This is a genomic window from Desulforhopalus sp. (assembly GCA_030247675.1).
GTDB lineage: Bacteria > Desulfobacterota > Desulfobulbia > Desulfobulbales > Desulfocapsaceae > Desulforhopalus_A.
Map to the genome: position 1 here is coordinate 288,357 of JAOTRX010000006.1, position 51,813 is coordinate 340,169.

42 protein-coding genes and 1 tRNA gene (1 of these 43 cut by a window edge) are annotated in these 51,813 nt (G+C 56.5%); 17 read left to right on the top strand and 26 right to left on the bottom strand.

Annotated elements, in window-relative coordinates:
- Both OEL83_14565 and OEL83_14570 read right to left on the bottom strand, forming a co-directional pair.
- Nucleotides 1-2,854, bottom strand: partial view of a hypothetical protein gene (locus OEL83_14565; protein MDK9708264.1) — the 5' portion only. Its footprint begins 3,083 nt before the window's first position; 2,854 of the gene's 5,937 nt are visible here — the first part of the coding sequence; its start codon is at nt 2,852-2,854; the stop codon falls past the left edge of the window.
- A 133-nt stretch (nt 2,855-2,987) separates the two neighbouring features.
- The gene (locus tag OEL83_14570) at nt 2,988-3,203 is read right to left on the bottom strand and encodes a hypothetical protein (protein ID MDK9708265.1); all 216 of its coding nucleotides are present in this window, start codon (nt 3,201-3,203) and stop codon (nt 2,988-2,990) included.
- 11 nt (nt 3,204-3,214) lie between these two features.
- On the opposite strand from OEL83_14570, the gene OEL83_14575 reads away from it, so the two are divergent.
- The 4 genes from OEL83_14575 to pyk all read left to right on the top strand — a co-directional run bounded on the left by OEL83_14575 (nt 3,215) and on the right by pyk (nt 6,769).
- Nucleotides 3,215-3,451 (top strand): flagellar FlbD family protein, encoded by a 237-nt coding sequence (locus OEL83_14575; GenBank protein ID MDK9708266.1) that lies wholly within the window; start codon nt 3,215-3,217, stop codon nt 3,449-3,451.
- A gap of 255 nt (nt 3,452-3,706) precedes the next feature.
- Nucleotides 3,707-4,480 (top strand): flagellar motor protein, encoded by a 774-nt coding sequence (locus OEL83_14580; GenBank protein ID MDK9708267.1) that lies wholly within the window; start codon nt 3,707-3,709, stop codon nt 4,478-4,480.
- A gap of 14 nt (nt 4,481-4,494) precedes the next feature.
- Nucleotides 4,495-5,310, top strand: a complete 816-nt coding sequence (locus tag OEL83_14585; GenBank protein MDK9708268.1) for a flagellar motor protein MotB — start codon at nt 4,495-4,497, stop codon at nt 5,308-5,310.
- Nucleotides 5,311-5,356: 46 nt separating this feature from the next.
- Nucleotides 5,357-6,769 (top strand): pyruvate kinase, encoded by a 1,413-nt coding sequence (gene pyk, locus OEL83_14590; GenBank protein MDK9708269.1) that lies wholly within the window; start codon nt 5,357-5,359, stop codon nt 6,767-6,769.
- A gap of 11 nt (nt 6,770-6,780) precedes the next feature.
- Here pyk and OEL83_14595 read toward each other — a convergent pair whose 3' ends face one another.
- The 4 genes from OEL83_14595 to OEL83_14610 all read right to left on the bottom strand — a co-directional run bounded on the left by OEL83_14595 (nt 6,781) and on the right by OEL83_14610 (nt 11,901).
- A complete protein-coding gene (locus OEL83_14595) occupies nt 6,781-8,640 on the bottom strand; it encodes a hypothetical protein (protein ID MDK9708270.1) in 1,860 nt (619 codons plus the stop codon).
- Between the two features lie 5 nt (nt 8,641-8,645).
- Complete coding sequence (locus tag OEL83_14600) at nt 8,646-10,100, bottom strand: MBOAT family protein (GenBank protein MDK9708271.1); 1,455 nt, start codon at nt 10,098-10,100, stop codon at nt 8,646-8,648.
- Between the two features lie 270 nt (nt 10,101-10,370).
- Nucleotides 10,371-11,657, bottom strand: coding sequence for a citrate synthase (locus tag OEL83_14605; protein ID MDK9708272.1), 1,287 nt, complete (start codon nt 11,655-11,657; stop codon nt 10,371-10,373).
- A 169-nt stretch (nt 11,658-11,826) separates the two neighbouring features.
- A tRNA-Gly gene (locus tag OEL83_14610) sits at nt 11,827-11,901 on the bottom strand.
- Nucleotides 11,902-11,942: 41 nt separating this feature from the next.
- On the opposite strand from OEL83_14610, the gene OEL83_14615 reads away from it, so the two are divergent.
- A complete protein-coding gene (locus OEL83_14615) occupies nt 11,943-12,065 on the top strand; it encodes a hypothetical protein (protein ID MDK9708273.1) in 123 nt (40 codons plus the stop codon).
- Here the strand turns inward: OEL83_14615 and OEL83_14620 are convergent.
- Nucleotides 12,038-13,339: a CBS domain-containing protein gene (locus tag OEL83_14620; protein ID MDK9708274.1), complete on the bottom strand. Its 1,302-nt coding sequence runs from the start codon at nt 13,337-13,339 to the stop codon at nt 12,038-12,040. The two genes, OEL83_14615 and OEL83_14620, sit on opposite strands and share 28 nt — an antisense overlap.
- Nucleotides 13,340-13,644: 305 nt before the next feature.
- Here OEL83_14620 and OEL83_14625 point away from each other — a divergent pair, with 305 nt between their 5' ends.
- Nucleotides 13,645-14,763, top strand: a complete 1,119-nt coding sequence (locus tag OEL83_14625; protein MDK9708275.1) for a DUF2786 domain-containing protein — start codon at nt 13,645-13,647, stop codon at nt 14,761-14,763.
- A gap of 24 nt (nt 14,764-14,787) precedes the next feature.
- Nucleotides 14,788-15,693 carry an MTH938/NDUFAF3 family protein gene (locus tag OEL83_14630; GenBank protein MDK9708276.1) on the top strand — a complete coding sequence of 302 codons (906 nt, stop codon included), beginning with the start codon at nt 14,788-14,790 and terminating at the stop codon, nt 15,691-15,693.
- A gap of 100 nt (nt 15,694-15,793) precedes the next feature.
- On the opposite strand, the gene OEL83_14635 is transcribed toward OEL83_14630, so the two are convergent.
- Both OEL83_14635 and OEL83_14640 read right to left on the bottom strand, forming a co-directional pair.
- The gene (locus tag OEL83_14635) at nt 15,794-16,180 is read right to left on the bottom strand and encodes an Hsp20/alpha crystallin family protein (GenBank protein MDK9708277.1); all 387 of its coding nucleotides are present in this window, start codon (nt 16,178-16,180) and stop codon (nt 15,794-15,796) included.
- 32 nt (nt 16,181-16,212) lie between these two features.
- Nucleotides 16,213-16,659, bottom strand: coding sequence for an Hsp20/alpha crystallin family protein (locus OEL83_14640; protein ID MDK9708278.1), 447 nt, complete (start codon nt 16,657-16,659; stop codon nt 16,213-16,215).
- A gap of 309 nt (nt 16,660-16,968) precedes the next feature.
- Between OEL83_14640 and OEL83_14645 the strand changes: the two genes are divergently transcribed.
- The 3 genes from OEL83_14645 (at nt 16,969) to OEL83_14655 (ending at nt 20,232) form a co-directional block, all read left to right on the top strand.
- A complete protein-coding gene (locus tag OEL83_14645; protein MDK9708279.1) occupies nt 16,969-17,982 on the top strand; it encodes a DnaJ domain-containing protein in 1,014 nt (337 codons plus the stop codon).
- A gap of 177 nt (nt 17,983-18,159) precedes the next feature.
- On the top strand, nt 18,160-19,284 hold the full coding sequence (locus tag OEL83_14650; protein ID MDK9708280.1) for a CsgG/HfaB family protein: 1,125 nt from the start codon (nt 18,160-18,162) through the stop codon (nt 19,282-19,284).
- Between the two features lie 498 nt (nt 19,285-19,782).
- A complete protein-coding gene (locus OEL83_14655; GenBank protein ID MDK9708281.1) occupies nt 19,783-20,232 on the top strand; it encodes a hypothetical protein in 450 nt (149 codons plus the stop codon).
- 214 nt (nt 20,233-20,446) lie between these two features.
- Here the strand turns inward: OEL83_14655 and nhaA are convergent, their stop codons facing one another.
- From nhaA to OEL83_14690, 7 genes are all read right to left on the bottom strand, one after another.
- Nucleotides 20,447-21,601, bottom strand: coding sequence for a Na+/H+ antiporter NhaA (gene nhaA, locus OEL83_14660; protein MDK9708282.1), 1,155 nt, complete (start codon nt 21,599-21,601; stop codon nt 20,447-20,449).
- A gap of 105 nt (nt 21,602-21,706) precedes the next feature.
- Complete coding sequence (locus OEL83_14665) at nt 21,707-22,039, bottom strand: hypothetical protein (GenBank protein MDK9708283.1); 333 nt, start codon at nt 22,037-22,039, stop codon at nt 21,707-21,709.
- 50 nt (nt 22,040-22,089) lie between these two features.
- Nucleotides 22,090-23,403, bottom strand: coding sequence for a PhoH family protein (locus tag OEL83_14670; protein MDK9708284.1), 1,314 nt, complete (start codon nt 23,401-23,403; stop codon nt 22,090-22,092).
- Entirely contained in the window at nt 23,400-24,500 is a 1,101-nt protein-coding gene (locus OEL83_14675) for a Xaa-Pro peptidase family protein (protein ID MDK9708285.1), read from the bottom strand. The genes OEL83_14670 and OEL83_14675 overlap by 4 nt, the downstream gene beginning before the upstream one ends.
- Before the next feature lie 27 nt (nt 24,501-24,527).
- The gene (locus OEL83_14680; GenBank protein MDK9708286.1) at nt 24,528-25,124 is read right to left on the bottom strand and encodes a hypothetical protein; all 597 of its coding nucleotides are present in this window, start codon (nt 25,122-25,124) and stop codon (nt 24,528-24,530) included.
- A gap of 151 nt (nt 25,125-25,275) precedes the next feature.
- Nucleotides 25,276-26,676 carry a 16S rRNA (cytosine(967)-C(5))-methyltransferase RsmB gene (rsmB, locus tag OEL83_14685; GenBank protein ID MDK9708287.1) on the bottom strand — a complete coding sequence of 467 codons (1,401 nt, stop codon included), beginning with the start codon at nt 26,674-26,676 and terminating at the stop codon, nt 25,276-25,278.
- A 57-nt stretch (nt 26,677-26,733) separates the two neighbouring features.
- On the bottom strand, nt 26,734-27,723 hold the full coding sequence (locus OEL83_14690; GenBank protein MDK9708288.1) for a hypothetical protein: 990 nt from the start codon (nt 27,721-27,723) through the stop codon (nt 26,734-26,736).
- Nucleotides 27,724-28,081: 358 nt separating this feature from the next.
- Between OEL83_14690 and OEL83_14695 the strand changes: the two genes are divergently transcribed.
- A complete protein-coding gene (locus tag OEL83_14695; protein MDK9708289.1) occupies nt 28,082-29,101 on the top strand; it encodes an amino acid ABC transporter substrate-binding protein in 1,020 nt (339 codons plus the stop codon).
- 70 nt (nt 29,102-29,171) lie between these two features.
- On the opposite strand, the gene OEL83_14700 is transcribed toward OEL83_14695, so the two are convergent.
- The 4 genes from OEL83_14700 to dtd form a co-directional block, all read right to left on the bottom strand.
- Nucleotides 29,172-30,179 carry a GGGtGRT protein gene (locus OEL83_14700; protein ID MDK9708290.1) on the bottom strand — a complete coding sequence of 336 codons (1,008 nt, stop codon included), beginning with the start codon at nt 30,177-30,179 and terminating at the stop codon, nt 29,172-29,174.
- Between the two features lie 11 nt (nt 30,180-30,190).
- Nucleotides 30,191-30,883, bottom strand: a complete 693-nt coding sequence (locus OEL83_14705) for a hypothetical protein (protein MDK9708291.1) — start codon at nt 30,881-30,883, stop codon at nt 30,191-30,193.
- Nucleotides 30,884-31,113: 230 nt separating this feature from the next.
- A complete protein-coding gene (locus OEL83_14710; protein MDK9708292.1) occupies nt 31,114-34,029 on the bottom strand; it encodes an insulinase family protein in 2,916 nt (971 codons plus the stop codon).
- Between the two features lie 72 nt (nt 34,030-34,101).
- Nucleotides 34,102-34,566: a D-aminoacyl-tRNA deacylase gene (dtd, locus tag OEL83_14715; protein ID MDK9708293.1), complete on the bottom strand. Its 465-nt coding sequence runs from the start codon at nt 34,564-34,566 to the stop codon at nt 34,102-34,104.
- A 209-nt stretch (nt 34,567-34,775) separates the two neighbouring features.
- On the opposite strand from dtd, the gene OEL83_14720 reads away from it, so the two are divergent.
- On the top strand, nt 34,776-35,171 hold the full coding sequence (locus OEL83_14720) for a hypothetical protein (GenBank protein MDK9708294.1): 396 nt from the start codon (nt 34,776-34,778) through the stop codon (nt 35,169-35,171).
- Nucleotides 35,172-35,226: 55 nt separating this feature from the next.
- Here OEL83_14720 and OEL83_14725 read toward each other — a convergent pair whose 3' ends face one another.
- Nucleotides 35,227-36,468, bottom strand: a complete 1,242-nt coding sequence (locus OEL83_14725; GenBank protein ID MDK9708295.1) for a response regulator — start codon at nt 36,466-36,468, stop codon at nt 35,227-35,229.
- Between the two features lie 142 nt (nt 36,469-36,610).
- On the opposite strand from OEL83_14725, the gene OEL83_14730 reads away from it, so the two are divergent.
- The gene (locus OEL83_14730) at nt 36,611-36,808 is read left to right on the top strand and encodes a hypothetical protein (protein MDK9708296.1); all 198 of its coding nucleotides are present in this window, start codon (nt 36,611-36,613) and stop codon (nt 36,806-36,808) included.
- Between the two features lie 25 nt (nt 36,809-36,833).
- Here the strand turns inward: OEL83_14730 and OEL83_14735 are convergent, their stop codons facing one another.
- The 3 genes from OEL83_14735 to OEL83_14745 form a co-directional block, all read right to left on the bottom strand.
- The gene (locus tag OEL83_14735) at nt 36,834-38,135 is read right to left on the bottom strand and encodes a sigma-54 dependent transcriptional regulator (protein MDK9708297.1); all 1,302 of its coding nucleotides are present in this window, start codon (nt 38,133-38,135) and stop codon (nt 36,834-36,836) included.
- Nucleotides 38,136-38,138: 3 nt separating this feature from the next.
- Entirely contained in the window at nt 38,139-39,827 is a 1,689-nt protein-coding gene (locus tag OEL83_14740; GenBank protein ID MDK9708298.1) for an ATP-binding protein, read from the bottom strand.
- Nucleotides 39,828-40,208: 381 nt separating this feature from the next.
- Nucleotides 40,209-42,140 (bottom strand): methyl-accepting chemotaxis protein, encoded by a 1,932-nt coding sequence (locus tag OEL83_14745; GenBank protein ID MDK9708299.1) that lies wholly within the window; start codon nt 42,138-42,140, stop codon nt 40,209-40,211.
- Nucleotides 42,141-42,541: 401 nt separating this feature from the next.
- On the opposite strand from OEL83_14745, the gene OEL83_14750 reads away from it, so the two are divergent.
- The 3 genes from OEL83_14750 (at nt 42,542) to OEL83_14760 (ending at nt 44,823) form a co-directional block, all read left to right on the top strand.
- A complete protein-coding gene (locus tag OEL83_14750) occupies nt 42,542-43,231 on the top strand; it encodes an arginine N-succinyltransferase (protein ID MDK9708300.1) in 690 nt (229 codons plus the stop codon).
- Between the two features lie 59 nt (nt 43,232-43,290).
- Complete coding sequence (locus OEL83_14755; protein MDK9708301.1) at nt 43,291-43,782, top strand: MCE family protein; 492 nt, start codon at nt 43,291-43,293, stop codon at nt 43,780-43,782.
- A gap of 105 nt (nt 43,783-43,887) precedes the next feature.
- Nucleotides 43,888-44,823 (top strand): metallophosphoesterase family protein, encoded by a 936-nt coding sequence (locus OEL83_14760; protein MDK9708302.1) that lies wholly within the window; start codon nt 43,888-43,890, stop codon nt 44,821-44,823.
- A 19-nt stretch (nt 44,824-44,842) separates the two neighbouring features.
- Here OEL83_14760 and OEL83_14765 read toward each other — a convergent pair whose 3' ends face one another.
- Nucleotides 44,843-46,615 carry a glucan ABC transporter ATP-binding protein/ permease gene (locus tag OEL83_14765; GenBank protein MDK9708303.1) on the bottom strand — a complete coding sequence of 591 codons (1,773 nt, stop codon included), beginning with the start codon at nt 46,613-46,615 and terminating at the stop codon, nt 44,843-44,845.
- Nucleotides 46,584-49,061: an acetate--CoA ligase family protein gene (locus OEL83_14770; protein ID MDK9708304.1), complete on the bottom strand. Its 2,478-nt coding sequence runs from the start codon at nt 49,059-49,061 to the stop codon at nt 46,584-46,586. Before OEL83_14770 ends, OEL83_14765 begins: the two co-directional genes overlap by 32 nt.
- A gap of 278 nt (nt 49,062-49,339) precedes the next feature.
- Here OEL83_14770 and OEL83_14775 point away from each other — a divergent pair.
- Nucleotides 49,340-51,813: FecR domain-containing protein (locus OEL83_14775; protein ID MDK9708305.1), on the top strand; the 2,474-nt coding region annotated here is incomplete at its 3' end.

A 51,813-nucleotide genomic window follows, 5' to 3' on the forward strand; every position in this document is an offset into this window, starting at 1 on the left:
CGCCCGCCCCTTTTACCCGTGCACCCCAGGTTTTTTTATGCTCGGTTTTGACAGAGATAGGCACCCCGGGGATGATCTTGCCGTCTTTATCGACGACCACCACCCGCACCTTGGCCTTGTGGCCCTCCTGCAGGGTCCAGTCTTCCTGCAGGACGCCTACATAGCGATCGCGGCCGAAGCAGGGAACGGCGGCGCGGTTGGCGATGGACTTGCCCCGGTCGTCCTGAACCGAGCTTTCGACGGTCAGCTGGCCGTACCAGATCGGGCTGTCGATGATGGTGAAGGACTCGCTTTGCTGGCCGTTACCGTCGAGGTTACCCTGATTTTCAAAGAGGGTCTCGCTGTCGGCCCTGCGGCCCTCGGTTTTTTCGGCGCTGTCGAATTGAAAGCCGCTGACCTTGGGATTGTCCGGGGTAAAAGGCCGCACCGCCAGGGCGGCGGTGATCCGGTTGGCGGCGCCGCTGTAAGGGCCGCCGGCATGGAGTTTGGCGGAGGTGGTAATGGCCACGCTGTCGCCTGCGGTAAAACGTGTGCCGCTCAGGTCGGTGTTTACCTTGAAGGGGGCGGGGGAGAAGTCGCTGACCAGAACCCGCATCGCCTCCCATTCCCCGGAATTGAAGTTGCACTTGACGGTAAAGCGGTACCAGCCGACGGCAGCGTTTTTGGCAAGGGCCACCTCGCCATGAAAGGCCCCGAAGGGGGAAAGGCTGATGTTGTCCTGTTCATAGGCCACCTTGCCCAGCGGATCAATAAGCTTGAGGTGGTAGCGCGGGCCGACCTGGGTAGCGGTCTCGGTGGGGGCGGCCTTGCCGTTTTCCTTGGTTGGCGTGGCGGTCGTCTTGCTGGTCACCTCGCCAGTGAAGTCGGCGGCACCCGGCGGCATGGTAAAGCGCAGATTGTCCTGATCGCGGACGAAGATCTTATACTGCATGGTGTCGCCCGCCTTGTAGATTCCCTGGGCGGTGGCCCCCCACATCCGGATATGACCGTGTAGCGGCCGCAGCCAGTCGGGGATGTACTCGCGGTTTGCCCCTTCGGCCGCCACCTGGTATTCGTAGTGCACCGGCAGGACGGCCATGTCCGCATCTTTTTTGCAGAGCAAAAACAGGTTCTGCTCCTCCTTGTCATTGGCGTAGACGTGGAGGAGGCCGGGATCGAGGGTGGTGACTCCGGGCAGGGTGGCTATACCGTCCTGGCCGGTGGTGGCGGTTGCCAGGGCATCGGCCGGCTTGCCGAATTCCTTGAAGGTGCTCTTGAAGAACTGCAGGGTAACATCGGCCACCGGCTGGCCGGTGCTGAGATCGGTGATCCACACCATGCTGTTATGGTGACCGAGCTTGAGATGGACCTGGAAGGGGGTGACCTGGGCGAAGAACCAGGATTCTTCAGGAGACTTGCCGGGCAGGGCGGGCAGGGTGGTAAAATGGCCCTGCACCAACCCGGAATCCTGGCCGATGAGCCGGCGTATGGTCAGTGGCACGGGGATGGTGGCGTCCTGCGGGCCGCTTGGCTTGATGACGGCGGAGCCGGGGGTCTTGTTGCCGTCGGCGGTGACTGTTTCGTAGTTCAGGCGCAGTTCCGAGAGGTTTACCGTCCAGGCATGGGCGTCGGTTTGCTCGGCCTTTTCCAGCACCGGCAGATTCCTCGCCAGGGCGTAGTCGGGCAGGCGGTGATCGGTTGCGAAGTTCATTTCGACGGGGCCTGCCAGGGCGCGGCCGAACTGATCCTTGACCGAGCCCGCCGCCAGCCGCAGGTGGTAGGTGGTGTGCGGGCTGAGGATTGCTTCCGGCAGATCGATGCTGTAGCGCTTATTCTTGGTGTAGCGCTCAGACAGCTGGGAATAGGAATAGACCTGCTCCCACGGGTCGGCCCCCTGGCCGGCATTGAGCGGCGGCGACAGCTGCAGACCGTCCTCGACGTCTTCCGGCAGGACCGGGGCCGAGAACAGCAGGGCGACCCCTCCGGAGGGCAGGCAGAGCTGCTTGGAAGGAGAGGCGGAACCGGGTGAGATATCGAAGGACTTGTTGTTTTTATCGATGCAGCGGACACCCAGGAAACGGAAGTCGGGGATTGCCTGGAGGGTTTCGAGAACCCGGTGTTCGCTGCCCGGCAATTTGCCGGTGAGAGAAGTAAGGCCTGGTTCGACCTGCAGCTGCACCGGCACCCCGGCCGGCAGGTCGGAGGATGGAGTGACCAGCCAGACCAGGTTGCTGGCCTGGCCGGAATCCGCTTCGGCCTCGACTTTCGCGGCAATGCGCTGGCCGCCGGCAAGGTAGTAAAGGTGCGCGGACAGCGAAGCCGGGTCCATCGGCAGATTGCCGCGCACGGCGTTTTGCGGCAGCTGCGGGCTCAGCCAGGTCTTGAACCAGGCTTCGGTGATGCGCGGCCGCAATGTGGCAAAGCTGTGCTGCACCGGTTCAGCCAGGGTGGCCTTATCGAGGGCGACGATGGCCGGGGCGATGGTCAGACGGTATTCGGTGGCCGGTTGCAGGGCATCCTTGCCGGTCAGGTTGCAGGCGAGGTTCGAGGGATTCAGCCAGCGCCATTGGCAGTTCAGCTGCGGCAGGGTAGTGATCCCCACCTCGGCGGCGCTCCGCTCCATTTTGCCGAGGGGCACGACTGGCCGGTCAAACTGGATGACGATCTGCTGGCCAGCCGGTGCCTCCGTGCCGCTCGGGGTGATTCGGAGAATCCGCAGGTCCTTGCCGGGCGGTGCCGGTTTTTCGGCTGTCCAGGCGGCCGGCACACCGAGAGACAGGCAGAACAGCAAGGTGCAAAGATATTGTAGGATTGCGCCGTTTCGGAGCGTGCCTGCTGAGGACATCGGCTGATTTTCCTTCTTCGCTGTCGGCATGGAGAGAACCTCCTGGTAGAGCCCCTGAGAAGATCCTCTGCGGGGCGAGCTTGTACGGTCCGGGGGGGAGGTGAGGAACGGGATAGAAGAAAAACCTGTCCTCGTATTTATTTTTAATATCAATCCTAGAGTATTACCCTTGCCAGCGCAACTTCTTTTCCAGGCATTGGCCGTGACCTGTGCCGATTGGGATACTGCTCCAACCACCGCAAAGGGGATAATCAGCTGCGCGAAATTCTTTCGGGCTCATCTGGGCAAGTGGGATTTTTTGTGATAGCCTTTCTTGAGAATTGTCAGCAAAAACTTGTAAATACTTTTCCCGGGGAATAGAACTACTAAAATTGGCCACCACAACCCACCATGATCGAACTTACCCGCCTTAATCACAAGAAGATCTTCATTAATCCCGATTTGATGAAGAGTATCGAGGAAACCCCTGACACGATTATCGGCATGGCCAATGGAGACCAGTATCTTGTGCTTGAAAAACCACCTGAAATAATAGAAAAAATAATAGATTTCCGGGTTGCCGTGGTGCGTCGTGCCGATAATCCTGGCTCCCTGGTGAAGGTTGCGCCGCCGGTGGAAGGTGCCTAGCTTTTCAGCAGTGGTGCCTGGATCCTTTTTCAGTCTCCGGCGATATGGCCAAGGTCTTTCGCCATGGGCGGTGCGGTAAGGATCGAATTTTTCACGACAAGGACAGAGATTTTAAAATAGTTCATGTCTTTTCATTCTCGGTTTTGCTACAATTCCGAGACAGTAGTCAAGATAGGTTGTCAAGATACCTTCCGGGCAAGCGTTTCCCACCCTGGAGTGAAGATTTCGATAGTCTGCTAATATGGTTTTTTCTCTATGGATATCGCAACAATAGTTGGGCTGGCTCTCGGCCTTGGGGCAATTCTTGGTGGAGCATTGCTGGAAGGGCTTCATTTTGGCTCGCTTGTTCAGCCGACGGCGGCACTCATCGTTCTCGGCGGCACCTTTGGCGCGGCATTCATCAGTTTCCCGCTGGAAGTGGTTATTCAGGCAATGAAGGACCTGAAAATGCTCTTTGCCTCGCCTCCCAAGCCCGACGAGATTATCGCCACGGTCATTGAACTGGCGACCAGGGCCCGCAAAAACGGCATCCTCTCCCTCGAAGAGGACTCGAAGAACTCCAAGGAACCTTTTTTGCGCAAGGCCCTGACCCTCTGCGTTGATGGCGTTGAGCCGAAGGATATCCAGGAAATCCTCGAGATCGATCTGGCGACTTACGAAGAACATGCCAAATTAAGCGCCGAATTTTTTGAGGCGGCGGGCGGTTATGCCCCGACAATCGGTATTATTGGAGCCGTTCTCGGTCTCATTCACGTAATGAGTAATCTCTCCGACACCTCAAAGCTCGGCGCGGGCATCGCCGTTGCCTTCGTTGCCACCATCTACGGTCTGGTCGTCGCCAACATCATGTGTCTGCCTTTTGCCACCAAAATCAAGATGCGCATCAAGGTTGAACTGCAGCGCCGGGAAATGCTGACCGCCGGAATTCTCGGGATACAGCAGGGAAGCAATCCGCGATTTATAGAAGAGCGCCTTAAATCCTTCCTGGCCGGGGGTGGCGAACACGCCGGCTCCGACTCGTCGCAATAACAGGGAGAAAACCTATGGCCAGAAAAAAAGCCCCTGAAAAACCGCCGAACCATGAACGATGGCTGGTTTCCTACGGTGATTTCATCACCCTGTTGTTTGCGGTGTTTGTCACCCTGTATGCGATGTCGCAAACCGACAAGCAGAAGGTCGAGCAGGTCGCCGCTTCATATCGCAACGCCTTCGGCATCTCCGCCGGAACAGGGGCGAGCAGCACCAATATCATGAACAGCAGTGAGATCATGCCTCTGCCCTCCATCGAGATCGTGCCGACGCCGCCCTCAAAGAAGCGCAAACCGGAAGATGCCGAGGAAAAGAAGAATTCCACCGATTCGGCGAAGAAGGCCCAGAACAATTCCGGCGAGATGCTTGATATTAAAAAATCGATCAAGGTCGCCCTGAAACCCATGCAGCTGGTAGGTGACGTCATTGTCGAGGAGTCTGCGCGCGGCTTGGTGATTCGTTTGGAAGAGGAGATCTATTTTGAGCCGGGAACCGCCAAGGTGAAGCCGGAAGCCCTTTCCCTGGTGGGAAAAATCGCCGGAGCGGTGTCGGCAGTCGGCACCCATCAGATACGCATTGAAGGGCATACCGACAATTCGCCTTCGACCATCGGTCTTTATAAGTCCAACTGGGAGCTGTCCCTTGACCGGGCCTCCACCATCATGAAGATTTTCCTCAATAATTATGACTTTTCGCCGGTAAATATCGCCATTGCCGGATACGGTCAATACCGGCCGATTGTCAGCAACGAAACCGACGCAGGCCGCAAGAGAAACCGCCGGGTCGATATTATCCTCCTGGAGACCAAGGGCGATAAGTCGATACTGTAGCCGTTGGTCGTTGGTTTGATCCTCACCGGTGCCGGAATACCTCAAAATGAAAAAGACCAAAATCATCGCGACAATCTCCAACCACATGGCCGACGTGCCCTTTCTCACCCGGATGCACCAGGCGGGGATGGATGTAGTAAGGCTGAATACCGCCCATCAGGCGGTTGAGGACGCTCAGGCGGTCATCGACAATGTCCGCAAGGTCTCCGACCGGCTGGCCATTATGGTCGATACCAAAGGGCCGGAGATCAGGACGACCGTCGCCAAGGCGGATATTCCGGTGGTTACCGGCGACACGGTGTGCGTCATCGGCGATAAAAACGGCGAATGCCGGCCGGGCAGCATCTGCCTCAGTTACGATCATTTTGTCGACGAACTGTCGGTTGGCGACAAGATTCTTATCGATGACGGGGATATTGAGCTGGTGGTGCGGGAAAAAGAGGCCTCACGGCTGATCTGCGAGGTAAAAAATGATGGACTGATCAAGGGGCGCAAGAGCATCAATCTGCCCTCGGTGAAGATCAAAAACTTGCCGTCCCTCACCGAAAAAGACCGCACCTTTGTTGCCTTTGCCGCCGACCAGGACGTCGATTTCATTGCCCATTCCTTTGTCCGCAACAAGGAGGATGTCCTGGCCATCCAGGAAATCCTCGACGCCAAGGGCAGCGCCATCAAGATCATCGCCAAGATCGAAAACCAGGAAGGCGTCGATAATATCGACGAGATCCTTGACCACGTCTACGGGGTGATGGTTGCCCGCGGCGATCTGGCCATTGAGATTCCCGCAGAGAAGATTCCCATTATTCAGAAACGGCTCGTGCAAAAATGCATCGAGCGGCGAAAACCGGTGATCATCGCCACCCAGATGCTCCAGTCGATGATCAAGTCGCCCCGGCCGACCCGGGCCGAGGTCTCCGATGTTGCCAACGCCTGCCTTGACCGTACCGACGCCATCATGCTCTCCGGGGAAACCGCTTTCGGCAAGTATCCGCTGGAGTCGGTGCAGATGATGACGCGGATTGCCATAGAGGTCGAGTCGAGCCTCAGTACCTTCACTGACTCACCCTACGAAACGGAAAACAATGTCACCAGCTATCTGGCCAAGGCGGCGGTGAAGGCCTCCCTGCGTCTTTCAACCAGCGGCCTGGTCGCCGATTCAATCAGCGGCAAGACCATCCTCAATCTCGTCGCCTACCGGGGCGAGAATCCCATCTTTGCCCAGTGTTACAGCAAGCGGGTGATGCGGGAACTGGCGCTGTCCTATGGGGTGTATGCGTCGTTCATGCCGGCAGAAGTCACCTCCCATGAGTTTCTGCATACCGCCCTTACCCGGCTGTTGGCCGACAAACTGGTCAACGAGGACAGCCTGCTCACCGTGCTCGCCGGCAACTTCGGCGCCGCCTTCGGCGCATCCTACGTCGAGATCAGCACGGTACGCAACCTGCTGCAGCGCAAATAACCTGCGGCCATTTACCTGGCTGGTTTGAATGCGGCGTCGGAGTTGATCTGCAGGGACTCCGGGGTAAAGGGCAGGTTTGTGCCTCCCTGGCCGGTGAAGGTCATGCGGGCGATCTTTTGCGAAGGCATTTCAAACATCAGGGTGTTTGTGCCCTCAGTGACAGCATGCGCTGACAGGGAGACTTCCTTGTCAGCGGCGTCATAGAGGCGGATATCGATTCTCCCCGCTTTCTGACAGGAAAGGGTAAACCTGGCAATCCGCATCTCCTCTTCTGTATGGTTGGGGTCGTTCGGAAGAACAACCTCGACGACCTTCTTGTCACCACTCTCCCGTGCAACGAAATCGCCCCTGGTTTTTGTAACCACCACGTTCCCGGCAGTATCGGCAAACTTGCCGCGCAGATAGGCGGGGCCAAGCTCGCGCGGGTTGTTTGGCGGCTCGCGGAGGATGAACATATTGAGTATTTCCTGGATGACAATATCCGGTTTCTCGTAGCGTAAAATATAGTCGGGGAAGTTGACTACCGTCCGATGGTTCAGAACCCGCTTGGCATCGGCGCTGAAGAAATACACGCATTTCTCCAGGAAGGAATCGCCGAGCAGCAGCATGGAGGAGAGGGGTGCCTTGGGATTTTCGATAAGCCGCAGGTTCATCGAGGTTCCATCTGCCGCCTTGACCGGTTTTTCCGGCGGGAAGACATCGGAAATGCCTTTCGGCGGCAGATCGAGGGCGGAATCATAGCGCCCACCCGGCTTTGGAACCAGGGTAATATAGTGCTCATTCTTGTGCAGGGACACCGGCAGGCCGACCATATCGACGAAGCGGTAATGGGCCCAATGCTTATTGATGGACAGATCAAATTCCGACAGTTCCGGGTGGCGGAGATTGTAATGCGGGAACATTTCCCGGAGCTCATCGATGATCGCCTGGTAGGCAATGAAGGCGCCGAAAAAGTTCCAGTGGACGTCGGTTTTATAGAACAGTAAGGGGTAGGGCTGGGCCTCTTTTGCCCGAAGGAGATGGGGCAGCATGTCGATAAAATGGATATCGCTTGAGGCACGAAGAAATTCCGTCAGCTGGTCGTAGCGGGTCGACCCCTTGCGGATGTTCTGCAGATTGGTTGGCAGATACTCCGGATAGACCAGGGCCTTGGTCGGCACCAGGACAAAGACGAACTCAATCCCCTGCTCCTTCAGCCAGTACCTGCGTTGCTCAAGGGCTCTCTTCCACTGCCTCAGGTCGGCCTTGGAGAAAGGGGCCTGCCCCATGTAGTCGGCAATATTATCAAATTTCTCGACGATGCTTTTTTCAACCCGGCTCGCCCCCCACCCTTCATAATAAAAACCGTTCTTGCCGAGGGCGGTATTGGGGTTTGGCGAAATGCCAAGGCAATAGACCTTGATCAGGGCCTGGAGGTGGATGAATGATTTCGGCAGGTAGAGATTGCTGCCGGCATATTTTTCAAATTCCTTGGGGAAATTTTTCGCAAGCGCAACAATCTTTTCGGTCAGTGTTGTTTGATTTTTCAAGACGGTGTGCTTGACTTCCCTGATACTTTTCGTAAGAAAGGGCAGTTGGCTGGCGATCGGGTAAAAAAGGACCGACAGAAAGATCAGTGCCAGAAAGAGATTGCGCAGGGTGCGCAGGGGGGTGCTCCGGTTGATGTGGATCGGCGCCTCAAAACGCAGGGCGACAAGAAAACCGGCGAGGACAATCAGGCCGGTTCGGCTGGCAATCTTCCGCCAGTTGCCGGCGGAGATGTCGGCGAGCATTTTGTCCTGGATGCATAGGAGGAGAAAGGCCGATACCAGGGCGGTGGCCAGGAGGACAATCGCCGCATTTCTCCAATTGATTGTTGTCTTGTCTATCATGTGTCCTAAAATCGAAAATACAGAAAAGGATTGTAGGTGCTGCCCATGAGGTTGGCTATGGAATACAGAAAAATAAAGCTGAAAAAGCCAACGGTGCCGATGGCGATGGTAAGGCTTGCCAAAAGACCTCCTGCCGTTTTGCGAAATTCCAAGGCCTCCAGCCATTTGCCGATGGTAGCAAACATCGGGGTGGAACAGAGGATTGCCAGAACGAAGACAAGGTAGAATTCGTTGTTGATGTTGAGAAAAAGCTGGGAGTTGTAGAAGGAAGGCGTGGAAAAGGTGACCATCGCCTTCAGGTAGCCCAAGGCATTGGCAAAAGTCTCGGCCCGGAAAAACACCCAGCCAACGATCACCACCAGCAGTACATACAGGTGGCGGAGCGGCGAGGGCAGTATGTTTATCAGGTGCTTGCCAAGGGGGAGTCGTTCAAAAACCAGAAAGAAGCCGTGAAAGAGGCCCCAGATGACAAAGGTCCAGCTGGCGCCATGCCACAATCCGCAGAGGAAGAAGACGATGAGCAGATTGAGGTAGGTCCTGACACCGCCGCAGCGGTTGCCGCCGAGGGGGATGTAGAGATAGTCCCTGAACCAGGAAGACAGGGAGATATGCCAGCGCTGCCAGAATTCGCGGATCGATCGTGAACTGTAAGGATGCTTGAAGTTCTCAAGAAAGGTGAAGCCAAACATCTTGCCGAGCCCGATGGCCATATCGGAATACCCCGAGAAATCAAAGTAGATCTGCAGGGTGTAGGAAATGGCGCCGATCCAGGCAAGGCTCATGGGAATCCGGTCCGGCGGCAGGGAAAAGATATAGTCGGCGGTCCTTCCCAGGACATTGGCGAGGAGCACCTTTTTACCGAGGCCGATGATAAAGCGCTCAATGCCGTAGATGAAATCGCCCATCCTGGTCTGGCGCTTGACAATCTGGCTGGCGACGTCGTGGAAGCGGACAATCGGCCCGGCGATCAGTTGCGGGAAGAGGGCAATATACAGGGCGTTGTTGACCAGGCTTTTTTGTACCGGGGTCTCGCGGCGATACAGGTCAATAACGTAGGAAAGTGCCTGGAAGGTGAAAAAGGAGATGCCGATCGGCAGATGGACCTGTTCGAGGGCGATAACCGGCATCTGCAACTTGAGAAGAACGGTATTGCAATTGTCGACAATAAAATTGGCGTACTTGAAGAAGCCGAGAAGACCGAGGTTGGTGATCACCGCCAGCACCAGGGCCGTTTTTCCCGTACCGCCACCTTGCTGTGCGCGGTCGATGAGAAGACCGAAGATGTGGTTGAAGGTAATCGAGAAAAGCATGAGGAGGACATACAGGCCCTCGCCCCAGGCATAAAACAGGAGGCTTGCGGCAAGGAGCAGCATGTTCCTGAACCTCTGGCCGACCAGAAGGTAGGACAAAAGGACAAAGGGCAGGAACAAAAAGAGAAAGATAGTTGAGCTGAAAACCATAGAATACGCTGCAGGAAATGGGGAGATAAAGCTGAGTTGAGCAGCTCGTCTGCTCACAGGAAACCTATGCCCTTGCGGTATAAGAGGCTAAAATATCCGTGTCAAGAAGGCCCTCCAGCCCTACCATAGAATAGGAGATCATGCAAGCGCATCTTGCTGTTCCGGCTGCCGGCAGGGTGTTTCGGCGCCATTTGGCAGGGCTGGAGATCCGTTTTTCCCGGCAACTGTTGCGGACCGATTGGGCCACGACGAAAGTGGCGTGCCGCCCCCTCAGCGCTCGGCCATGGGGATGAAGCTGCGCGTGGTATGGCCGGTATAGATCTGCCGCGGCCTGGAGATGCGCAGCTTATGGTCGTGCAGCTCCTTCCAGTTGGCGATCCAGCCGGGCATCCTGCCGATGGCGAACATGACCGTGTACATGTTCAACGGGATGCCGATGGCCCGGAGGAGGATGCCGCTGTAGAAATCGACATTCGGGTAGAGATTGCGGCTGATGAAGTAGTCGTCCTGTAGGGTGGCCTGCTCCAGTTGCAGGGCGATATCGAGGAGATCGTCGTCGAGGTGCAGGGCCTCAAGGACATCGTGCACCTGCTTTTTCAGGATCAGTGAGCGCGGATCGAAGTTTTTGTAGACCCGGTGGCCGAAACCCATGAGTTTGAAGGGGTCGTTTTTGTCCTTGGCCTTGTCGATGTAATAGGCCGGCGGCCGGCCGGAGTTCTTGATATCGAGCAGCATGTTGATCACCGCCGCGTTGGCGCCGCCGTGCAGCGGTCCCCACAGGGCGCAGACCCCGGCGGCCACCGAGCTGAACAGGTTGGCCCGTGAGCTGCCCACCACCCGCACCGTCGAGGTCGAGCAGTTCTGTTCGTGGTCGGCGTGGAGGACCAGGAAGAGGTTGAGGGCCTTGTCGATGACCGGCGAGACCTCGTATTCCTGATAGGGGTCGGAAAACATCATATGCAGGAAATTGCCGCAGTAGGTCAGGTTCGGGTTGGGATGGTTAATTGGTTTGCCGGAGGCCATGCGGTAGGCGAAGGCGGCAATGGTCCTGACTTTCGACAGCAGCAGGGAGGCGGTCCGGTCAAATTCGTCGCCGGTGGTTGGGACGTCGAGGACCTCCGGATGAAAACACGACACCAGGTTGAGCATCGCCGAAAGGATGGCCATGGGCGGCGCCGAGGTCGGGAAACCGGAGAAATGGTGCTCAAGGTTGGTATGGATCGGCGCGTGTTCCTTCAGGCGCGCCGAAAAGGCCTTGAGCTGCTGGGCCTTGGGCAGCTCGCCGTAGAGGATGAGATAGGCGGTCTCGACGAAGGTTGCCTTGGCGGCGATTTCTTCAATGGGGTAGCCGCGGTAGCGGAGGATGCCTTTGTCGCCGTCGACATAGGTGATGGAGGAGTAACATGAGCCGGTGTTGGCAAAACCGGGGTCCATGGTGATATAGCCGGTGGCGTCGCGAAGCTGCTGGATATCGATGCATTTCTCATTTTCTGAGCCGGTGGTTACCTGCAGTTCGTAGTTTTTTCCGTCAATGATCAGCGTGGCTTTGTCGCTCATAGTCAACTCTCCGATATAGTTGGCAGACCTTCGTATATGGCTTTATGAAACTTCAACGGTGTTTAATGATATTGATTTCCAGGAAGAATAGCAAACCTTGAAGAAGGCGCAAGGCAAATCCGCAGGGAACGGTAATTGGACGGAAGCGGCAGGGGACCGGACGAGGAGATGGAGCGGGAAACGAGATTCGAACTCGCGACTTCAACCTTGGCAAGGTTGCACTCTACCACTGAGTTATTCCCGCTCATGGAGCTTGGCAGCGCGGTGTGGTTTTTAGCAGAAGGAATGGCTGAAGTCAACATCTTTTTCAGCCTTGGCAAAGCGCCGAAGCGGCCGGTAATGATCGACATTTTTACCGGGCGGGGGGGCTGCCGGGGGAGCTATTCCGGCAGCAAATCGTATAAATAGGTGAGGATATCGGTGCGGGTAACGATGCCGATCATCTTGTTGTCCTGGACGACGGGCAGGTGGCCGACATCGTTTTCGATCATCAGGCGGGCCGCGACCGATGGTGCATCGCCCGGCCCTATGGTGAGGATCTTGCGGGCCATGTACGCCTTGACCGGGCTCTCCCACTGGCTGTCTTTCTTGATCTTCTTCAGGTCCCAGAGGACGATGATTCCGGCAATTTCTTCCCCTTCGGTCACCATCACTCCTCTGATTTTGTGGGTGGTCATGAGGGTCTGCACCTCGCTCATCGGTGTCTCCGGGGTCACCGAGATGACCGGGAAAGACATGATATCGGCAATGCGGATGCTCTCCGAGCCCTTGGCGGCGAGGAGGGCGGTGATTTTATCAACGACGTCTTTCGCCGACATTTCGGCATCCTTCACCGTTGCCGAACCAGCGCCGCGATGGCCGCCGCCGCCAAAGGCGCCGAGGATCTGGCCGATATCGACATTTTCCACGCCGCTGCGACCGATTATGGCGTGGCGGCCGTCGCTTGAAAAGATGACGAAGAGGGCATCAACGTTGACGATCTTCCGGTAGATGTTGACGACGGCGGCGAGGTTTGGAACTTTTTCGTCGAGGATGACATGATTGAAACCGATGGTATGGCCGCAGATCAGCCGTTTCTCAGTCTTCTTCATCATCTTGAAGAGGATCTCCTTCTGATTCTCCTCATAGGGCGGGTTGAGAAAGAAACCGGCGACATTGAGGTCGGCCTTGTTTTCCAGGAGGTAGGCGGCGGCCCGGGCATCCTCGGCGGTGGTTGAAGGAAAGGAAAGATGGCCGGTGTCTTCGTAGAGGCCGATGAGCATGACCGTCGAATCGAGGGGGGACAGCTGAATTCCGCGTTGGCGCATCTCCCGGACGAGAAGGGTCACCGTCGAGCCGACCCGTTCTTTGCACGACCAGCTGGCTTTAATATCGCCGTCACCGGTCATGTGATGGTCCCACAGATCGATTTCCAGGCCTTCCTTTTTGGCGAGTTTGTCCATGCGGTCAAGGCGCTGCCATTGATCGGTATCGACGACGATGAGCTTTTTTACATCGTCGGGACGGACCTCATTGGGGAGAACAAGTTTGAAAGCGGTTTTATGGGTGGAGAGAAACCGTTCGACATTTTTGTTGGTCATCTTGGGAACCACCCCGGTGCATCTGGGGTAGAGAATGGTGGCGGCGATGACCGAGGCCAGCCCGTCAAAATCGGTGTTCTTGTGGGTTGTTGCGATAAACATGGGGGTATGGTACGGGTCCGGGGTTACGATTATAACTGGCCGGGCTCGTGGGTAAATGGCACTGCTGGAATTGCTTGGTCACGCCCGGCCGTCACTTTGGCCGGAGCCGGCGCTGTTCCGGGATCGACCTTCGTCTGTTACTATACCGGAGACCGGGGGAATATCAAGGCAATATCACCGGTGTGAAGAGAGGTTCTTGCCGACCCGGACAAGAAGCGCTATGTTTGCTGATTTTTATGGCCTTGCGCTGGCAACACTAGGGACGGCGATGTGGTTTTCAGGGCCTTGGAGTAAAGAGGGAGGGTATGGCCGTGCACTTCAGGATAGACCGGCTGCAGGGGCTGTGGCTGGAACAGTTGTACCGTGAGCACAGGGATATCTGCTGGGAGTACGGGGTGCCCCTGCCGACGCCGATCTTCGAGATCACCGATTCGGAAAAGATCTATGGCCGCTGGCAGGCGCCAACCGGCATTCTCGGCATCAGCCGCCACCTCATCCTCCAACACCCCTGGCATGTCACCCTGCAGGTTTTAAGGCATGAAATGGCCCACCAGCTGTGCAGCACACTGGTAAACGGCGGGGGACCGGTGCATGGTGCGGCGTTTCAGGAGGCCTGCGAGCGGCTCGGGGTCCTGCCGGAGTTCCGGCATCCCGGGGTGGTCATCCCGGAGACGGTGCGGGCAGCGGCGGCCCCATCCGAGCTTTCCGAGGAAGGCCGGCGCTGCCTGGCAAAGATCGCCAAGCTCCTTGCTCTGGGGCGGTCGGCAAATGAGCATGAGGCGGCTGCCGCCATGGCAAAGGCCAATGAACTGCTGCAAAGATACCATCTGCAAGGGACTGGTGATCATCTCAACCACCGCTACGCGCGGCTGGTGATAAACCGGAAAAAGAAGAAGATTGCCGGTTTTCAGCGGCATATCTGCGCCATCCTCCAGGAATTTTTCCATGTTCGGGTGGTGCTGGCGCAGCTCTACGAACCGAGCAGCGGCGAATCGTTCCGGGTCATCGAGTTGTTCGGGACTCGCGAGAACGCCGCCATAGCCGAGTATTGTTATCACTTTCTGGAAAACCGCCTGGCCCTTCTTTGGTCGGCCAACCGCGGCAGGTTCCGGGGGGCGGCCCAGACGGAGAAAACCAGCTACTATCTCGGCCTGCTCCGTGGCTTCCATCAGAAACTGGCAGAGCAAAAACGGGGCCGGGAAATGCAAAACCACCGGCAGGAAGCCGGGGCCCTGGTTCTTGCCGAGGAACAGAGGCTGGCAGGCTTCATCGGCATGTATTTCCCCCGCCTGAGAAGGGCGCCATCGCGGAGCGCCAAGGTCTACGGCACCACCTATGACGCGGGGATGGAGGCGGGCAGGCAGCTGGACCTGCATCAAGGGGTCACCGGGCAAGCGCCGGTCTTCGGCGGTCTGCTGGAATAGCCGGTACAAAAGGGGGTTCGCATCATGGAAAGATCATTTCTACCGCGGCCAAGATTCAATCCCATAGATCATCCGCGGCTCTTTCAGCTGATTGTCAATATCTGGCCGCCCTATCTCGGGGCGGCCATCTCCGTCGAAGAGATCGCCAGGGACTGGCGAACCATCCGGGTGGCGCTGCGATTGCGCTGGTATAACTGCAATTATGTCAAAAGCCACTTCGGTGGTAGCCTGTTTTCCATGACTGACCCGTTTTACATGCTGATGCTGATCCGCAATCTCGGGCCGGGCTATGTGGTCTGGGACATGGCGGCGCGAATTCACTATCTCAAGCCCGGTCGCGGTACGGTGACGGCCTTTTTCACCCTCGGCGACGACCGCCTTGAAGATATCCGCCGTAAGGCCGAATCAGGCGAGAAGGTGATCGAAATTTTTCTGGTCGATGTCGTCGATGGCCAAGGTGAAAAAGTCGCAACCGTGAAAAAGACCCTGTATATTAGAAAGAAGAAACCAGCCGGGGCAGTTGCCGGGATGGAGGGGATAATGGAAAATAAACGGGCAGACACGGTGCCCGCACCAGCCATTGTCTCTGCCGCCTGGGGCAGGACCGAGGTCGCGGGGCTTGGTCCGGGCAAGGATTGGAAGCTGTGGCCGGGCGGCGGCTGCAGCTGGGACTGGTCGGAACACGGCACCGGCCATTTCCAGGGCATTCAACCCGGTGACCTTGAGGAACTCCTTGACCGGGGATGCCAGGTGGTGATCCTGACCACCGGGCGTCTCGGTAGGCTGAAGGTCGCCCCGGCCACCATCGAGATCCTGGAGGCAAAAGGGGTGCAGGTCATCGTCGCCCGCACCGGCAAAGGGATAGATATCTATAATAATTATGCAGGGCAGGGGGTCGCCGTCGGCGGCCTGTTCCACGCCACCTGCTGAACCGGATCAATTCCGGGGAAGGGATACAAAATGCCGCAGCGGGCGGCCTTTCCCCGGAGGAAGGCGCCCGCTGCCGTGGTTACGCGCTCTTTCTTTTCTCTCAACCAACCTTGATCTCGATCTGCCGCGGTTTCGCCGCCTCCGATTTCGGCAGGTGCAGCAGGAGGACCCCCTCCTTCAGTTCGGCGTTGACCCTGGCGATATCGATGCTTTGCGGTACCGAGAAGGTTCTCCGGTATTCCACATCGGCAAACTCCTCCCAGGCGACCGCCCCAACCGATTTTACCTCTCTGATCCCCGACAATGCCAGCCGGCCGTTGTCGATATTGATGGAAATGTTCTCCTTAGTGACCCCCGGCATATCGGCATACAGCAGAATTTCATCCTCGTTTTCGAGGATATCAACGAGGGGCGCCACCGTTGGAAGCTGACGGTTCCGCTCGTTCAATTCCTCTTCCCGGACACTAAGATCTTTGTTCTCGCTCATATCTTTTACCTCCCCATCTAGGTTTACACTGGTTAGCTGATAACAATCTGTTTTGGTTTGGCAGGTTCCGACTTGCCAAGAACGAGGGTCAGTACACCATCCTTGAGGGTTGCCTCGACCTTGGCGGGGTCAACCTCGGAAGGCAGGGTGAAACTCCTGGTAAAGCTTGAAGCCCCCCGTTCAACCCGATGAGTCGTGTATCCTTCCGGATAATCCGCCTTTCTTTCCCCCTTGATCTCAAGGTAGTTTCCCTGGAGTTTGATGCTCAGATTGTCTTTCTGCACCCCAGGAACCTCCATTCTGACCTCCAGGGCATCGCCGGTGTCGTACATGTTGGTTCGAGGTCCGGAGTCGCTGATGCCCCACGCGTCGGCGGGCAACCGGGGCCGGTCATATCCCTGGAACACGCCATTCAGCCTTGACTGCAGCAGGTCCATTGCCTGAAACATCCGATCAAAATCCCTCACTCTTGTCCACATATCCTCCCTCCTTGATTGGCTATTGTCGATTTGGGGATGCCTGTTAAATCCCCCCGTTTTATGGTACAAGTAAAATAGTTATTAAAGAACGGCAGTCAATATAGAAAAATTACTATTTATGAAAATATGGCTAAAATTACTATAGATCGATAAATTGACAAAGTAATATTAAATACCTACTTTTTCCTCAGAGACAAGGATGGTGGGTCTTGTTCAAGAGGTTTGGCCCGCCAGGTCCGTTGTCGATCTTTCACCCTTTGGGGGTGGCTGCCGGCTGAGGACGTCTGTGGGAGGCGTGGTGAGCGAAAAATGGCTATGAAAGCGAAAAACTATTACGATATTCTCGGAGTTACCAAGACTGCGACGGACGAGGAGATTCAGCGCGCCTATCGAAAACTTGCCCGCAAATACCATCCCGACGTCAGCAAGGACAAGGATGCCGACAAGAAGTTCAAAGAGTTGAACGAGGCCCGGGAGGTCTTAAAGGATCCGGAAAAGAGAAAACTCTACGATACCTACGGCAGCGACTGGCAGCGCGAGAAAGACCGGCCGCCGCCATACTCAAGGTACAGCGGCGGGGCTGGCCCTGGTCCCGAGGGCTTCTCCCGGTCTTTCCACTTTGATGGTGGTGGATTTGGCGGTGGTGCGGGTTTTGAAGACATCTTCGAAAACCTCTTCCAGCAAGGTGGGGCAGGTGCAGGCCGGCGGCAGGGTTACAGCGACGATTTTCCCGGTCAGTCGACGGAGGCGGAGATTACCATATCGCTGCATGATGTGTTCAACGGCGCCAGCAAAACCCTGACCTTGCAGTCCTATGAACTTGGGCCAGATGGTAGGATGCAGCCGGTTTCCCGGACCCTCCAGGTAAAAATCCCCAAAGGCATCACCGACGGAGCGGTTATCAGACTGGCCGGACAGGGCGGAAAGGGCAGTGGCCGCGGCGGCGATGGCGATCTCCTGCTGCGTATCCATATCGCCCCTGATCCGCGGTTTAAGACCGAAGGTCACGATCTGTACACGGTTGTTGCCGTATCGCCCTGGGAGGCGATGCTCGGCGCCGGTATCCCGGTTGAGACCATGGACGGGACGGTGAATCTGTCGGTACCGAGGGGGTCCCAGAATGGTCGCAAATTGCGGCTACGCGGCAAGGGCCTGCCAAAGCGCAGTGGTGGAGCCGGGGATATCCTTGTCGAACTGGAGGTCCGATTGCCCGACCAGATAACCGAGGAAGAGGAGAAGCTTTTCCTGCAGATGGCCAAGACCTCAAGATTCAACCCGCGGATGAAAAAGGCCCAGAGGGCCGGCGGCCAGCCTGCTGAGTAGGTCCAGCCGGAGCAATTCTTAGCCCTTTTTTGGGCATAAGGAATATTTCTCCCTGCACTTCCCTGGAAAGCCTTTTTCCTTTGTCATCGGCGAACACCGGCTATTATAATGAGCAGAAGACGATAATCCGCCTGGTTCCGGCCGGCCATGTCATGGTTGGATCCAGGAGGTCTTTTCATGCACAAGCATGATCTTCCACTTTGGGGCCTGAACATGGAAAAACAATTCTCCGGCAGCTGGGCGCGCCTGTTGTGCTGCGTCTTCCTCGTTGTGGCGGGTATGGCAACGGTGCAAGCGGCTGCCAAGCCAACGGTTGCGGTCCTCGATTTTGAGAGTATTGGCTCGGAGGACTATCTCGGCAAGGCGGTGGCCGAGATTATGCGCACCGAGCTGGTCGGTACCGACCGTTTCCGGGTCGTTGAGCGGGCCCAGATCAAACAGGCGCTGACCGAACAGACCCTGCAGCTGAGCGGCACCATCGACACGGCGAGCGTTGTCCAGCTCGGCAAACTGCTTGGCGCCGACCAGATCATCGTCGGTTCGGTGGTGAAGATCGGCAGCGCCTATACCATCAACTCACGGATGATTGATGTCAAGACCGGCGAGGCCAGGCTCGGCCGCAACGTCACCGGCGACGACCTGAACCTTTTGACCAGCCTCAGCCGCGACCTGATCTCCGGACTCTTCGGGACCGAGAAAAAGGGCGGGGCGGCAGATCCTTCGGCGGCCAGGCAGCCGGCACCGGCAGCACCAGCGGCCGAGAAGATTGCCGCCGTCGCGAGAGAGGAGAAAGCTGGGAGAATCGCGGTTGCAGCAGCGGGTCCGGCGATCACCTGGGACTTCGAGACCGGCGATCAGCGCGGCTGGACCAGCGCCGGCGAGGCCTTTTCCCACCAACCGACCTACGGCGACAACCCGACCGCCCGCAATCGCGGCCAGGCCTCGGCGCATCAGGGAAATTACTGGATTGGCGGCTTCGAGCTGCGTCCCAATCCGTCCTTCCCGGCCGGTGGTGTGCAGGGTGACGGGCCGCAGGGCACCCTGACCTCGCAGCCGTTCACTATCTCCTCGTCGACCATCAGCTTTCTTATCGGCGGCGGCTGCGACCTGGAGCGCGAGTATGTGCAGCTCCTGATAAACGGCCGCACCCAGATGAAGGCCACCGGCTGGTGCCACGAGACGATGCAGCGGATGTACTGGAACGTCGCCAATCTGCAGGGCCACGAGGCCCGTATCCAGCTGGTTGACCGGTCAAGCGAAGGCTGGGGGCATATTAACGCCGACGATTTCCGTTTCGAATGATGCACTCCCCAAAAAGTGGGCAGACATCTTGATGGCAGGATGATCCACAGAGTCTTCCCTGTGCCGTTTTCTGTTTTTGTCCTCCTCCAGAGGGCTTACTATACTTACTAAAGAGACGGGTTTTCCTGTATACGGTTTTGAGGAAGTGGCCGCGCCGCACAGCCTGAGCTCATGCGAATGCCAGAGGCTTATCGGCGATAGAAGAACTTCGGCAGCATTCACATTCCTGAAGTCATCGAGCAGACCAATCCGATACCTTACCTCTTCGACGAAGATTTACAGGGGAGGCCTCGGGCAACCGCGAGAATGCGCACCATCACCCTCGTTTTGCTTGGGGGAAGGGCAGGACAGGAGGTGGCCGGCATGTCTTTCTCTATGCTTGACCAGGCGGTCCTTGACACTCCAACAATGTGCTTGTTTAATCAAGAGTAAGGAAGATTGTCATTTCCCCTGTAATCGCGTCGTACGGCAACAAAACAAATACTGGAGGCATCGCAAATGAAAAAAATGGTTATTGGATTGGCGTTATTGACTTTCATAGCCTCTCCGGCGCTGGCAGCAGAGAGGACATGGCTGAATGATGTGCAACCGATCATTAATGCCAAGTGTGTTTCTTGTCACGGTCCCGGCCAGCCGGAATACAATGAGTGGCGCCTTCTCAGTGAAGAAAAGCAAAAAACCGTTGCCCCAAGGATGGATACCTACCCGCACTTCATGAGTTTTGTGCTGTGGCCAGCAACTGGGGCTGTTATGCGTCGGCTCGACAATGTTAAACCCGGCAATATGTATGAGTATCTAGGCGAAAATGAGGCGGCACGAGCCGCAAACCTCACTATTATCAAAGAGTGGCTTGGTGAAGGTGCCTGGAACCAGAATCGGTGGAAGGCTCGCGGTGACGTTCCGGGAATAACCAAAGAACAATTGGAATCAATTAAGGCCAAATATTAGCGCCATTAGCACCGGAGAAAGCAATTTTGGCGTTTTCATTCACTCTTAATCAAGAAAGTGAATGAGTTCCAGCTCCTCAAAGGTGCAGAGCATTACCTGGCTGCAAATTTGAGGAGCAGCATGGCTGGAAGGTAACCTGCTATTCCTTCATGACATCCCCTGCTGATCTCGCTGGGGGCAATCACCATTATGACCCGGAGTCTTAGAGGGCAAGTTATTTCCTGCTGAAAAAGGCGAGCCACAAGGCACCCAAAAGGCCGGCCACGAAGGACGCCAATAAAATTGCCATCTTCGAGCTATTGATTATTTCCGCATTGCCGGCAAAGGCGAGGTTGGTGATAAAGATCGACATGGTAAAACCAATCCCGCCCAAAAAGCCGGCGCCGAGGATATGCTGCCACCTCAAGTCACCGGGAAGGCGACAGATCCCGCAAGCTATACCAATCAGGCAAAAGAGACTTATACCGAGCGGTTTCCCCATAACCAGGCCCCCAATAATACCCAGGCCGTTGCTGCTGAACAGCTCCTTCTGCCAGCCACCGGCGTCAATGATAATTCCCGTATTGGCCAAGGCAAAAATCGGCAGTATCGCGAAGGCAACCGGTTTCTGCAGGAAATGCTCCAGACGGTGCGAGGGAGACGCCGCATCATCAGTTTTCGCCGAAAAGGGGATGGCAAAGGCCAGCAGTACCCCGGCAATGGTGGCATGAACGCCGGATTTGAGCATGCAGAACCACAGCAGCGCGCCACCCAGCAGGTAGGGAGCAAGCCTTGTGATACGAAAGATGGTGTTGCATGTCAGCAAGAGGATAAAAATGCCAAGGGCGGCGAAGAGATACGGCAGGGAGACCTTCGCCGTATACAACACGGCGATGACAATAATCGCCCCCAGATCATCGATTACCGCGAGTGCGGTCAAAAAAATCTTTAACGACGCGGGAATGCGGTCACCCAAGAGTGCCAAGACCCCCAGGGCAAAGGCAATATCGGTTGCCATGGGAATGCCCGCTCCAGGTTGGGCCGCTGTCCCGGCGTTCAGGGAGTAATGGATAAGCGCCGGCACACAAATGCCGCCGACCGCGGCAATAATCGGCAAAAGGGCGCTGTTGAAGTTGGCAAGCTCACCGTTGTACATCTCCCGTTCCAGTTCTAAGCCGACAAACAGGAAAAACACCGCCATCAGTCCATCATTCACCCAATGTTCGAGGGTCAGGCCGGCAAACTCGTGGCGCCAAAAATCAAGGTAGGCCGGACCGACAGAGGAATTGCTGAGCAAAAGCGCGATGACGGTGCAAAGGATTAAGAGTATGCCGCTCCATTTTTCTGCGTTAAAAAAGTTGGTAAAGGTTTTGGAAAGGCCGGTGGTCATGTCATTTTCCAGGAGGATGAGGCCGAAAAAACAACCGCTTGTACTACCATGGCCATGCAGCTTGCCACTCCCGCCTGATATCGGTACAGGCAGAAAAGGAGGCAATCAGGATCTGATCATCTCTTCCGCCAGCATCCGGTCAATGAAATCGAGGGCAAAGGTGCGCTGGGCAGTGGTGGCGTGGGCGATGCAGGTGCAGTGCAGGTTGCTCTTGCTGCGCACCAGCAATTCAAATTTGACCGCGCTGCCGGTTAGTTCGACTGCCAGATAAAAAGGGCCGTGTTCCTCATGGCCCTGCTGGGCGGCGGAATGCAGATCGGGCGGCAGTTCCAGCCAGTACAGGCCGATCATCGGCCCCTGTTTAAGGGTTCTTTTCAGATAAGAGTCAATATTGTCGCGCTCCATCGGACTGAGTTCGTCTATGACAAATTGGCGCATGGCAGTTCCTTCGTATTATTTTTCATGGGTTTTTCGATTTATTCCAGGATCTACAGGAAATCGGCGGCGATGGCCGATAGCGGGCTCCGTTCGCTCTTACTGAGGGTGACGTGTCCGTAAAGGGGCTGACCCTTCAATTTTTCAACCGCATAGGCAAGACCATTGGACGAGGCGTCGAGGTAGGGGTTGTCGATCTGGTTGGGATCGCCGGTCAGCACCATCTTGGTGTTTTCGCCGGCCCTTGAGACAATGGTTTTCACCTCGTGCGGCGTGAGGTTTTGGGCCTCGTCGACGATGACGAACTGGTCGGGAATCGATCTGCCGCGGATATAGGTCAGGGCCTCCAGTTCGAGCTGCTGGGATTTGAGCAGTTTGTCGATCTTGGTCTGCACTGTGCCGTCTTCGATTGTGTGGCCGAGGCGCATCAGGTAGCTGAGATTGTCAAAGATCGGCTGCATCCAGATGCTCAGTTTTTCGTCTTTGGTGCCGGGAAGATAACCGAGGTCCTTGCCCATCGGAATGATGGGCCGCGACACCAGCAGCCGGTCGAAGGTCTCCGTACGCAGCACGGAGTGCAGCCCGGCGGCAAGGGCCATGAGGGTCTTGCCGGTACCAGCACGGCCCATCAGGGTAATCATCTTGATCTGCGGATCAAGGAGCAATTCCAGGGCCATCCGCTGTTCCTTGGAGCGGGCGTGGAGGTCCCAGGCACTGTCAAAGGCCGGTTCCAGGTGGACGAGATTGTCCGTGCCGAGGGCCCTGGCAAGAGCGCTGTGCTTCGGGTTGTCCCGGTCTTTCAGGAGAACGAATTCATTGACGTAAAAATCGCCATCGGCGATGGTCGTACCCTTATCCTTGTAAAAGGCATCGATGACTTGCCCTGTCACCGCCATCTCCCGCCAGCCATTGTAGGGGATGTCGGAGTCATAGTGCTCATGGAGGAAGTCCATGACCTCAATGCCCAGGGCATCGGCCTTCAGGCGGGCGTTGATGTCCTTGGAGACGAAGATGACCTTGTGGCCTTCCGCCGCCAGATGGGTGGCGACGGCGAGGATCCGGTGGTCCGGTACCGACATGTCGAGAAAGGTGCCGGAGATGCTCCGTTCGTCCATCGATATCCGCAGCATGCCGCCGTTGTCGAGGGCGACGCCGTCGCGCAGGTTTCCCTGGGAACGGAGCTGGTCGAGATGGCGGATGACATGGCGGGTGTTGCGGCCGAGCTCGTCGTTGGCCCGTTTAAAGTTGTCGAGTTCCTCGATAACCGTCATCGGCAGCACGACGCAGTTGTCGCCGAAGGAATTGATCGCTTCGGGATTATGCAGCAGAACGTTGGTGTCGAGGACGAAATATTTCGGTGGTTTCATATATCGAGCCAGGTGGTGTCGGAGTTGAGGTTTTCGCAGCCGCCCTCGCGAACGACGACCATGTTTTCAAGGCGTATGCCGCCCCAGCCGGGGATATAGATGCCCGGCTCGATGGTGACCACCATCCCTGCGCGCAGTTTCTTGGTGTTATTTGTGGAAACCCTGGGTTCTTCATGGACTGCAAGGCCCACGCCATGGCCGAGGGAGTGGCCGAAATATTCGCCGTAGCCGGCATCGCTGATGATTCTGCGGGCGGCCTGGTCGACATCGCAGGCCCTGGCCCCGTCCCGTACCGCCGCCATGCCGGCCAGCTGGGCCTTGCGCACCAGGCGGTGCAGTTCGCGGTAGCGGTCGTCGGCGGTCCTCGGTACGAAGTTCCTGGTCATGTCCGAGCAGTAGCCGCCGAGCACCAGGCCCATGTCGATGGTCAGCGAGGCGTCGGGCTGCAGGTAGGAGGGGCTTGGGACGGCATGGGGCAGGGCGCCGTTTGCGCCGCTGGCGACGATGGAGGCAAAGCTCGGGCCCTCGGCGCCGCGGCGGCGCATTGTTGCCTCGATGGCCAGGGCGATCTCGATCTCCGTGGCATAGTTATAAAGCGATTCGTAAATCTCAGCAAAGACCCCTTCGTTGAGGCGCACCGCCTGGCGAATCTGTTCGATCTCCTCATCGTCCTTGATGGTGCGCAGGTCCTCAATTAACCCCACCAGGGAAACGGTGCGGATGCCGCGTTTGTCGAGGGCCGTGGTCATCTTCTCAGCGGTGGCGAAGAGGGTGTAGTTGCCCTCAAAGGCAAGGGAGCTCACCCCCATCTTCGGCAGCAGTTCCTCAAGCAGGTGCATCACTCCCTTGGGGTAGAGGATGACCTCGGCCCAGGGGACATCCCGCTCCGCCTGGATCTTATAGCGGAAATCGGTGAGCAGCCGGATCTCGCCCCTGGCCGGAACCAGGAGGAGGCCGGCGGTCTCGGCGATGCCGTGGTCGCCGCCCCGGTAGCCGCAGAGATAGCGGCGGTTTTCCGGGCAGCTGACCAGCAAGCAGTCGAGTTTCTTGCGTCGCAACCGGGCCTGGACTGCGGCTATCCGTTTTAAGTAGTTCATGTCGACTTGACCGTGGATTGTCGGCTATCAGCCTTTGGCGGGGGAAAGCAGCTGGAGAATCATCCCCTTGCGCTGATCCATGGCATCGTTGTATTGGCCGTTCAGCCCGGTCAGCATCCGTGCCAGCTCTTCCCGGTACTGCGGGTGCATCGCCGGGTTGATGTTGGCTTTGCCGGGCTGTCCTCCCCTGGCGGCGGCCTGCTGCTCCAGCTGTGCCCTGATTGCCTGCTCCAGCTGCTGGGTCATCTGCTCCTTGTGCTGCTCGTACTGTTTGAGGATCTGATCGAGCTCCCGGCAGATGGTGATGACCTCATTCTTTGTGGCACCCAGGGCGAGGATTGCCTGCAGGGCCCGTTCACCCGAGGTCTGCAGTTCCTTGGTGCGGGGCAGGACGACGTTGCGGAGCAGGGTCTGGGCCATGCCCTTGCCGACCTCTCCCTGTTCAGCGGCCGGCTGGGAAGTGAGTTCCCGGCTGAGGTCGATGTCCTTGCCATTCATATAATCGGCGGCCAGACGCATGCCTTTTTTTACCAGGGCTTCATTGTCGATAACCGGAGCGGCCGAGGCGGCCATCCGGGCGGCACGTTCCATTACCATGTCCATTGTGCTTTTTATTTCTGCCATTGTCATATTCCTTGGTTGAAAGGACCTGTGCGGGCACAGGTGAAAACCCCCTTGTGCTGACGGGGGCTTGGGCTGTTTTCTGAGGGTCTGGAGAATGTACAACAGACCCGGGTCCTTGGCAAAGAAAAACCTGGGCATCTGCGGCCTGCGGCTAGCGGCGCTGCATCCGCGCGGCGAAGAAGCCGTCGATGGTGGCGTCCGGGCGGGGGGCGAAACACCGGTCGACGATAAAGCGGCGGGCCGCCTCCGGCAGGTGTTCGCTGCAGTCGGTGAGGTGCAGGGACCGATGACCGGCAAGAAAGGCGGTGATCAACTGGTGGTTTTCTTCAGGCTCGAGCGAACAGGTGGCGTAGACCAGAACCCCTCCGGGGGCGAGGAGGGCAGCGGCGTGGTGGAGGATGTCAAGCTGTTCCTCCTGGTAGCGGCAGAGGTCCTCCGGCCTGCGGTTCCAGCGGATGTCGGGATGCCTGCCGGTTACTCCGGTACCGGAACAGGGGGCATCGATAAGGATGCCGTCGAAAAATTGCCCGTCTTCCGCGGCAAACTGCTGCAGGTTCTTGGCATGGATGTGTACTGCCGGGGCCTTGCCGAGCCGGATGAGGTTTTCCCTGAGCTTTTCCAGGCGATAGATCTCCGGCTCGACGGCGTGGACATCCAGGGCGTGGTCCGCGGCAAACTGGAGGAGGTGGGTGGTCTTGCCGCCAAGTCCGGCGCAGCCGTCGAGATATCGGCCGCCGCGGCGAAAGGGGCCGAGGAGAGCGGTGGCCAGTTGCGCCGCCTCGTCCTGCACCTGGAAGAGCCCTTCGGCAAAGCCGGGGATGGCGGGGATGCCGCCCTGGTATTCTGGGAGGACCACTGCCTCTGGGGCATAGCTGCCGGGCTGGGCGGTGATCCCGGCCTCTGTGAGCAGCAGGCAGAAGTCGTCCCGGCCGATTTTTTCGCCATTGGTACGCAACACCAGGACCGGTTCGCGGTTGTTGGCAGCGCAGATCCGCAGGGCTTCCTCCCGGCCGAAATGGTCCTGCCACCGGGTAAACAGCCATTCCGGGTGATTGACGACAGGCCCGCCGTCCTTCATGAATCGGGCCCGGACGGTCAGCGCCTCCTTTTGCCGGATCGACTGACGGAGGATGCCGTTGACAAAGCCCCAAAGTCTTTTCGGGATCTTCTGTACCTTACAGCATTCGACCATTTCATCGACCGCCGCCGACTGGGGGATGCGTTCGAGAAAGAACAGCTGATACAGGCCGACTGCCAGGACCTGGTGGATGAAGGGGTCGATCTTTGCCAGGGGTGTCGTTGACAGCAGCTCAATGATGCGGTCGAGGTACTGGCGGTTGCGCAGTACCCCGTAGACTAGCTGCATCGCCAGATTGCGTTCGATGCCGGGCAGAGTGTATTTGCGAATTCCCTGTTGCAGCAAAGGCTTGACCGGAGAGCGGTCGACGTAGAGCCGGCAAAGTGTCTGGGCGGCGACAAAGCGCGCCGTTGGTATTGTTGGTTTTTTCTGCAAAATTTGTGGACCGGGACTGTGTGTTTGTCTGTGCGGCATCTGTTCCCCCACCCCAGTAACCCCGGCTTTCAAAAGAATACGAGCCGGGGTGTCAGGTCAGCGGCGGATTTTTTCAGCCAGTGCATTCAACCCTTGCGCAAAATGGCGCGCAGCTCCCGCAAAATCCTGAGGCATAAAAACCCCTCTGGCATCCATCAGCCACACCCCGTCTTTATGCCAGATTTTGCACGGTGTGTCCGTTGATGCCGCCAACTCAGGCTCAAGCCAGGTGTCCTTTGAAGGCTGCTGCCTTGTACTCCCTTCCGCGGGGGTAGCCTTGTCGTCAACGACCAGAATCGGCACTTCCGGAAGCACGCTCTTCGGGGTTATAAAGGTGAAGCCAAACAGATCATCCATGACCTCAGCCGCCAGGGTATATTCCTGGATAATTTGATTCTTCCGTGCTTCCAATTGCTCTTTATAGCGAAGCACCTGATCGACGACCTCGGGTTTTTTGCCAGCTGATTTACGAATTCTCGGGTCGAAACGGCGCTTTCCTTCAACAAAAAGAAGCTCCCGTTTCTCGGGAAGCAAAAAGACCAGATCGATCATACTGGCGTCTTTGTTTGTCTTTGCAGCTTCACCAAGGGAGGCAAACCTGGCCTCAACATCAAGAAGGATTGGCGCATTGTTCACCGCGTGGATGGAAGCAAAGGAGAAATACGTATATACCTTGGAAAGCTGATAGCTTTCGAGACTTCCGTCTTGCGCCCTAGCGCGACACATATCGAGGATAGCGTTTAAATGGACAATCTCGCCGTATTCATTTTTAAAAGGAAAGGTTGGAAATGAGATATCTTTTGATTTGGCTCCAGGCCTTCTCTTGCCGCGGTTGACAAACCAATCATTGCTTTTGTAGGTATCTCTTGTCCGCCTGACCGCCCGCTGTCCACTGCAGTAAAAATCGAGGGTGTTTTCCCGGATTGCCGGGAACAATACACCGTCCCGGACTTTGGCCTTCAGTTCCTCATAGGTGTCGCATTGCTTGAATTTCACATGATGGGCAAACTTTCGCGCAAATTGCTTCTCAGGGACATTTTGGCTCATTTTCTCTCCAGGTAATTTTTGAATGTGACAGACCAAGACTTTTCCATTGCTTCACATAATGCCTCGTTATCGAGAATGGTACCATTCGAAAAATGATCTGCATATCCTTTCTTGTCCTCGATTGGAAACGGTACCAGTACCGTCGGCCGCAGGACCTTTGGATCGGCCCTATACACTGCTGCCACCTTTCGGCTATACTATGCATCGTTTTTAAAATAATGTTGAAGGAGTTCCCTAAAGATTTTTATTATGAGCCGGCAGGCTGTAATTTACCAACCGCCGCTTGGACAATATGGTATGCTCCGTTGAGCAAGATCGTATATTTTCTTCAACCGTACCTCTCACCCATTAAAAGCTTATGCAAAAAGTAAATTGGTTCATTATTTGGCTTCTTGCGGCGACGCTCTTTGCCGGATTGGCCCAGGCCTATACCAAAGAAGAGGTGGTAAAGCGCGGCACTCTCCGTTGTGGAGTTTCCACCGGCACACCTGGCTTTGCCAGCGTCGACGCCGGGGGCAAATGGAGCGGCATGGATGTTGATATCTGCCGGGCGGTGGCGGTGGCCGTTCTTGGCAATCCGGCCAAGGTCGAATACCTGCCTCTTGCCGAGGGAGGGGAGTTCACCGCCTTGATGACCGGTGAGGTGGACATCCTCTCCCGCCACTCAACCTGGACCTTTGCCAGGGATTCAGGGCTGGCCGTCCATTTCGCAGGTGTCGTCTACTATGACGGACAGGGTTTGATGGTACCGAAAAAACTTGAGGCCAAACGTGCCGCCGACCTGAAAAAGGTGAAGATTTGCGGGCCTGTCAACAATGCCCCGTTTGAACAAAACCTCGTTGATTTTTTAGAGAAAAATCGTGTCGAATATGCCGTCGTCCGCTATGAAACCATAGAGATGGCGGTTAAGGGCTTTGAAAAAGACGACTGTGATGTCCTGTCCCTGCCGCAGTCCGCTTTATACGGTCTGCGACTGGGGCTGGCCGACCCTGCGAATGCCGTGGTCCTCCCTGAGGTTATAGGCAAGGAACCTCTGGGAACGGTGGTGCGGCAGGGCGACGATGTCTGGCTGGCTATCGTCAGGTGGTCGCTGTATGCCATGATCAATGCCGAAGAGCTTGGCATCACCTCACAAAAGGCCGAAGAACTGAAATCAAGCAATAAACTTGAGGTGCGGAGGCTGCTCGGCCTTGAGGGTGCCGCGGGGAAAACCCTTGGCCTGAAAGATGACTGGGCCTTCCAGATTGTCCGCCAGGTTGGTAATTATGGTGAGGTTTATGAGCGCAACCTTGGTTCCAAGTCGCTCTTGAAGATCGACAGAGGCTTGAATAATCTGTGGAATAAAGGTGGCTTGCAATATGCTCCGCCGTTTCGATGAGCGAACCTTAAAAGTCCGCCCATGAGCTGCTGGTGCGCAGGGCGCACCAGCAGCTTGTACTATCTTGAAGTTATTTGTTAGTATTTCCTGCCTGTTCCAGGGCCACAGCGACTGACACCGAGGCACCGACCATCGGGTTGTTGCCCATGCCGATGAGGCCCATCATCTCGACATGTGCCGGAACTGAAGAGGAGCCGGCAAACTGGGCGTCGGAGTGCATCCGGCCCATGGTATCGGTCATGCCGTAGGAGGCGGGACCGGCGCCCATATTATCCGGGTGCAGGGTTCGGCCGGTACCGCCGCCCGAGGCCACCGAGAAATACTTTTTGCCCTGCTGGACGCATTCCTTCTTGTAGGTGCCGGCAACCGGATGCTGGAAACGGGTGGGATTGGTCGAGTTGCCGGTGATCGACACGTCGACCCCTTCCATATGGTTAATGGCCACGCCTTCGCGGACGTCGTCGGCGCCGAAGCAGCGCACCTTGCCCCGCTCCCCTTGCGAATAGGGGGTCTCGGCAACGACATTCAGTTTGCCGGCGGCGTAGTCGAATTTTGTCTCGACATAGGTAAAGCCGTTGATTCTGGAAATGATCTTGGCGGCGTCCTTGCCAAGGCCATTGAGAATGACCCGCAGCGGGTTTTGGCGCACCCGGTTGGCCGACCTGGCGATGCCGATCGCCCCTTCAGCGGCGGCGAAGGACTCATGGCCGGCGAGGAAGGCGAAGCAGGAGGTTTCTTCACTGAGCAGCATGGCGGCGAGGTTACCGTGGCCGATGCCGACCTTGCGGTCGTCGGCAACCGAGCCGGGGATGCAGAAGGCCTGCAGCCCTTCACCCAGCGTTGCGGCGATCTCCGCCGCCCTTTTCTGTCCCTTTTTGATGGCGATGGCCGCCCCGAGGGTATAGGCCCAGACCGCATTTTCGAAACAGATCGGCTGGATGCCGCGGACAATGGCGGCAACGTCGACGCCGTAGTCCTTGCAGACCCCTTCGGCCTCTTCCAGGGACTTCATGCCATATTTTTCCAGGACCGGAATAATCTGACCTATCCGCCTGTCGTAACTTTCAAACAGTGCCATGGTTGTTCCCCCTATTCCTTGCGTGGATCGATGATTTTGGCGGCCTCGGCAAAACGACCGTAGGTTCCGGAAGCGTCTTTTAAAGCCTGGTTGGCGTCGACGCCCTTTTTGATGGCTGCCATCATCTTGCCGAGACTGACGAATTTGTAGCCGATGATTTCGTCATTTGCATCAAGAGCGATCTCCGAGACATAGCCCTCGGCCATCTCCAGGTAGCGGGGACCCTTGGCGACGGTGCCGTACATGGTGCCGATAACCGAACGCAGGCCTTTGCCGAGATCCTCAAGGCCGGCGCCGATGGGCAATCCTCCCTCGGAGAAGGCCGATTGGCTGCGGCCGTAGACGATCTGCAGAAACAGCTCACGCATCGCCACGTTGATGGCGTCGCAGACCAGATCGGTATTGAGCGCCTCAAGAATGGTCTTGCCGGGGAGGATCTCCGAGGCCATGGCCGCCGAGTGGGTCATGCCGGTGCAACCGATGGTCTCAACCAAGGCCTCCTCGATGATACCATTCTTGACGTTGAGGGTCAGTTTGCAGGCACCCTGCTGGGGGGCACACCAGCCCACGCCATGGGTAAGGCCGCAAACATCCTTGACTTCTTTGACTTTTGTCCATGCGCCTTCCTGGGGGATGGGGGCGGGACCGTGATTGGCTCCCTGCGCCACCCGGCACATTTCCATGATTTCAGAAGAGTAGATCATACTGTTCTCCTTGGAAAGTTGTTGTGAGTCTCTGCGAAGAATTTTTCGTTGAGAAGACCTAAGCCCCACGGAGGGGCAGTGTAAATAATCCCGGTTATCGGGGGTTAAAATGCTTAAGGGATTTAGCTGAGTTGAGCAGCTTGCTGCACAAACGAAGCTTATGCCTTTGTGGTATTAGCTGAGTTGAGCAGTTGGTCTGTTCAAACCAAATTATACCTTTGCAGTGGAAACTACAACTCAACAATACTGTCGAACAGCGATCCGGCAGCCTCGATTTTGCTCCTGTTGCCGATGATGGCGCGGTGGCTGCCTGCCGTCATGGCGGCAAAGGCCGGGGCAAAACTGCGCAGATCGGCAAGGGTCGTGGCGGTGATTTCGGTCAACCGCTGTTGTTTGAACTCGGGATCGATACCGTTCAGATAATCGTTTCTGGCGGTGGCCCCTTTGGCGGCGGCGCTCTGCAGCGGGTCAAAGTTGCCGTAGGTGCCGATGATCAATTGTTCGAGGACCTTATCCGGCAGATCGAGCCCGGCGACAACCGCTGGGACCGCGTTGTAGGCGTCGTAGGTTTTCTTTACCTGGGGGTCACGGTAGCTGACATAGGCGAGATTGCCGGTCAGTTGGCCGAACTGGATAAAGCAGCCATAGGCCCCGCCCATCTGCCGCACGGTATTCCACAGATAATCCCGGGATAAATAGGTCTTCAGCACCTCGAAGTGGCCGTTATAGCCCTCGGAGTTTTTCAGGAGATTGCCGCCCTGGACGGCAAAGACCACCTCGGCGGAGGTAATAAAGGCCTCATGCGTCGCCAGCTGCGGGGCGGGTAGGGTATAGCTGGCCAGCGGTGTGGCTGGGAGGGCATCGGTGATGCACCTGCCCAGCTGCATGAGGGGCCTGAGCTCTCGGCCGTCGGCGGTTGTCGCCAGAATGAGGTTGTTGCGGTTAAAGAGCAGGCCGGCGATCTGCTGCAGGGCGGCGAGAAAGGTCTCCTCCTTCGCCTCGTAGTTGACGGCCAGGTCCTTTAATGCCAGGTAAGCGGTGACGCCACTGACCAGTTCGTTGTACAGGCCGGCAGTGCTCAGATGGGCGAAGACCCGGGTGGAGGGAAGGTTATAGCCCTCGCTGTGGGCGGAATGCTCGGCCCAGGCGAACTCCCGGCCGACGATCTCGCGTATCCGAGCCCGGTCGGCAAAGGATACCGAGGCGAAGACCTCGGCGAGGAGGTTCAATGCCTGATCCAGGTAATCCGGCAGACATTTCAGATGCAGCCAGAAGACCGGCCTGGTCGAACCGGGTTGCCGGCGGTTGGTATAAGTGGTCAGGGTGTGGGAAAAGGCACCGGTGCAGGTGGCGATTTCTTTGGCGAACTGTTGGTAGCTGAGGCGCTTGGTGCCGATCTCGGTAGCGATAGTGCCAAAGAGGTCAAGAAGCGGCAGGAGCTGCGGCGGCAGGCAGGAAAAATCAAAACCGACATCGAGGTAGGTGATGTGGTTGGTGGCCAGTTCGCTGACCAGCACCTGCTGGCCGAACATCTCCGTCGGCATGGCTTTTGGAAAATCGACCCCGGTTCCCAGGTCGCTGAGTGAGAGTTGCGGCAGAAGGGAAAGTGTTGCCAGGCTGTTCGGTTCGAGCTGTTCTTCAAGTAGCTCCCGCGTTCTGTTGATCCGGGCGCTTCTCTCCGCCTCGGACAGGGTGGCATCGTGGGCGGCGAGACGTGCCTGTTCCTCGGTCTGGGAGCGCTTTTGCTTTTCCGGGTCGGGGCTCAGGGTAACAACGACCGTCGCCTGATTGTCGAGGAGATAGTGTTTGATCAGCTCTTCAAAGTAGCCCTCGTTCAAGGCCTTGCGACGCAGGGTGGCTATCAGTTCTTCGCTGGTCAGGTTTTCGATGGGGTCAGTGCCGTAGCGGAGGCCGAGCATCGCCTTGCTGAGGAGGTCGAGGCCCCGCTGGGCCTTGCTGGCATCTTCCCGCAGACTGAATTCGAACTTGTTCAGTTCCGCCAGCACCAGATCGTGATCAAGCCCTTCCTCCACCATTTTCTCCAGGGTGGTTTTGTAGAGACTGAGGAAGGTATCGCGGTGCCCTGCCTCACTGCCGACAAGATAGGTGATCATCAGGGTTTTGCTCGATGAATTGGCCATGAAGAAGCCACCGAAATCCTTGCACAGACCGCTGGAGACAATGGCATTTTTCAGGGGTGAGCCGTCGGAGTTGAAGAGGATGTTGGCGATGATCTGAAAGGCGGTATTCTCCTGCCGCATGGCGATTGTCGCCACGTTGGTGCCGACGGCAAGAAAGGTCTTGGCCTCGGTTTCGCCGCTGTCGACGGCGTAGCTTTCGCTTATGTACACCGGTTCCGTCGGCGAGTCGCCCTGGGTGATCATGGCCTTTTTGCCCGCCGCATAAGCGGATAAAAACCGGTCCTGGAGAAAATGCAATTCGTCCAGCAAAGGGGCATCGCCATAGAGGAGGAAGAAGCCGTTGCTCGGGTGATAGTGGTCCTTGTGGAATTGGCAGAACTGCTCGAAGGTCAGGTCGGGGATGTTTTTTGGATCGCCGCCGGATTCGTGGGCGTAGGTTGATCCGGGCATGAGGCCGCCAAAGATATTATGGAAGATATGGCGGATGGGGTCGGAGAAGGCCCCCTTCATCTCGTTGTAGACGACTCCCTGAAATTCGAGCGGGCTTTCCGGGCCTTCCTGGTGATAGTGCCAGCCTTCCTGCTCGAAGGTGCTTTTAGCCAGCAGCGGATTGAAGACCACATCGCAATAGACATCCATGATGTTGAAATATTCTTTCAGGTTGCGGGTGGCAAAAGGGTAGTAGGTGATGTCGGCGCCGGTCATGGCATTGAGAAAGGTGGTCAGCCCGCCCTTGTTGATCTCGCCGAAGACGTCCTTGACCGGATATTTTTTTGAGCCCATGAGTACCGAGTGCTCAAGGATATGCGCCACCCCGGTGGAGTCGGTGGGGACGGTGTTGAAGGCGACGGTGAAGGTCTTGTTGGTGTCGCTGTTTTTGATTGCCAGGAGCGGGCATTTCAGAAGCTCATGCTCAAAGAGGTAGACGTCCGAGTTGATTTCTTTGAGGAAGGTATGGGTCTTGAGGAAAAAGCCGGCATAGGTGGAACCTTGGCTGAAAGTCATTGTGCGTCCTTGTAGGAGGTGATATTTGTAATGTTATAGCTGAATTGAGCAACTTGTTTGCTCATACAAAACTTATGCCCTCGCGGTAACAAAGGTTTTCTCCGAATCGAGGAGAAGGGTGACCGGGCCGTCATTCACCAGGCTCACCGCCATATCGGCGGCGAAGGTGCCGGTGGCCACGCCTATCCCCCGCTGTCGCACCTCTCTAACAAATTGATTGTAGAGAGGTTCGGCGATCTCCGGAGGGGCGGCCATGGAAAATCCCGGTCGTCTACCCTTGCTGCAATCGCCGTAGAGCGTGAACTGCGAGACGATAAGCATTTCGCCGCGGTTGTCCGCAAGGGAGATATTCATTTTTCCTGCCGCATCGGCAAAAATCCGCAGATGCATGATTTTATCGACTAGCCAGAGGAGGTCATCGGCGGTGTCGCCGCTGCGGATGCCGAGAAGAACCACCAGACCCCGGCCAATGGCGGCAGTGGCCGCACCGTTTATTTCGACCCCAGCCCGGCTGACCCGTTGCACTACCGCCCGCATCATTTCTCCTCTTTCCAGAAGGCTTTTATAAAAGGCCGTTTGCGGCGACCATTGTTGAAATGATTTTGGCGACGGTGGAAGCGGAGAGATTTCCCGCCTGCACAGTCACGAAGAATTCATTTCATTTGAAGGTAGTCAAATGGTATAGTGATTTCAACGGGTATTTGCAGCGGGTGATTTGAAAAGTCCACGTTCATACGGAAAAACCAATGATCAAACAACTTCAGAATCTTTTAAGCCAGATGTCGAAAGAGTTGCCGGGAATTTTAGCGGCAGCGGTGGTTACAGTTGAGGATGGAATGTCCATTGCAGAGGTCCGGCGGCGGGAGGATATTGATACTGCTTCCGCCGCTGCCTATCTGGCCTCTATAGTAAAATCAAATGCCAAGGCGCTCAAGCTGTTGGCCGATGATGAAGAACTCGAGGATATCCTGATCACTACCCGCCAGTATCATTTTATTATCAGGCATGTTGATGACCAGCCATTCTTCATCTTTGTCATGACCTCCAAGGAGGAATGGCTAGGCAAGGCACGGCTGCTGATCAAAAAATACGAGACACAATTCAGCAGATTTGCGGTGTATTTCCTGAAGAACTATCAGTAGCCGGGGCCTTGCATGGTGCCGGACATGACCCGCCGGCAGGGGACTCCAGGGCTTCTTAAAGGGATGCAGCTTCCTTTATTTTGCTGGCATTTTTCTTGATGCTCATGCGGATCCAGCCGAGATTGGTTTCCTGATCGGCAACGATTACCAGAAAGGCGTCTTCGCCTACCGGGGCGAACATTACCGGCCCGTTACTAAATTCGAACATGGTCATGCGGAGGTCGCCCTGACCGAGTTGGGTCCCCATCGACTCTGCCGAGCCAAAGCCTGAAGAGGCAATTGCTCCGATCATTTCCGCATCGATTCCGGTGCGGGCGAGACTGTCCAGGAGAAAGCCATCGCGGCCTACTACGCAGGCGGTATGGACCCCCTCTATACTGGTGAACTCGGCTAATATTTTCTGAATTGCGGTCATCTCAAACTCCTCTGTAAACGTTGATTGTTGGCTGGTTGATAGGTTTTCCGTAGGCTCCTCTTCCGGAATCTCTTCTAGCGGTAGTTCCTCTTCTTCGGCAGGTGAGTCCGGGGTGGCCGGAGTGCTTTCTTGCGGTTCGGGTATGTCGACAATGCTCTCTAGAGAAGACAAGTCATCTTCTTCAACCGAAAGATCTTCCAGAGTAGCGGCTTTTTCGTCGTTTTTTACTGCCGTTTCAAAGAGCAGTGCCTCAATGCTCTTCTTGATGCTCACCACGGGCGGCTGGACCCCCCTGATGTTCTGCAGGGAGCCGCCGTTGAAGCCAAGGATGGTGAAGAAGGCATCTTCGCCGCTCTCTTTGCCGCACATGGCATGCACCACCTCTCCGTCCTTGAAAAAAATCATTCCTTCCAGATTACCGGTTGTCACCTTCAGGGCCGCTGTTGCCCTGGAGAGCCCGTTAAACTGGACAATGTCTATCAGGTCGACGCCGTCAACAGTTCCCTGGAAGCCCTCATTGGCCCCGAGAAGGTCTTCAACGATAGTTCTGACCACCTTGATATCGAAGGGCTTCTCAATGTAGCGCAGGCTGCCGCTCATCATCGCCTTGTTCTCGTAGGCGCTCGACGGATAGGCCGTCATGATAATAACACCGGTTCCGGGGAAGCGGTTGTTAATCTCTATCAACAGGTCGAGACCGTTCATTCCTGGCATGTTGATGTCGGTGATGACCAGATTGACTGCCGTGTCTTTCAGTACCACCAGGGCCTCTTCTGCGGACTTTGCCGCGAGTATCTCAACGTTGTTCATGCCTTTGTTGAGATTTCTCTGGAGCATCCACAGCATATCCTCTTCGTCGTCAACAACCAGAACTCTTTTCATAATCTCACCGGGTTTTTTGTGTCCTGTTTTTCACAGGTAGTCGATCCTCTGGAGTCGTTTGCGTTCTTGTATCTCCGGACAGTTTTCGTCCGGACACCGGGCATATTGCAAAAGGAGTTCCATCTGTTCAATGTTAATTAATATGCTGAATATATTTGGAAATATCAAGGCATGGGGGAGGGTGGGATGGGCGAGATTGGCCAGATTCTGGCCAGTTGGTCAGGATCTGGCCAATCACTTCGCCGCTGCATCAGCCGGTACCTGCACCTGCTGCGCCATGCGGCTCCTCATCGTTCTCACATGTACCGTCGCGGTGCTGCCGGCTCAGCCTGCAGCTTAGGCCCCATCTTCAGGTAGAAATGGAACTACAGGTTATCGCGCAGAGTGGTCCGGGAAATACCGAGAATCTTAGCCGCCTTCGATTTGTTGTTGTTGACGGCATTGAGTACCTTCTTGATATACTGCTGTTCCATCTCCTTGAGGCTGATCAAGGATTCTTTCTTGCCGCAGCCGGAGGGGGTATCAGGATTGAGTCCAGACATGGTCAGCCAGCCGTTCTGGGTGAAGATGACCTCCCGCTCAATGAGATTACGCAGCTCTCTGATGTTGCCCTGCCAGTCGTGGCGGAGGAGTTTGCCGCGAGCCTCGGGGGTGAAGCCCTGAATATTCTTTTTCAGCTCCCGTTGCAGCTGATGGAGAAAAAAGTCGGCGAGAAGGAGGACATCCTCGCCGCGATTGCGGAGCGGCGGCAGAGAAATGGGCAAGACGTTCAGCCGGTAATAGAGGTCCTCGCGAAAGCCTCCCCGGTCTATCTGCTCCTCAATGTCGGCATTGGTGGCGGCAATGATGCGGATCTTCACCTGGATATCCTTCCGTCCACCGACCCGCCGGAAGGTTGATTCCTCAATGAGCCGGAGCAGCTTTGGTTGGAGATCGATGGGCAGATTGCCTATTTCATCGAGAAACAGGGTGCCGCCGCTGGCGACCTCGACCAGACCCTTCTTGTCGCTACGGGCATCGGTAAAAGCCCCCTTGTCATAGCCGAAGAGTTCCGATTCCATCAGGTTCGACGAGAGGGTGCCGCAGTCAACCTTGACAAAGACCCCGTTCTGGCCGGTACGGCTTTCGTGGATGGCCCGGGCCACCAGCTCCTTGCCTGTGCCGGTTTCGCCGGTAATGAGGACGGCTGCCTCGACCTGGGCGGCCATGCGGATGGCCTCCTTCACCCGGGTCATTGGCGGACTGTTGCCGATGATGGAGGTGACACCGACAGCCTGGTGGAGGAGGCTGGCCGTTCTGCGCATCAGCCGGGCGTGGAGGATTCTCCCCAGTATTGCCTTGAATTCGATGATATCAAAGGGCTTGACGATATAATCGATGGCGCCGGCCCGCAGGGACTGGACGGCGGTTTTGGCATCGTTGAGGCCGGTGAGCATGACGATATCGATATCATCGCCAATCTCCTTGATCGTGCCGATAAGGTCGATACCGCTGCCGTCGGGCAGGCCGATGTCGAGAAACACCAGATCGACAATCGCCGAACGGAGCATATCCAGGGCGTCGGCGCCATTGGCGGCGGTGGTTACCCGGTGGCCCTGTTTTTCGACAATCTTTGCCAGGGAAAAGCGCAGGTCTTCCTGGTCATCGACAATGAGCACCGCGCCCATCGGCTACACGTCCGCCCGGAAAAAGATGGTAAAGGTGGTGCCCTTGCCTTCCTTGCTTTCGAGGATAATATCGGCGTCGTTTTCCTTCAGGGTGCGGTAGACGATAGCCAGGCCGAGGCCGGCGCCGGAGGTCTTGGTGGTGAAAAATGGCTCGAACACCTGCTCGGCTACGTGGGCCGGCATGCCCGTGCCGTTGTCGGTGAAGTGGACGATGACGTAATGCTGGCCGCTGAGAAGGGCCGGATACCTCTTTTTGTAGTATTTGAGCGAGCTGGCACTGAGCAGGGTGGCGGAAATCTCGATATGGCCATTGCCGGAAGTGGCATCGATGGCGTTGAGGAACAGGTTGAGAAAGACCTGCTGGACCTGGTGCGGGTCGGCGATGATCGCCGGCAGCCCCGAGCTGACATCCTCGGAGAAGGTAATATTATTTTTGGTCAGCCGGTTATTGATGAGCGGCATGGTCTCGGTGATGATCGAGGAAAGCGAGGTCGGCCGCTTGTTCGGTTCGGCGGGGCGTGCATAGGAAAAGAAGTCGCCGAGCAGTTCGTTCAGCCGGTCGACCTGGCGGATGATCCGTTGCGCGCACTCCAGCTGTTCGCTGCTGTCTTTTGACTCTTCTTCGATGGACTGGGCCATGATCTTGATGCCGGCGAGGGGATTGCGCACCTCATGGGCCACCGCCGAGGCAATTTCCGCAACCGTCGACAACCGGTTCATCTTTTCCATTTCCTTGCGTACGTACTTCAACTCGGAAATATCGGAAAGGGAAATGATTATGCCGACCTTGTTGCCCCGGGAATCTTCTCTGACGACATTGGAAAAACCGATGATCTTCTTTTCCCGGGCGGGAGTGACAATGACCAATTCCTTATCGAGCTGACCTGGTTCGGTGGAGGCGGTGGAGAGGAGCTGGTCGGCGGTGCTTTCTCCAAGGAAGTCAGAGAGGTACTGGCCTTGCAGTGATTCGGTGTATGGCCGGAAAATTGCTTGGGCGGCGGCGTTGCTGGTCCTGATCTTGCCATCAAGGTCGGCAACGATCAGCCCGTGGTTCAGGCCCTGGATAATCGATTCGGAGAATCGTTTTTCCTCCCGCAGATTAGTAATGGAGCCACGCAGGTCAATTACCAGCTGGATAAGCTGCTGGTTCATCTGTTGACTCTCGATGATAATCGCCATGATGCTGGCTATTGCCTCAAGAAGCTCGGTGGTTTGCGGTGATTGTTGGTGGTGCGGGGTGGCGTAGGCGGTAAAGACACCAAGGAGTGTGCCGTCACGAAGGACGGGGATACAATAGTTGCCGTTAAAGGGATCGGTGGATTTTGCGCCCTTCGCTAAGGGAGGCAATGAGCTGAAAAAGCGGGTGGTTGCCGATTTTATGGTCAGACCGCAGTGACAAAATCCGAATCGTTTGGTGTTGCAGGGCATGCCCTCCGGGTGAGGAAATCCTCGGGAGATCACCAGGTTCAGCGATTGCAGATCCCGTTCAACAACGAACAGGGCGATCTTGGGACCAAGGCCGAGGTGGTCGGCAGCCAGGAGATAGTCGAGAATGCGGCCGATTTTTGTTTTTATGGGCAATTGTTCGAGAGCTGTTTTCAGAACATCAACAAGGATAGTCTGGTGGCTCTGTATGTGGGTACGCAAAGGGACATCCACTTCTCCTTCTTGATGCCGTCGCGTCTGCTCCATAAACTGTTCCCGTTTTTATCTATAGGGACCCGGTAATACGGCTCGCGCCGGTGAATGATATGCAGGCCCTAATTGCAGAAAGTCAAACTCCTCTGCAAAATACAACGATCTGCAGAGAAAAAACAAGGAAATAGCAATCGTTATCAAAAGAATTAGTAGATTTTCCGTATCCAGGGCGCCTGTCGACGGGATTTTTTGGAAGGGTTTGGTTTTTTGTCTATGTGGCGCTAGTCACTAGACCCCGCTTGCTTCAGTGATAGAATTTTCCGGCGGGTGGGGGCAATGTCGGTGTCATCAAGGAGGAAAGAGGGCTGTTGTCTGAGGAGATAGCGGCACGGCCCTGGATGTTTTTTGCCAAGGCCAATACCACTGTGATTGCGATCAATATTTGAAGCGTCCGACAATCCGGTTCAGCCCTTCGGCAAGGGCATTCAGGGAATCGGAGCTGTCTTTAACATGTGAGCAACTCCCCAGCATCTGCGCGGCATCCTCACTTACCTGATTGATTTCATGGGCGATATCGGTTGCCGTCATGGAGCTTTGCCCAACATTTTCATTGACGCCCTGAATGCCGGCGGAGGCCTGGCTGATATTGGCGGCTATTTCCTTGGCGGTGGCCGATTGCTCTTGAACGGCGGTGAAAATCAGGGCGACGGTGCTGTTCACTTTATGGATGACCTCGGCTATCTCGGCTATTTCTTTGATCGTCAGTTGCGTAGAATTTTGAATGTCACCGATTTTGCTCTTAATGTCTTGGGTCGCTTGAGTTGTTTGACTGGCCAGCGCCTTTATTTCGTTGGCGACAACTGCAAACCCTTTGCCGGCCTCACCAGCTCTTGCCGCTTCTATGGTGGCATTCAGGGCGAGGAGATTGGTTTGTGCCGATATCTCGGTGATAATCTCAGTTACCTTGCTGATCGCCGTTGCCGCGTTACCGAGATGATTGACCCGTTCCGAGGCGCTGGTCGTTTTTGTCACTGCCATTTCAGTGATATTTCGGGCAGTTTCAGAGTTGCTGGCGATTTCTGAGACCGAGGCAGTCATCTCATCGGCTGCGGCGGCAACCAAATTGATGTTTTCCGATGCCTCGGAACTTGCCCCGGCAACTGTGGCCATGCTGGTACTCATGCGGTTGGCGGCGTCGGCAACTGTTGCCGATCGGGCCGAAACATTTTCGGCCCCTTCCGACATCGCCGTCGAAATTGTCAGCAGTTGATGCGCTGAATTACCTAGTTTTCCGCCATTGGCGGCGATCTCTTTAATGACAAGGTCCATTTTGTCGATAAAGACATTGAACCAGGACGCGAGTTCACCCACTTCATTTTTGTAGGTGATATTCAACCTCTTGGTGAGGTCGCCTTCACCCTCGGCGACATCCCGCAGGCCGGCGGTTACATCGTGGATCGGACCGGTAATCGAATGGGTGGTCAGCCAGGCAAAGAACAGCCCCATGGCAATTGCGACAAAGAGGGCAATGGAGATGAAGGTTCGGGACACGCCATTGACCTTTTCGACCTGTTGGGCACTTTCTTCCATCAATTTCAGGGAAATGGCATTGGCCTGAGCATCAATGGTCTGCATCTGCTTTCCACGTTCCAGCTGATTTTCCACAAGCCGGAAATATTCCAGCGTCTGCGGTTGGACTTTTTGAAACCGTTCAAGGATTTTCCCATGAACCTCCTTCAGGCTTGTACTGTTTTCAATGATTTTGTACCACTCCTGGATACTTTCCTCGAACTTCTTGCCTGAGGCAAGGGTGGCCTTTTTACTGGTTTCGCTGGCCCGCTCGAAATAGGACCGGATATTCGAGGAATACAGCTTGTAGTTGAGGACCATATCTTCGTACTTGAAGGACCCGGTTTTGATGAGATCCTCGTATCCTTCAAAAAGCTGCAGCGTCGGGGCAATGAGAGAGGCCTTTTTCGTTTCATCCTCGTTCTGCAGAGTAAAGGCCTGCCGGTAGGATTCGTACTGCAGTTTGAGCTGAGCGAGGGCGTCCTTGGTTGTCTGGGAAATATTGCTCTGCAAATGGGCATCGGCATCGCGGATAAGTACCTCAAGGGCGGAGAACACCTTGTCGCGGGCAAGGGCCTGGGCATCGCGGCCGGTATTGTGGCTGTTGAGCAGATAGATGTAATATTGCTCACGCACTCCGGCAAATTGCTCTTGGCCGGCACTGATCTGCCTTGACAGGGACACGGTACGAACGACATTCGTCAAAGAGAGCAGACCGGATCCGCCGACGATACAGGTCAGAAGCAATACCACAGCAAAGCCAAGACCGAGCTGTGTCCGCAGTTTCCAGCTTTTCATCAAAGTTCTCCAGTTTAGTGGTGGGTTATGAGGTGTTGTTTACAGCTATTCTCTAATATTAATAAAGGACTGTCAACGCACAGGATCGGAATATTTCCGAAATGAATGATAACAACCGGTTCACCATCTCGCTGAGCTTCCTCGTCATTGCCGCTTGCCAGTTGAGTGTCCCTTGCTGAGGCTCATGCCGGCTTGAAGTGGTTTTGATACTGTGCGACCCTGCATGAGGTCTCTATCCCACAATAAGCCGTCATCGGTGGATTGAGACAGGCGCTTTTTTTGTTTCCTTTGGCTGCCGATCCCCATGTTCAAAATACGATCAGGTTTGCAATTTGACAGGCCGGGAGTTTTTTTCTATAGAGAAGAGAAGATGAAAATTCTAAAATTCAGGGAGCACTATCGTGGAACAGCAGCAGCGATCTTCCGGTCTTTCAGGACTTCAAATCACCGGCATCGTCCTCCTGTCCATGCTGGTGACAATGGTAGCGACCCTGTTTATCGTTAAGATCTGGTTCTTCCCCACGCCGTTTACACCGGTTGTCCTCAGCCCGGTTGAAGAAAGCCAGCTTGAGGTGAAGTTGGCACAGTTTGGACGATTTGCAAACCCAAACCATCCCTCCTCCAGCCTTCCCAAAAGGGCCAACCCCCCTTCGTCAGCCGGCGAACCGCAACCCGAGGTCTATTCGGAAGAGGGCGCGTCCCGGGAAATCAGACTGTCAGAACGAGAAATCAATGCGCTGGTTGCTAAGAACACCGACTTGGCGAGCAAGATGGCCATTGACCTTTCCGAGGATTTGGTCAGTCTCAAGATGCTCATTCCGCTGGACCCGGATTTTCCCTTTATTGGTGGCCAGACCCTGAAGGTACGGGCCGGAGTCGAAATCGCCTATCGTCAAGGCCTGCCGGTATTCATCCTGCGTGGCGTTTCGGTCATGGGAGTACCTCTCCCCAATGCCTGGATGGCAGGCCTGAAAAATATCGACATGGTTAAGGTCTTCGGCTCAGAACCGGGATTCTGGAGGAGCTTTGCTGATGGAGTTGCATCCATCCAGGTGCGGGAAGGTACGTTGCGGATAGTTTTAAACGAATGAATAAGGTAAAAGTCTTATCAATATGAACTGGAACTATAGGGATTGAGATGAAAAAATTAATGATCGCATTGCTCGTGGCGCTGGTGCTTGGCGGAGGGAGCTATGGTTTATGGCAGCTTTACCAACAGGAAAATTCCATCACCGTCGTCTTTGCCGACGCCAATGGGCTGAGTCCGGGAACCGGTGTTTGGATGGCTGGTGTTGAGATCGGCAAGGTCCAACAACTGCAAATCGCCGGTGATGGAGTTGCCTTGTCGATTTTTTTGAAAAAAGAGGTACGAGAACAACTGACCGATCACGCCCTTTTTGTCATCGATCCCGGCGCTGACAGGAACAGTACGCCTGTCGTCCGAGTAAAGGCTGGTGCCGGCGGGGTGGCGCCACTTCCGGCAAAGGTACGATTGAAAGGCGTAAATTCATACGCCCTCTGGCAATTGAATGATTATTCGCAGAAGGTGTTTGAATTCATTAACGAGCCACAGCTGCAGGAAGGTATCAAGCGTCTGGAGCAACTTGGCAGTGAATTGAAGGGTGGTGAACCGCAGAAATGAGGCGATTTGGCGGTTTTGGTCCTATTGGGCATGATCATCAGCGGTTAAAGGGGAGAGCGGTCAATGGAAATTTTGCCGTAATACCTGGGGCCGGCAGAGGAGTCAATGAAACGGTCATTGCGGTATCGAGCTGACGGAACCTTCACCATCGTCCAGTTTACCGACACCCACTTCGGTAACGGCGAGGGAGTGGATAGCCGCACCTCCACTCTCATGTCGCAGGTACTCGATGCGGAGCGCCCGGACCTGGTCATCTTCACCGGCGATGTCATCGGCGGGCAGCAGGGTGAAAATCTGCCGCAGTCGGCCTGGCGTGCGGCTACCGCACCTGTACTCGCCCGCGACCTGCCCTGGTGCGCCGTATTTGGCAACCACGACGACGAATGCGGGGCGTCGCGCCGGCAGTTGCTGGCCCTGCAGCAGGAAATTCCCGGCTGTTTGACGCGTCCCGGCCCTTCCCGGGTCTCCGGGCTCGGCAACTTTTTCCTTCGCATCCATTCGGCCAAAGACCGGACGGCTGCGGCGTTGCTCTGCTGCCTGGATTCCAACAGCTACGCCGAAACCGCTGTCGGCGGATACGGTTGGGTCCGCGGTGATCAGATCCGCTGGTTCAGCCAGGTTGTACACCATCTGAAATCCTCTGCCGGGACTGCATTTTCGCCGCCGGTCCTGGTGTTTCTCCATATCCCCCTGCCCGAATACAACGATGTCTGGCGGGAGGCTGTCTGTCTGGGTGAAAAAAACGAGGATGTCTGCTGTCCGCGCCTCAACACCGGCCTCTTTGCCGCCATGCATCTTGCCGGTAATGTCCGGGGAGTCTTCGCCGGCCACGACCATACCAACGATTACCAGGGCAGTCTCCACGGAATCAGCCTTTGTTACGGCCGAGCCACCGGTTACAACAGCTACGGCAGTGATGGTTTTCTGCGCGGCGCCCGGATCATCCGCCTGCACGAGGACCGCCCGGACTTCACAACTTGGCTGCGTCTGGAAGATGGCAGCCGGATCGATCGCTCCCCTGGCCCCTCTCTCTCTGAATGATTGTGTTTACCGGCTTTCTTTATGGCTTTTTTTGCAACGAGTCTGCCTGCGCCGCGACCAGCTGGGCAAAGAGGCCGCTTCCCCTTGCGAGCTCATCGTAGGTGCCGCGCTCGATAATCCGCCCCTGTTGAAAGACCAGGATGAGATCGGCCTTGCGGATGGTCGCCAGACGGTGGGCGATGATCAAGGTGCTCCGCCCCTCCATCAGTGTCTCAAAGGCCTTCTGAACCTTGGTCTCGGTAGCCGAATCGAGGGCGCTGGTTGCCTCATCAAGGACAAGGATCGGCGGGTTTTTAAGGAGAACTCGGGCAATCGCCAATCGCTGGCGTTCGCCGCCGCTGAGCTTTGATCCCCGCTCGCCGATGAGTGTCTGGTAGCCCTGCGGCTGGCGCATGATGAAGTCATGCGCCTGGGCCTGGCGGGCGGCGTTGACCATCTCTTCATCAGTGGCATCCGGTCGGCCAACCTTTAAATTCTCCTCTATGGTGCGAAAGAACAACAGGCTTTCCTGGAAGACGACGCCGATATTGGCGCGTAGCGAATCGAGGGTCACCTGGCGGATGTCGGTGCCATCGATCAGCACCTGGCCCTGCTCCGGATCGTATTGCCGCAGCAGCAGGCCCATGGCCGTACTTTTGCCGGCGCCGGTTTCACCGACAAGGCCTACAACCTGACCCGGTTCCATGGTGAAACTGACGCCATCCAGGGCCTTTCGGCCGGATTCGTAGGAAAAGACGATATTGTTGAAATCCACCCGGCCGGCGACCCGGGTGAGCGGGAGCGCCCCCGGCAGGTCCTGTACCGTTGACCGGGTGTCGAGGATATCGAAGAACATCGCTAATGATGGCGCCTGCATAAAGAGGTTGTTTACGAAAGACACCACCTGATCGAGACGGCCGATGAGGTGGGTGGCAAAGCCCATAAAGGTGACGATGGAGCCGACGCTGGCCTCGCCGTGCAAGTTGAGCCAGGCCCCCATGGCAAAGATGGCTATGATGGTCGTCGTTGAGGCCGCGCCGCTGAGGACACTCACCACCGCCCACCAGTTGAGTACTGGAAACTGGGCCTTCAGGACCTGATCGATGACCAGCCGCAACTGGCGCAGTTCTGCCGCCTGGCGGACAAAGCTCTGCACCAGAAGGACGTTGCCGATGGCATCGCCCGCCTGTTCAGCCAGCCTGGTATGCTGCGATTGGACCTCGCACTGGGCGTTATTGGTGCGGTGGGTGACAAAGGCGGTAGCCGCCGCGGAAACGGCGGTCAGGACAATGAGCACCATTGCCAGTTTCCAGTTAAGGAAAATGGTTAGGGGCAAGAGGACCAGCAGGGCGACCAGGGTAGAGAGGTGACTGCGGAACATCGACAGCCAGAGATTGAACAGATTGTCGCCGCCGGAGAGCATGATGCTCAGCAGCCGGCCCGAATGTGCGCCGCGGTGATATGCCAGGTGCAGGCGGAGAACATGGGCGAAGTACTGCGCCATCACCTCTAGCCGCAACCGGTGGGCCAGGCGGTCGGCATGCAGGGAAACCAGTGCCCCGATAGCGATACCGCTTATGCCGACTACCAGCCACAGGCCGAAAATGCGGATGCCGTCATTCAGGGTTGCTGCGGCGCCACGACTGGCGGCCTGGGTGAGCAGATCGATAGTCCAGCCGAAAAGTATCGGTTCGATAAACGGCACTGCGGCCAGACAGAGATTGGCAAGGGTCAGGGTGATCGCCAGTCCTTGCACCGGCTTGAGCAACTTCAGGACCCGACTATAAACCTTGAGGGGCTGTAAGGTGATCATGTCCTCCCTCCATGTGAAGGTTTCCCTGCTTATGGACGAAACCGGGAGACCTGCGCAACTGCGCCGCATACAGGCGCCCCTCAATGTACATGGCCAAGGTTTGCACCGCCCGGTCCGACGAACGAAAAACTGCCATGCCCTTGGCCATCAGTTCATCAACCAGGGGATCGTAAAGACGGCCGGCGTCCACCACCCCGATTACCGGCTTGCGTAATTGGCCGGCAAGGGCCGGCATCTGCAGGGCGATGCTCTGTTTGTCGGCCATGCTGTAGCGCTCCGCCTCGTCTTCGGCGAGGGTGTGCATGGCCGGAGACAGGGGATCAAGGCCAACCACCACCGCGTCGATATCCGGGTCCTCCGCCAGATATTTGACGGCGGCCACATGGGTTTCGTCATCGGCTCCGGGATTGATGTCCATGGGGTTTTTGATCTCCACCAGCTTATCCAGACCCTTGGCCTGCAACAGGGTCCGCAGTTTGTCGCAGGTGGTGGGGGCAAGGTCTGCCATCTGCATGGCAAAATCCTCGGAGAGGATATTGTCGGCCATGCCCACCGCTTCATAACCGGCACCGCTGACCGCTGCCAGGCGATTGCCGTTGATCTCCTTGTCGTGCAAACGCTGGGCGACCATCAGCAGATCCTCAAACTGCGTGAAGGTGCCGGCCACCATGCCACCCGCCTGGCGCACGCAGGATGTGCAGACCATGTAATCTCCGGCCAGGGAGGCGGTATGGCCGGAGGTGGCGCTCTTGCCTTCGGGGGTGTAACCGGCCTTATAAAATATGACATCCTTGCCTGCCTGCACTGCCTTTCGTACGGCGCGGCAGAACTCCAGGCCATCCAGGTCTTTGAATCCTTCCGCATACACGGCAATGATGGCAAGGTCCTGATTGTCGCTCAGGTATTTGATGATATCGCCGAGGGTCAGGTCGTTCTGGTTGCCGACCGATATCATGTACGCTGGGTCAAGTTCCGGGCGTTTGCTGAGACGGGTTATCATGAAGGCCCCGCTTTGGCTGACAAAGGCAGCGGCCCGTTTGTAGGAGCCGCGTCGCTTCGGCAATTTGGCCTCGGGGATGAACATGGTGTCGTATCTGCCGGGATGGGAAATCACCCCCAGGCAATTGGCCCCGAGAAACACCGGACCGCCGTCGCCGGTCAGATGGGCGGCACTGATTTTCGCCATGACCTGCCGGGCCCGCCCGGCGCTATCGTGGGTCTCGCCCATGCCGCCGGGGATAAGCATTACCGACTCGGCAGCATCCTTGGTCAGGATCTCGTCCACCAGTTCCGGCAGCTGGCCGGCATCCACTGCCACGACCAAGAGATCGATTTTTTCCTGAAGAGCGGCGAGGCTTGGGACGCAGCGAACCCCGGCAAAACTGTCGAGGTCCGGCTTGATAATCCGGATATCCTCTCTGGGAAAGCCGTTGGCGAGGATATTGTCAAGTATGGTCCGTCCGAAATTAACCCGCGTTGTTGAGACCCCGATGATACCAATTGTGCGCGGATGCAGGAGGCGACTGACCTTTTGGTAGGGTCTGGCGACCGGTCGCCTGCCGGGCGGCGAGAAGCGGCACATGCCATCGAGCGGCACCATCAGATAATCGGTGAAGGCAAAGGGGTTGATCTCCAGTTCTTCAATGACATAGGGCGCCTGGGGATTGGCCGCCGAATAGAAGTTGGCCATGGCGATAAAGGAGCTGAAACATTCGATCAGCTGCTCGTCGGTGACGATGCGCCGCTGGCCGCGGGTCAGTCCGGCAAGTTTTTGGTAACTGATGGTCTTCTTGAAAATATTGAAAAAGGCCGGTCCGTCGGTCATGGCGGTGGAGGCGGCGACGATGGCCTGGCCTTTGCGGAATCGTTCGGCGTACAACTCGGTATCGGTGCCGCCCAGTCCGGCGCTGATGATCATCCCGAATTCCCTTGTGTTGCGGATGCCGACAATCATCTCGTTGCCGAAGGCCTCGGAATCGGGGGGCATGAACTGGACCAGCAGGACGCCGACGATATCGTCGGTAATGGCCTGGCGGAGCGCTTCGCCGGTCAAACCCAGGTATCCCTCCGGGGCATGGATGCTGCGCCGTTCGATGGCCGCGGCATAGGCTTCCGGGACCTCGTAGAGCATCCGTCGCCAGGCGGAACGGATCTTGTCCGGTATCTTCTCGACCACCTTGACCCCACCCACTTCCGTTTTGTGGATGATGGTCGGCGAGACGATCTTTAAAACCACCTTGTTCCCCGGCATGGCCAGGAGTTCTTTATCGGTCAAGCGGCTGCCCTTCGGCAACAGTTGGGTGCGCGGCGGTGTCTCCGCCCCGGAACCGGCAAGCAGCTGATAGGTTTCGTATTCAAACAGAAAATGGCGACCCTGCATCTCCGCCTCGGCGAAAAGGCTGGTAATGATTGGGAAATTGATTGTCAGTGCCGGTTGGTCTGTCATGGGTGGTTGGTGGTTGCTGTTGAGTTCGCGTAAAATTGTCTGGTTATGATGTATCACAGTCATTGGCAGGATTCAATGCAGGGTGAAGCCGATACCGGCGAGAAAAATCTCTTTTACAACGGCAGGAATTGACAATGGCTAACAATGAAGGATATTAAGTTGTGGGGAGTAAAAATAGGAGATAAAAGCTAGGTTGCGCAGGTTTTCCTGCAGAAACGAAACTTATGACAGGTTTTTGCCCTGCCAAAGAGGACAACTATCAACCAAGGAGATTGGCCATGGGGAACGTTATGCGTTACCTGAACCTCTTGTTTTTGTTCGTTGCCGGCGGGGTGTTACTTGCCGGTGTTGCGGTCGCTGCGACTGACAATGAGGAGGAAATTCTCGTTGGCCGGATTGCGCACGTTGAAGGGAAGCTTCTGCGGTACATTGAGGAAGAAAAGGACTGGGTCGTAACGGTCAAGGACGCGCCTTTTGGCCTCGAAGATGCGCTGTATTCAGGTGAAGATACTAAGGCCGAGTTTATTATGCCGAATCGCACCTGGCTGCGGATCGGAGAGAACACGCAGCTTCAGCTGATAGCACTAAATTTCGACACAACAACCGTCGATGTCGCATCCGGTCTCGCCCGTTTGTACAACAAAAGTGACGATGCCATGGTCAAGGTATCGACGCCCTTCGGCTCCGTCGTCGCTCCCGGCGGCGCGGCCTTTGACCTCTATGTCGGCGATGAGTCCCTGGAGGTCATTGCCGTTCACGGTACCGTCGACTTCATCCACGATGGTTCCTCGGCCAGATACGAGGTGCGGGAGGGAGAATCGTCGATTATTGCCAACGAAGGTGAGGTCGCCCGCGGCAATGGTACCGTCGACGCCGATTGGGACGACTGGAATGACGAGCGGGACGACCTCTGGGCGCGGCGCCTCCAGCAAAGCGAACGTTCGGCGGCCTTTTTACCCGAAGCCATTCGCGAAGAGTCCCATGTTTTTGAAGAACATGGCCATTGGGAACGTGTCTATTACGAGGGAGAGTATCGCGATATGTGGCGGCCCACCCGGGTTCAGGTGGGGTGGCGGCCGTTCACAGCCGGCCGGTGGACCGTCTACTACGGTGATAACTGCTGGATTCCCGACGAGCCTTTCGGCTATGTAACCCACCATTATGGTTCCTGGATATATATTGAATCATCTCGGGTCTGGTATTGGACCCCCCCGGCACCGCGGTTTGCGGTTGTGGTACCCGGGTTCTTTATCGGTTTTGGCTGGTTTCCGGGGCGGGTGGGATGGATACACAGCGGGCCTTCTATCGGCTGGGTGCCGCTTGCCCCGAGCGAGCCATACTATGGCTATCGCCCCTGGGGCCGTCGAACTGTTGTCGTCACCCACAGTCCTATTATCAACATTTCTATTAATATTGGCAGATATCGCTATCTCGATGAAGCCGTCGTGGTCAATCGCGACCATTTCTATAGAGGCAGCACTTACGCACCGATTGTCCAGCGAAACCTCAATAGAGACATCATCATAAACAATTATCGACCAGTCACGGTCATCAACAACACGGTCATCAATAATTTCGAGATCAACCGGCACCGTTTTACCTATAACGATGTGGAGGTGGCCCGTAAACCACACACATCGGTCATTAACCGGATTCACGACAATCATCGAACGAGCAGGGGTATCGAGCCCATCAATCGTCAGCGAATTGAGCGGGATTTGAGCCGTTTCCGGCCGCGATCGGAGCCTCCAACAAGGGTCGAGGTACCAAGGCCGATGCTTACTCCCAAGCTTGTCCCTGCCGAGAACATTGCCAAACCCATCAAAACCTTGGCCTTGCAGCAAAAGGACATTAAGCCGCAGGAGCGTGAGCGGCGGCTTGACGGGGATAAAAGACGGCCTCCACGGTCGCCTGAGCGGGAGAAAGTCGACCAGCCTCGTGAACCGGTTGTCCAGGAGGATAGAGGCAGGAGCAAGTTGCCGTCGGGTTTTCGCGGTGAGACTGTCGAGCAGATGAACCGCAAACGCGATGTATTGCAACCACCGGAGGTAGGCCGGGACGCGCAGGAAAAAAGAACCAGGACGCCGCAGCAGGAAACCATACAGTCTCCACTGGAACCCCCACAGAGGCCCGAAGCCTTGCAGAGGAAAAAGCCGCGGGAAGAGGGGCTACAGCGCGACCAGATCGCCGGGCCGAGGGATGACCAGCCTCGGCTCAGATCTCCGAGGGATAAGGGGCGACAGGAAGCCGGACAGGTGACTCCATCCGAGGAACGGATTCGGCCACCGGAAGAAATCCGCTTGCGACAGGAACAAAGACTGCAGCGGCAGCGTCGGGAAGAAGGCCAGCAGCCGAAGGATCAGGAGATAAAGCCGCCACAGCGGCAGGATGATAAACGACGCCAGGAGCAGGATTTGCAGGGACAACAGCAGGAAGATCAGCAGATCCGGCAAAAGCAGGAAAGGCAGCATTTCCCGCAGGAGGAGGTGCAGCGACGGCAGGATTCGGCAGTGAGGCCGCCAGAGCGTCGGCAGGATTCGACAGTAAAATTACCCCAGCAGCCGGATGATCGGGAGATACAACAGCGACAGAATCAGGATAATCAGCGTCGTAAGGAACAGGATCTGCAGCGGCAACAGCAGGAAGTCCAGCAGGTCCGGCAAAAGCAGGAAAGACAGCGCCAGCAGGAGGAAGATGGGCAGCGCCAGCAGGCTGAGGAACTGAAGCAGCGGCAGCAACAGGATGATAAGCG

Coding starts and splice junctions, on each gene's coding strand:
- OEL83_14640 (MDK9708278.1), bottom strand. CDS start 16,659: ATGTGGACAAGAGTGAGGGATTTTGATCGGATGTTTCAGGCAATGGAC.
- OEL83_14625 (MDK9708275.1), top strand. CDS start 13,645: ATGGCCGTGCACTTCAGGATAGACCGGCTGCAGGGGCTGTGGCTGGAA.
- OEL83_14720 (MDK9708294.1), top strand. CDS start 34,776: ATGATCAAACAACTTCAGAATCTTTTAAGCCAGATGTCGAAAGAGTTG.
- OEL83_14665 (MDK9708283.1), bottom strand. CDS start 22,039: ATGCGCCAATTTGTCATAGACGAACTCAGTCCGATGGAGCGCGACAAT.
- OEL83_14650 (MDK9708280.1), top strand. CDS start 18,160: ATGCACAAGCATGATCTTCCACTTTGGGGCCTGAACATGGAAAAACAA.
- OEL83_14670 (MDK9708284.1), bottom strand. CDS start 23,403: ATGAAACCACCGAAATATTTCGTCCTCGACACCAACGTTCTGCTGCAT.
- OEL83_14695 (MDK9708289.1), top strand. CDS start 28,082: ATGCAAAAAGTAAATTGGTTCATTATTTGGCTTCTTGCGGCGACGCTC.
- OEL83_14630 (MDK9708276.1), top strand. CDS start 14,788: ATGGAAAGATCATTTCTACCGCGGCCAAGATTCAATCCCATAGATCAT.
- dtd (MDK9708293.1), bottom strand. CDS start 34,566: ATGCGGGCGGTAGTGCAACGGGTCAGCCGGGCTGGGGTCGAAATAAAC.
- OEL83_14600 (MDK9708271.1), bottom strand. CDS start 10,100: ATGGTTTTCAGCTCAACTATCTTTCTCTTTTTGTTCCTGCCCTTTGTC.
- OEL83_14765 (MDK9708303.1), bottom strand. CDS start 46,615: ATGATCACCTTACAGCCCCTCAAGGTTTATAGTCGGGTCCTGAAGTTG.
- OEL83_14725 (MDK9708295.1), bottom strand. CDS start 36,468: ATGAAAAGAGTTCTGGTTGTTGACGACGAAGAGGATATGCTGTGGATG.
- OEL83_14655 (MDK9708281.1), top strand. CDS start 19,783: ATGAAAAAAATGGTTATTGGATTGGCGTTATTGACTTTCATAGCCTCT.
- OEL83_14745 (MDK9708299.1), bottom strand. CDS start 42,140: ATGAAAAGCTGGAAACTGCGGACACAGCTCGGTCTTGGCTTTGCTGTG.
- OEL83_14675 (MDK9708285.1), bottom strand. CDS start 24,500: ATGAACTACTTAAAACGGATAGCCGCAGTCCAGGCCCGGTTGCGACGC.
- rsmB (MDK9708287.1), bottom strand. CDS start 26,676: ATGCCGCACAGACAAACACACAGTCCCGGTCCACAAATTTTGCAGAAA.
- OEL83_14680 (MDK9708286.1), bottom strand. CDS start 25,124: ATGGCAGAAATAAAAAGCACAATGGACATGGTAATGGAACGTGCCGCC.
- OEL83_14615 (MDK9708273.1), top strand. CDS start 11,943: ATGGCTGAAGTCAACATCTTTTTCAGCCTTGGCAAAGCGCCGAAGCGG.
- OEL83_14730 (MDK9708296.1), top strand. CDS start 36,611: ATGCTGAATATATTTGGAAATATCAAGGCATGGGGGAGGGTGGGATGG.
- OEL83_14710 (MDK9708292.1), bottom strand. CDS start 34,029: ATGACTTTCAGCCAAGGTTCCACCTATGCCGGCTTTTTCCTCAAGACC.
- OEL83_14760 (MDK9708302.1), top strand. CDS start 43,888: ATGAAACGGTCATTGCGGTATCGAGCTGACGGAACCTTCACCATCGTC.
- OEL83_14580 (MDK9708267.1), top strand. CDS start 3,707: ATGGATATCGCAACAATAGTTGGGCTGGCTCTCGGCCTTGGGGCAATT.
- OEL83_14635 (MDK9708277.1), bottom strand. CDS start 16,180: ATGAGCGAGAACAAAGATCTTAGTGTCCGGGAAGAGGAATTGAACGAG.
- OEL83_14770 (MDK9708304.1), bottom strand. CDS start 49,061: ATGACAGACCAACCGGCACTGACAATCAATTTCCCAATCATTACCAGC.
- pyk (MDK9708269.1), top strand. CDS start 5,357: ATGAAAAAGACCAAAATCATCGCGACAATCTCCAACCACATGGCCGAC.
- OEL83_14645 (MDK9708279.1), top strand. CDS start 16,969: ATGGCTATGAAAGCGAAAAACTATTACGATATTCTCGGAGTTACCAAG.
- OEL83_14700 (MDK9708290.1), bottom strand. CDS start 30,179: ATGGCACTGTTTGAAAGTTACGACAGGCGGATAGGTCAGATTATTCCG.
- OEL83_14575 (MDK9708266.1), top strand. CDS start 3,215: ATGATCGAACTTACCCGCCTTAATCACAAGAAGATCTTCATTAATCCC.
- OEL83_14705 (MDK9708291.1), bottom strand. CDS start 30,883: ATGATCTACTCTTCTGAAATCATGGAAATGTGCCGGGTGGCGCAGGGA.
- OEL83_14585 (MDK9708268.1), top strand. CDS start 4,495: ATGGCCAGAAAAAAAGCCCCTGAAAAACCGCCGAACCATGAACGATGG.
- OEL83_14620 (MDK9708274.1), bottom strand. CDS start 13,339: ATGTTTATCGCAACAACCCACAAGAACACCGATTTTGACGGGCTGGCC.
- OEL83_14735 (MDK9708297.1), bottom strand. CDS start 38,135: ATGGGCGCGGTGCTCATTGTCGATGACCAGGAAGACCTGCGCTTTTCC.
- OEL83_14755 (MDK9708301.1), top strand. CDS start 43,291: ATGATCGCATTGCTCGTGGCGCTGGTGCTTGGCGGAGGGAGCTATGGT.
- OEL83_14595 (MDK9708270.1), bottom strand. CDS start 8,640: ATGATAGACAAGACAACAATCAATTGGAGAAATGCGGCGATTGTCCTC.
- nhaA (MDK9708282.1), bottom strand. CDS start 21,601: ATGACCACCGGCCTTTCCAAAACCTTTACCAACTTTTTTAACGCAGAA.
- OEL83_14740 (MDK9708298.1), bottom strand. CDS start 39,827: ATGGAGCAGACGCGACGGCATCAAGAAGGAGAAGTGGATGTCCCTTTG.
- OEL83_14605 (MDK9708272.1), bottom strand. CDS start 11,657: ATGAGCGACAAAGCCACGCTGATCATTGACGGAAAAAACTACGAACTG.
- OEL83_14690 (MDK9708288.1), bottom strand. CDS start 27,723: ATGAGCCAAAATGTCCCTGAGAAGCAATTTGCGCGAAAGTTTGCCCAT.